The 56,648-nt window shown below is 58.3% G+C and carries 53 protein-coding genes (1 of these 53 running past the window's edge); 22 read left to right on the top strand and 31 right to left on the bottom strand.

Annotated features, from left to right (window positions below):
• Nucleotides 1-533 carry the 3' end of a hypothetical protein gene (locus ACOQFT_RS01105; RefSeq protein ID WP_421596227.1) on the top strand. It extends 739 nt beyond the left edge of the window, so 533 of the gene's 1,272 nt are visible here — the last part of the coding sequence; its start codon lies beyond the left edge, outside the window; its stop codon occupies nucleotides 531-533.
• A 110-nt stretch (nucleotides 534-643) separates the two neighbouring features.
• Nucleotides 644-5,464: an NAD-glutamate dehydrogenase gene (locus tag ACOQFT_RS01100; protein WP_421596226.1), complete on the top strand. Its 4,821-nt coding sequence runs from the start codon at nucleotides 644-646 to the stop codon at nucleotides 5,462-5,464.
• 93 nt (nucleotides 5,465-5,557) lie between these two features.
• Here the strand turns inward: ACOQFT_RS01100 and ACOQFT_RS01095 are convergent, their stop codons facing one another.
• Both ACOQFT_RS01095 and ACOQFT_RS01090 read right to left on the bottom strand, forming a co-directional pair.
• On the bottom strand, nucleotides 5,558-7,033 hold the full coding sequence (locus tag ACOQFT_RS01095; RefSeq protein ID WP_421596225.1) for an NAD-dependent succinate-semialdehyde dehydrogenase: 1,476 nt from the start codon (nucleotides 7,031-7,033) through the stop codon (nucleotides 5,558-5,560).
• Nucleotides 7,034-7,035: 2 nt separating this feature from the next.
• Entirely contained in the window at nucleotides 7,036-8,313 is a 1,278-nt protein-coding gene (locus tag ACOQFT_RS01090; RefSeq protein ID WP_421596224.1) for a 4-aminobutyrate--2-oxoglutarate transaminase, read from the bottom strand.
• Between the two features lie 151 nt (nucleotides 8,314-8,464).
• On the opposite strand from ACOQFT_RS01090, the gene ACOQFT_RS01085 reads away from it, so the two are divergent.
• The 7 genes from ACOQFT_RS01085 to ACOQFT_RS01055 all read left to right on the top strand — a co-directional run bounded on the left by ACOQFT_RS01085 (nucleotide 8,465) and on the right by ACOQFT_RS01055 (nucleotide 16,432).
• The gene (locus ACOQFT_RS01085) at nucleotides 8,465-9,031 is read left to right on the top strand and encodes a cupin domain-containing protein (RefSeq protein WP_421596223.1); all 567 of its coding nucleotides are present in this window, start codon (nucleotides 8,465-8,467) and stop codon (nucleotides 9,029-9,031) included.
• Between the two features lie 137 nt (nucleotides 9,032-9,168).
• On the top strand, nucleotides 9,169-9,690 hold the full coding sequence (locus tag ACOQFT_RS01080) for a VOC family protein (protein ID WP_421596222.1): 522 nt from the start codon (nucleotides 9,169-9,171) through the stop codon (nucleotides 9,688-9,690).
• A 70-nt stretch (nucleotides 9,691-9,760) separates the two neighbouring features.
• The gene (locus ACOQFT_RS01075) at nucleotides 9,761-10,111 is read left to right on the top strand and encodes a hypothetical protein (protein WP_421596221.1); all 351 of its coding nucleotides are present in this window, start codon (nucleotides 9,761-9,763) and stop codon (nucleotides 10,109-10,111) included.
• 114 nt (nucleotides 10,112-10,225) lie between these two features.
• A complete protein-coding gene (locus ACOQFT_RS01070; protein ID WP_421596220.1) occupies nucleotides 10,226-11,194 on the top strand; it encodes a carbon-nitrogen hydrolase family protein in 969 nt (322 codons plus the stop codon).
• A 43-nt stretch (nucleotides 11,195-11,237) separates the two neighbouring features.
• Nucleotides 11,238-13,970: an aminotransferase class I/II-fold pyridoxal phosphate-dependent enzyme gene (locus ACOQFT_RS01065; RefSeq protein ID WP_421596219.1), complete on the top strand. Its 2,733-nt coding sequence runs from the start codon at nucleotides 11,238-11,240 to the stop codon at nucleotides 13,968-13,970.
• 21 nt (nucleotides 13,971-13,991) lie between these two features.
• Nucleotides 13,992-15,440: a biotin carboxylase gene (locus ACOQFT_RS01060; protein ID WP_421596218.1), complete on the top strand. Its 1,449-nt coding sequence runs from the start codon at nucleotides 13,992-13,994 to the stop codon at nucleotides 15,438-15,440.
• An 8-nt stretch (nucleotides 15,441-15,448) separates the two neighbouring features.
• The gene (locus ACOQFT_RS01055) at nucleotides 15,449-16,432 is read left to right on the top strand and encodes a C45 family autoproteolytic acyltransferase/hydolase (RefSeq protein ID WP_421596217.1); all 984 of its coding nucleotides are present in this window, start codon (nucleotides 15,449-15,451) and stop codon (nucleotides 16,430-16,432) included.
• A gap of 9 nt (nucleotides 16,433-16,441) precedes the next feature.
• Here the strand turns inward: ACOQFT_RS01055 and ACOQFT_RS01050 are convergent.
• Nucleotides 16,442-17,199 (bottom strand): IS5 family transposase gene (locus tag ACOQFT_RS01050; protein ID WP_421596216.1). Its coding sequence is split into 2 segments (ribosomal slippage): nucleotides 16,442-16,878 and nucleotides 16,878-17,199, totalling 759 coding nucleotides; the frame shifts between segments, so codons are not numbered across the junction.
• A 370-nt stretch (nucleotides 17,200-17,569) separates the two neighbouring features.
• Here ACOQFT_RS01050 and ACOQFT_RS01045 point away from each other — a divergent pair.
• From ACOQFT_RS01045 to ACOQFT_RS01030, 4 genes are read left to right on the top strand one after another with little or no spacing between them, the layout of a single operon-like run.
• Nucleotides 17,570-18,820, top strand: coding sequence for a sarcosine oxidase subunit beta family protein (locus ACOQFT_RS01045; RefSeq protein WP_421596215.1), 1,251 nt, complete (start codon nucleotides 17,570-17,572; stop codon nucleotides 18,818-18,820).
• 12 nt (nucleotides 18,821-18,832) lie between these two features.
• Nucleotides 18,833-19,120 carry a sarcosine oxidase subunit delta gene (locus tag ACOQFT_RS01040; protein ID WP_421596214.1) on the top strand — a complete coding sequence of 96 codons (288 nt, stop codon included), beginning with the start codon at nucleotides 18,833-18,835 and terminating at the stop codon, nucleotides 19,118-19,120.
• Nucleotides 19,117-22,074 carry a sarcosine oxidase subunit alpha family protein gene (locus tag ACOQFT_RS01035; RefSeq protein WP_421596213.1) on the top strand — a complete coding sequence of 986 codons (2,958 nt, stop codon included), beginning with the start codon at nucleotides 19,117-19,119 and terminating at the stop codon, nucleotides 22,072-22,074. The genes ACOQFT_RS01040 and ACOQFT_RS01035 overlap by 4 nt, the downstream gene beginning before the upstream one ends.
• Nucleotides 22,067-22,648 (top strand): sarcosine oxidase subunit gamma, encoded by a 582-nt coding sequence (locus ACOQFT_RS01030; RefSeq protein WP_421596212.1) that lies wholly within the window; start codon nucleotides 22,067-22,069, stop codon nucleotides 22,646-22,648. Before ACOQFT_RS01035 ends, ACOQFT_RS01030 begins: the two co-directional genes overlap by 8 nt.
• Nucleotides 22,649-23,139: 491 nt before the next feature.
• Here ACOQFT_RS01030 and ACOQFT_RS01025 read toward each other — a convergent pair whose 3' ends face one another.
• The 15 genes from ACOQFT_RS01025 to ACOQFT_RS00955 form a co-directional block, all read right to left on the bottom strand.
• A complete protein-coding gene (locus ACOQFT_RS01025) occupies nucleotides 23,140-23,967 on the bottom strand; it encodes a 3-keto-5-aminohexanoate cleavage protein (RefSeq protein WP_421596211.1) in 828 nt (275 codons plus the stop codon).
• 40 nt (nucleotides 23,968-24,007) lie between these two features.
• Nucleotides 24,008-25,000 (bottom strand): AAA family ATPase, encoded by a 993-nt coding sequence (locus tag ACOQFT_RS01020; protein ID WP_421596210.1) that lies wholly within the window; start codon nucleotides 24,998-25,000, stop codon nucleotides 24,008-24,010.
• Nucleotides 24,985-25,404: a Rieske (2Fe-2S) protein gene (locus ACOQFT_RS01015; protein ID WP_421596209.1), complete on the bottom strand. Its 420-nt coding sequence runs from the start codon at nucleotides 25,402-25,404 to the stop codon at nucleotides 24,985-24,987. Before ACOQFT_RS01015 ends, ACOQFT_RS01020 begins: the two co-directional genes overlap by 16 nt.
• The gene (locus ACOQFT_RS01010; RefSeq protein WP_421596208.1) at nucleotides 25,397-25,702 is read right to left on the bottom strand and encodes a YciI family protein; all 306 of its coding nucleotides are present in this window, start codon (nucleotides 25,700-25,702) and stop codon (nucleotides 25,397-25,399) included. Before ACOQFT_RS01010 ends, ACOQFT_RS01015 begins: the two co-directional genes overlap by 8 nt.
• Nucleotides 25,702-26,532, bottom strand: a complete 831-nt coding sequence (locus tag ACOQFT_RS01005) for an intradiol ring-cleavage dioxygenase (RefSeq protein ID WP_421596207.1) — start codon at nucleotides 26,530-26,532, stop codon at nucleotides 25,702-25,704. Before ACOQFT_RS01005 ends, ACOQFT_RS01010 begins: the two co-directional genes overlap by 1 nt.
• On the bottom strand, nucleotides 26,529-27,551 hold the full coding sequence (locus tag ACOQFT_RS01000) for a branched-chain amino acid ABC transporter permease (RefSeq protein ID WP_421596206.1): 1,023 nt from the start codon (nucleotides 27,549-27,551) through the stop codon (nucleotides 26,529-26,531). Before ACOQFT_RS01000 ends, ACOQFT_RS01005 begins: the two co-directional genes overlap by 4 nt.
• Before the next feature lie 4 nt (nucleotides 27,552-27,555).
• Nucleotides 27,556-28,422, bottom strand: coding sequence for a branched-chain amino acid ABC transporter permease (locus ACOQFT_RS00995; protein ID WP_421596205.1), 867 nt, complete (start codon nucleotides 28,420-28,422; stop codon nucleotides 27,556-27,558).
• Complete coding sequence (locus ACOQFT_RS00990; RefSeq protein ID WP_421596204.1) at nucleotides 28,422-29,144, bottom strand: ABC transporter ATP-binding protein; 723 nt, start codon at nucleotides 29,142-29,144, stop codon at nucleotides 28,422-28,424. The genes ACOQFT_RS00995 and ACOQFT_RS00990 overlap by 1 nt, the downstream gene beginning before the upstream one ends.
• Nucleotides 29,137-29,865: an ABC transporter ATP-binding protein gene (locus ACOQFT_RS00985; protein ID WP_421596203.1), complete on the bottom strand. Its 729-nt coding sequence runs from the start codon at nucleotides 29,863-29,865 to the stop codon at nucleotides 29,137-29,139. The genes ACOQFT_RS00990 and ACOQFT_RS00985 overlap by 8 nt, the downstream gene beginning before the upstream one ends.
• Nucleotides 29,866-29,932: 67 nt before the next feature.
• Nucleotides 29,933-31,222 carry an ABC transporter substrate-binding protein gene (locus tag ACOQFT_RS00980; RefSeq protein ID WP_421596202.1) on the bottom strand — a complete coding sequence of 430 codons (1,290 nt, stop codon included), beginning with the start codon at nucleotides 31,220-31,222 and terminating at the stop codon, nucleotides 29,933-29,935.
• A gap of 27 nt (nucleotides 31,223-31,249) precedes the next feature.
• A complete protein-coding gene (locus tag ACOQFT_RS00975; RefSeq protein WP_421596201.1) occupies nucleotides 31,250-32,302 on the bottom strand; it encodes a maleylacetate reductase in 1,053 nt (350 codons plus the stop codon).
• Nucleotides 32,292-32,420, bottom strand: coding sequence for a hypothetical protein (locus tag ACOQFT_RS00970; RefSeq protein ID WP_421596200.1), 129 nt, complete (start codon nucleotides 32,418-32,420; stop codon nucleotides 32,292-32,294). The genes ACOQFT_RS00975 and ACOQFT_RS00970 overlap by 11 nt, the downstream gene beginning before the upstream one ends.
• Nucleotides 32,421-32,431: 11 nt before the next feature.
• Nucleotides 32,432-33,940 carry an aldehyde dehydrogenase family protein gene (locus ACOQFT_RS00965; protein WP_421596199.1) on the bottom strand — a complete coding sequence of 503 codons (1,509 nt, stop codon included), beginning with the start codon at nucleotides 33,938-33,940 and terminating at the stop codon, nucleotides 32,432-32,434.
• A gap of 109 nt (nucleotides 33,941-34,049) precedes the next feature.
• Entirely contained in the window at nucleotides 34,050-35,084 is a 1,035-nt protein-coding gene (locus ACOQFT_RS00960) for a hypothetical protein (RefSeq protein ID WP_421596198.1), read from the bottom strand.
• A gap of 21 nt (nucleotides 35,085-35,105) precedes the next feature.
• Nucleotides 35,106-35,609: a hypothetical protein gene (locus ACOQFT_RS00955; RefSeq protein ID WP_421596197.1), complete on the bottom strand. Its 504-nt coding sequence runs from the start codon at nucleotides 35,607-35,609 to the stop codon at nucleotides 35,106-35,108.
• A 185-nt stretch (nucleotides 35,610-35,794) separates the two neighbouring features.
• On the opposite strand from ACOQFT_RS00955, the gene ACOQFT_RS00950 reads away from it, so the two are divergent.
• Both ACOQFT_RS00950 and ACOQFT_RS00945 read left to right on the top strand, forming a co-directional pair.
• The gene (locus tag ACOQFT_RS00950; RefSeq protein WP_421596196.1) at nucleotides 35,795-36,574 is read left to right on the top strand and encodes an IclR family transcriptional regulator domain-containing protein; all 780 of its coding nucleotides are present in this window, start codon (nucleotides 35,795-35,797) and stop codon (nucleotides 36,572-36,574) included.
• A gap of 3 nt (nucleotides 36,575-36,577) precedes the next feature.
• Nucleotides 36,578-38,440: a cobaltochelatase CobT-related protein gene (locus tag ACOQFT_RS00945; protein WP_421596195.1), complete on the top strand. Its 1,863-nt coding sequence runs from the start codon at nucleotides 36,578-36,580 to the stop codon at nucleotides 38,438-38,440.
• Nucleotides 38,441-38,446: 6 nt separating this feature from the next.
• On the opposite strand, the gene ACOQFT_RS00940 is transcribed toward ACOQFT_RS00945, so the two are convergent.
• The 9 genes from ACOQFT_RS00940 to ACOQFT_RS00900 all read right to left on the bottom strand — a co-directional run bounded on the left by ACOQFT_RS00940 (nucleotide 38,447) and on the right by ACOQFT_RS00900 (nucleotide 46,861).
• Nucleotides 38,447-38,944, bottom strand: a complete 498-nt coding sequence (locus ACOQFT_RS00940) for a hypothetical protein (protein WP_421596194.1) — start codon at nucleotides 38,942-38,944, stop codon at nucleotides 38,447-38,449.
• Nucleotides 38,938-39,330 (bottom strand): DMT family transporter, encoded by a 393-nt coding sequence (locus ACOQFT_RS00935; protein ID WP_421596193.1) that lies wholly within the window; start codon nucleotides 39,328-39,330, stop codon nucleotides 38,938-38,940. Before ACOQFT_RS00935 ends, ACOQFT_RS00940 begins: the two co-directional genes overlap by 7 nt.
• 227 nt (nucleotides 39,331-39,557) lie before the next feature.
• A complete protein-coding gene (locus ACOQFT_RS00930) occupies nucleotides 39,558-40,064 on the bottom strand; it encodes a DUF2165 family protein (protein WP_421596192.1) in 507 nt (168 codons plus the stop codon).
• A 53-nt stretch (nucleotides 40,065-40,117) separates the two neighbouring features.
• A complete protein-coding gene (locus ACOQFT_RS00925) occupies nucleotides 40,118-41,782 on the bottom strand; it encodes an ABC transporter substrate-binding protein (RefSeq protein WP_421596191.1) in 1,665 nt (554 codons plus the stop codon).
• 65 nt (nucleotides 41,783-41,847) lie between these two features.
• Nucleotides 41,848-42,732, bottom strand: a complete 885-nt coding sequence (locus ACOQFT_RS00920) for a TauD/TfdA dioxygenase family protein (protein ID WP_421596190.1) — start codon at nucleotides 42,730-42,732, stop codon at nucleotides 41,848-41,850.
• A gap of 4 nt (nucleotides 42,733-42,736) precedes the next feature.
• Entirely contained in the window at nucleotides 42,737-44,146 is a 1,410-nt protein-coding gene (locus ACOQFT_RS00915) for an FAD-binding oxidoreductase (protein ID WP_421596189.1), read from the bottom strand.
• On the bottom strand, nucleotides 44,146-45,381 hold the full coding sequence (locus ACOQFT_RS00910; protein WP_421596188.1) for an amidohydrolase family protein: 1,236 nt from the start codon (nucleotides 45,379-45,381) through the stop codon (nucleotides 44,146-44,148). Before ACOQFT_RS00910 ends, ACOQFT_RS00915 begins: the two co-directional genes overlap by 1 nt.
• Entirely contained in the window at nucleotides 45,378-46,169 is a 792-nt protein-coding gene (locus tag ACOQFT_RS00905) for a creatininase family protein (RefSeq protein WP_421596187.1), read from the bottom strand. Before ACOQFT_RS00905 ends, ACOQFT_RS00910 begins: the two co-directional genes overlap by 4 nt.
• Nucleotides 46,166-46,861 carry a glutamine amidotransferase-related protein gene (locus ACOQFT_RS00900; protein WP_421596186.1) on the bottom strand — a complete coding sequence of 232 codons (696 nt, stop codon included), beginning with the start codon at nucleotides 46,859-46,861 and terminating at the stop codon, nucleotides 46,166-46,168. The genes ACOQFT_RS00905 and ACOQFT_RS00900 overlap by 4 nt, the downstream gene beginning before the upstream one ends.
• A 127-nt stretch (nucleotides 46,862-46,988) precedes the next feature.
• Here ACOQFT_RS00900 and ACOQFT_RS00895 point away from each other — a divergent pair, with 127 nt between their 5' ends.
• Entirely contained in the window at nucleotides 46,989-47,375 is a 387-nt protein-coding gene (locus ACOQFT_RS00895; protein ID WP_421596230.1) for a RidA family protein, read from the top strand.
• 267 nt (nucleotides 47,376-47,642) lie between these two features.
• Here ACOQFT_RS00895 and ACOQFT_RS00890 read toward each other — a convergent pair whose 3' ends face one another.
• The 4 genes from ACOQFT_RS00890 to ACOQFT_RS00875 all read right to left on the bottom strand — a co-directional run bounded on the left by ACOQFT_RS00890 (nucleotide 47,643) and on the right by ACOQFT_RS00875 (nucleotide 51,097).
• Nucleotides 47,643-48,110 (bottom strand): thioesterase family protein, encoded by a 468-nt coding sequence (locus ACOQFT_RS00890; RefSeq protein WP_421596185.1) that lies wholly within the window; start codon nucleotides 48,108-48,110, stop codon nucleotides 47,643-47,645.
• Complete coding sequence (locus tag ACOQFT_RS00885) at nucleotides 48,110-49,000, bottom strand: amidohydrolase family protein (RefSeq protein WP_421596184.1); 891 nt, start codon at nucleotides 48,998-49,000, stop codon at nucleotides 48,110-48,112. Before ACOQFT_RS00885 ends, ACOQFT_RS00890 begins: the two co-directional genes overlap by 1 nt.
• Nucleotides 48,997-49,902, bottom strand: a complete 906-nt coding sequence (locus ACOQFT_RS00880; RefSeq protein ID WP_421596229.1) for an ester cyclase — start codon at nucleotides 49,900-49,902, stop codon at nucleotides 48,997-48,999. The genes ACOQFT_RS00885 and ACOQFT_RS00880 overlap by 4 nt, the downstream gene beginning before the upstream one ends.
• Before the next feature lie 265 nt (nucleotides 49,903-50,167).
• Nucleotides 50,168-51,097, bottom strand: coding sequence for a LysR family transcriptional regulator (locus ACOQFT_RS00875; protein ID WP_421596183.1), 930 nt, complete (start codon nucleotides 51,095-51,097; stop codon nucleotides 50,168-50,170).
• An 84-nt stretch (nucleotides 51,098-51,181) separates the two neighbouring features.
• On the opposite strand from ACOQFT_RS00875, the gene ACOQFT_RS00870 reads away from it, so the two are divergent.
• The 6 genes from ACOQFT_RS00870 to ACOQFT_RS00845 all read left to right on the top strand — a co-directional run.
• Nucleotides 51,182-52,228: an ABC transporter ATP-binding protein gene (locus ACOQFT_RS00870; protein ID WP_421596182.1), complete on the top strand. Its 1,047-nt coding sequence runs from the start codon at nucleotides 51,182-51,184 to the stop codon at nucleotides 52,226-52,228.
• 100 nt (nucleotides 52,229-52,328) lie between these two features.
• Complete coding sequence (locus ACOQFT_RS00865; protein ID WP_421596181.1) at nucleotides 52,329-53,573, top strand: ABC transporter substrate-binding protein; 1,245 nt, start codon at nucleotides 52,329-52,331, stop codon at nucleotides 53,571-53,573.
• 70 nt (nucleotides 53,574-53,643) lie between these two features.
• A complete protein-coding gene (locus ACOQFT_RS00860) occupies nucleotides 53,644-54,675 on the top strand; it encodes a carbohydrate ABC transporter permease (RefSeq protein WP_421596180.1) in 1,032 nt (343 codons plus the stop codon).
• Between the two features lie 9 nt (nucleotides 54,676-54,684).
• Complete coding sequence (locus tag ACOQFT_RS00855) at nucleotides 54,685-55,566, top strand: carbohydrate ABC transporter permease (protein ID WP_421596179.1); 882 nt, start codon at nucleotides 54,685-54,687, stop codon at nucleotides 55,564-55,566.
• A gap of 135 nt (nucleotides 55,567-55,701) precedes the next feature.
• The gene (locus ACOQFT_RS00850) at nucleotides 55,702-56,232 is read left to right on the top strand and encodes an ester cyclase (RefSeq protein ID WP_421596178.1); all 531 of its coding nucleotides are present in this window, start codon (nucleotides 55,702-55,704) and stop codon (nucleotides 56,230-56,232) included.
• Nucleotides 56,233-56,243: 11 nt separating this feature from the next.
• Nucleotides 56,244-56,648, top strand: a 405-nt coding sequence (locus ACOQFT_RS00845) for a histidinol dehydrogenase (protein ID WP_421596177.1), incomplete at its 3' end; no start/stop codon positions are given.

Genomic DNA, 56,648 nt, shown 5'->3' with positions numbered 1-56,648 from the left:
AGCCGACCTTCAAGGAATACTCGGACATGCTGCGCGACAAGGTGCCGTTGCTGTTCACCGGGAAATACACGGTGAAAACCGAATTTGGTCGCGCGATTGCTGCCAAGAACGGGTTCATGGCAACCCGTGTGGAATACACAAAGAATGCCGGAGGGCGCCATATCGCGACCACCCATGCGGGTGCTCAGATTATGACGCGTACAGCGTTTCTGCCCGCCGCGTGGCCGATCCGGGTTGAAGGCTTCACGCCGGACGGTGTGCTGAAAACCGAAGACAAAGTGCAAACAGACGTGGCCGGCCCCTGCTGTTTTGCCGCTGATCTGGTAGCCAAAGATGTGCTGATCCCGAGGCTTGATCCCAATGACTATGTTGCGATCTATGACACTGGCGCGTATTACTTCAGCAACCATTTCGACTATAACAGCCTGCCGCGTATTGCGGTTTATGGTGTCAGCCGCAAATCGGGCGACCTGTCCCTGGAGCTTATTCGCAGATCAGAAACACTGAGCGAAGTGGTCTCCAACATGTCTTGAAACGTCCGGCACCCGACGGTTTGGGTTTCGGAGATACGCCTGAGGCTCAAGCAAAGCTTAAGGCAGGCTATCAAATATTGAGAACGGCTAGCCCCCGCTTGGAGAGTGCAATGAAAAAAACAGAAATCCCCGATTTCGATCAATTGCTCAGCGAAGTCCGCGTCATAGCGTCGGCACGGTTGGACAAGACAAACTGTGATGATTTCCTGACGGCCCTGGATTTGTTGTTTGGCAGATCCTCGTTCGAAGATCTTCAAGGTAGGACGGCAGAAGAAGTTTATGGCGCCTCGTTGGCGCTGTGGAAATTTTCGGTTCACAGGGATTCTGGATCGGCCCGGGTACGGATGTACAACCCGCGCATGGTAGAACACGGGTGGGAATGCGGCCATACGGTTCTGGAAATCGTCAATGATGACATGCCGTTCCTTGTCGATTCGGTCACGTCTTTTCTGGCCGGGCAGGGTTTGTCGGTTCACTCTCTGATTCACCCGCTGTTGCAGGTTAAACGGACATCCGACGGCATCCGTACAGATGTGCCGGACAAACCCGATGCCGATTGTCTGGCAGAATCGATGATCCAGGTTCAGATCGACCAGATCGGAGACGCCAAACAGCTTGAACGGTTAGAGGCTGAGATCGCCCAGATCATGAAAGACGTGCGTGTTACGGTCAAGGATTGGCAGCTCATCATGGGGCGCCTAGAGACCGTAACCGAGATGTTGAAGAGCAACGCCCCTAACAAGGCGAAAGAGGCCACGGGCGAGGTCGTGGAGTTTCTCGAATGGCTCGGTTGCAATCACTTCACGTTTCTGGGCTATCGCGAATATGCGGCCGACGGAAAGACCGGCGCAATGCGTCAGGTCGGCAAGAGTGCGCTTGGCCTGATGCGCGATCCGGACTTTACCGTCCTGCGCGACCTGCAGGGCAATTTCACTGATCGCTCGCCCGAGATGGACGCCTTTGCCAGCGATATCTCTCCGCTGATGATCATCAAGGCGAACCGCCGTTCGACCGTGCACCGCGCAACGCATTTTGACCTGATCGGGGTCAAGCAGTTTGACGGAAAAGGAAAGCAGACCGGGGAACATGTGTTCATCGGACATTTCACTGCCGCCGCCTACAACCGCAGCCCCAAGTCGATCCCCCTGTTGCGGCAAAAGGTCGAGCGGATCATCGAACGCTCTGGCTTTACCCCCGACAGCCATGACGGCAAGGCGCTGACGCATGTGCTGGGGACCTATCCGCGTGATGAACTGTTCCAGAGCTCGGACGACCAAATGTTCGAGAACGCCATCGACGCGCTGTATCTGACCATCCGGCCAAGATCCCGTCTGTTGCTGCGCCCTGACCGGTTCGGGCGGTTCGTGTCCTGCCTCGTCTACGTCCCGCGCGAGCGTTACAATACCGAGCTGCGGACCAAAATCGGCGACATTCTTGCAGAAGAGTTCGAAGGCCGCGTCGCCACATGGGAGCCCGCCTTTGACGAAGTTCTGGCACGGGTGCATTACGTCATCGCGCTGAGCGGCAAAGTCGCCTCGAAAGAAGAGGCTGCCGCCTTGGAGGCGCGGATCATTGACGCAGTGCGCAGCTGGGGCGATCACCTTCATGACGCGCTGGTTGAACGCAAGGGCGAATCTGAAGGCAACAGGCTGCATGCACTCTACAGCGATGGGTTTGCAGTGTCTTATCGGGACGAGTTTCAGGCCGTCTCGGCTGTGTCCGACATTGACAAGATGGAGCAGTTGGCCGGTCCAACCGATCTGGTGCTGAAGTTTTATCGCAGGCTCGAAGACCCTGAGCATAGCGTGCGTTTCAAACTTTATAAGCGCGGGTCGTCCGTGCCGTTATCCGATTGTCTTCCAATTCTTGAAAACCTCGGGTTTCGCATTCTGGCCGAACATCCGTTCCGGATTGATCGTGGGGACGAAACCATTTGGATTCACGACTTTCACATGCAGTCGTCGGACGGGCAGGGAATCGACGTCACTGCCGTCCGAAGCAATCTTGAAGACGCCTTTTCTGCCCTCTGGGCACAGGAGGCGGATGATGACCCGCTGAACCGGCTGGTGCTGGTTGCCGGCCTGTCCATTCGTGAAACGGCGCTATTGCGGGCGTATGGCGGGTATCTTCGCCAGGCGCGAATTCCGTATTCGGTGCCCTATATGCAGGACGCTCTGATCGCCAATCCCGGCGTCTCAGGTAAGCTGGTGGCCCTGTTTCAGGCCCTGTTCGATCCGGCTACCTCGGGGGATGCCGATGCGCGTCAGAAGGCGGCAGATAAAATCGCGTCGGATATCGAAGCCATGCTGGAGAAGGTAGCAAGCCTCGACTTCGACCAGATCCTGCGCCGATTCCGCAATGCCATTCAGGCGACGCTGCGCACCAACTATTTCCAACCCGATGCCGATGGCCGCGACAAATCTTACATGTCGTTCAAGTTCGATTGTTCCAAACTGGACGAACTGCCGCTGCCGCGTCCGTGGCGCGAGATTTTTGTCTACTCGACCTCGGTCGAAGGGGTGCATTTGCGCTATGGCTCGGTGGCGCGCGGCGGTTTGCGCTGGTCCGACCGCAAGGAAGATTACCGGACCGAAGTGCTGGGGCTGGTGAAGGCGCAACAGGTAAAGAATGCGGTAATCGTGCCGGTTGGCTCAAAGGGTGGGTTCCTGCCCAAAACCCTGCCCGCCGGTGGCACCCGCGAAGAGGTGATGGCCGAGGCGGTGCGCTGCTACCGGATCTTCCTGTCCGGCATGCTGGACATCACCGACAATATCTCGGGCTCCGATATCATCCCGCCCAACGCCGTTGTACGCCGCGATCCCGACGACCCCTATCTGGTTGTTGCCGCCGACAAAGGAACGGCGACCTTCTCAGATTTTGCCAACGCTTTGGCCATGGAATACGGTTTCTGGCTGGGCGACGCCTTCGCTTCGGGTGGCTCGAACGGCTATGACCATAAGGGGATGGGGATTACCGCCAAGGGTGGATGGGAGGCCGTGAAACGCCATTTCCGCGAACTGGCTCATGACACCCAGACACAGCCCTTTACGGTTATCGGCTGCGGGGACATGTCGGGGGATGTGTTCGGAAATGGAATGTTGCTGTCGGACCAGATCAAGCTGGTTGCCGCGTTCGACCACCGCGACATTTTCATCGACCCAAACCCCGACCCTGCCATCAGCTTTGCAGAGCGCAAACGGTTGTTCGAACTGCCACGCTCTAGCTGGGAATCCTATGATTCCAAGCTGATCTCGAAAGGCGGAGGCGTATTCTCGCGGTCGTCCAAATCGATCAAGCTGACGCCCGAGATCAGAAAGCTGACCGGGCTGGAGGCCAAATCCGTCACCCCGTTCGAACTGATCCGGGCGCTGCTGAAATCGCAGGCCGACCTGATGTGGTTCGGCGGGATCGGCACCTATATCAAAAGTGCCGCTGAATCCCACGCCGATACCGGCGACCGGGCCAATGACCAAATCCGGGTCAACGCCAACGACGTGAGGGTACGGGTGATTGGCGAGGGCGCCAATCTGGGCGTCAGCCAAAAAGGCCGCATCCAATTGGCTCAGGCCGGCGTCAAGATCAACAATGACGCTGTCGACAACTCAGCAGGGGTCGATTGTTCGGACCACGAGGTCAATATCAAGATCGCCCTTGGTGCCGTTGTCGATGCCGGGGACATGACGGAAAAACAGCGTAATACACTGTTGGCCGACATGACCGATGAAGTCAGCGAACTGGTGCTGAAGACCAACTATCACCAGACTTTGGCAATCTCACTGGATGAGGCTGCGGCCCCGGCACTGCTGGACAATCATGTCCGGTTCATGGAAGGGCTGGAAGCCGAAGAAAAACTGGACCGCGCGGTCGAGTACCTGCCCGACGACGAAGAAATCGCCGAACGCCGCGCTGCCGGTCGGGGCCTGACCCGGCCCGAGATCGCGGTGCTTGTGGCCTATGCCAAGAACGACATTTTCTCGGATCTGGTGAAATCGGATGTTCTTGATGATCCATACATGGAACGGTTCCTGGTCGAATACATGCCGACCCCGTTGCGCACCGCGCATCTTGAGGTTCTGCGTAACCACCGCCTGCGGCGCGAGATCATCGCGACGGTGGTCGTCAACATGCTGGTCAACGAAATCGGCCCGACCTTTTGCGCCCGCCTGCGCGAGGATACCGGCGCGACCGTGGGTGAAATCGTCAAGGCGTTCATCATTGACCGCGAGGTTTTCGGCCTTGCCGAAACCGCAGCTGAGGTCAACGCGTTGGACAACAAGCTTGCGGCAGATGTGCAGATCGAGATTCACCGGGCACTGTCGGAAATGCTTGCGGCGCAGTGCCAGCGGTTGATCAAGAACAATGTCCGTTCGATCGGTGATGCAATCGCGGTCTATCAGCCCGGCATTGCCGAAATCGCCTCGGTAGCCGAAGCGACGGTTAGCGCGTTTTCTCTGGAACGGCTCAAGCAGCGGACGGACGAGTTGCTGACAAAAGGCGCTCCGGACGATCTGGCCTCGAAGGTTGCCACGCTGGAGTTGCTGGGCGGAGCAATGGACATCTTCGATGTCTCGGAACGGTTGCAGCTTGAGGTGCGGGATGTGGCGGCCAGCTATTTTGCAACCGGTGCCCGGTTCAGCCTCGACTGGTTGCGGTCGCGTGCCAGAAGTGTTGCCGTTGGCGACCATTGGGAACGCGTCGCGCTTGCCCGCCTGATGTCGGATATCCGGGTGCATCAGTCCAACATTGCTGCCGCTGCGCTGGTGCTGTCCGGGGCGAATTCCGGGCAGGACAGTGTTGCCCATTGGGTGGAACAGAACGCGGATTTGGCGCAGCGCACAGACCGGCTGATTGCCGAACTGCGCTCAGGTGGCGCGTTGAGCGTGTCCAAGCTGGCGGTTGCGTCCTCGCATTTCGCGTTGCTGGCGACCTGAGTTCGGGTCTACCCGAGACCAAACAAAAAAGGACCGGGCTTGTGCGAAGCCCGGTCCTTGGTGACGCCGGTGGCCGAAGCCGGGCGTCGGGGGTCAGGAAATATCGCCCATGCAGAGATACTTGATCTCGAGGAAGTCTTCGGTGCCGTATTTTGAACCCTCACGGCCCAGGCCGGACTGTTTGACGCCGCCAAAGGGCGCGACCTCGGTCGAGATCAGGCCCGTGTTGATGCCGACCATGCCCGACTCCAGCCCCTCGGCCACACGCCAGACGCGCGCCAGATCGCGGCTGTAGAAATACGAGGCCAGACCGAACTCGCTGTCATTGGCCATGGCGACGACGTCGTCCTCGTCTTCGAACTTGAACAGCGCCGCGACGGGGCCAAAGGTCTCATCTTTTGCGATAACCATGTCGCGGGTCACGCCAGTCAGAACGGTGGGTTCGAAGAACGTGCCGCCCAAGCCCGAGCGTTTGCCGCCCAGCGTGACGGTTGCGCCTTTGGACACCGCGTCCGATATATGTTCCTCGACTTTGGCAACCGCTGCGTCGTTGATCAGCGGGCCGGTGGTCACACCGTCGCCGAAGCCGTCTCCGACGTTCAGCGCCTTGGTCTTCTCGGCCAGCTTGGCGGCGAATTCGTCATAGACGCCCGCCTGCACATAGATGCGGTTGGCGCAGACGCAGGTCTGCCCGTTGTTGCGGAACTTGGCGATCATCGCACCGTCAACGGCCGCATCCACATCTGCGTCGTCAAACACGATGAACGGCGCGTTGCCGCCCAGCTCCAGCGACATCTTCTTGATTGTGCCCGACGCCTGGCGCATCAGAATCTGGCCTACACGGGTCGAGCCGGTAAAAGTGATCTTGGCGACCTTGTCATTGGTGCACAGCTCATTGCCGACGCCCGAACTGTCGGTGCCGGGGATCACGTTGAATACACCTGCAGGAATACCTGCACGTTCGCCCAGCACCGCCATTGCCAGTGCCGACAGCGGCGTCAGCGTCGCAGGACGTGCCACAAAGGTACAGCCCACCGCCAGCGCAGGGCCAACCTTGCGCGCGATCATCGCGTTGGGGAAGTTCCATGGGGTGATCGAACCAACCACGCCCACAGGCTGTTTCAGCACCACGATGCGTTTGTCGCGCTGGTGGCCGGGAATGACGTCGCCGTAGACGCGCTTGGCCTCTTCCGAGAACCACTCGATGAAAGACGCACCGTACAGGATTTCCCCCCGCGCCTCGGCCCAGGGTTTGCCCATTTCGGCGGTCAGGATGGTAGCCAGATCGTCGGCGTTTTCAACCATCAGATCAAACCACTTGCGCAGGATCGCACCGCGTTCCTTGCCCGTCTGCGCGGCCCATGCCTTTTTCGCCGCATCGGCTGCATCAATGGTCTGCGCGGTGCCGTCCACGCTGATATCGGTCACGTTCGCGATCAGATCGCCGCTAGCGGGGTTATGGACGGGGAAACTTGCGTCACCTTCAACCCATGCGCCATTGATATAGGCGCGGGTTTCCAGAAGGCTGGGATCTTTCAGGTCCAGCTTGGTCACTTTGGTATCCAGCATGTTCAGGCTCCTTTGGCAGCGTCGATCGAGGCTTCAAGGATATCCATCGCCTCGGCGAAGACCGCTTCCTGCACCGTCAGCGGGGCGAGGAAGCGGATGACGTTCCCATATACGCCGCAGGTCAGCAGAATCAGTCCACGCTTGAGCGCCTCGGCGCGCACGGCGTTGGCCATCTCGGGGTTCGGGGCGCTGCCATCGGTCGTGTTGAACTCGGCGGCGATCATGAAGCCGGGGCCGCGGATATCGACGATCTCGGGCGTGCGGGCGCGGATCGATTCCAGACGCTGTTTCAGGCGCGAGCCCAACTCGTTGGCACGGGCACACAGGTCTTCTTCTTCGATCACATCCAACACCGCATGGGCCGCGGCGATACCCAGCGGGTTGCCGCCATAGGTGCCGCCCAGACCGCCCGGCTGTGCCGCATCCATCAGATCGGCGCGACCGGTGACAGCGGCCAGTGGCAGACCGCCAGCCAGACCTTTTGCCATGGTGGTGATGTCGGCGGCCACGTCATAGGCATCCATCGCAAACAGATTGCCGGTGCGGGCAAAGCCGGTCTGAACCTCATCGGCGATCAGCACGATGCCATGTTCATCACACAGGGCACGTAGACCACGCATCAGTTCGGATGGGGCAGGGTAGAACCCCCCTTCGCCCTGAACCGGCTCGATGATGATGGCGGCAACGCGACCTGGGTCCAGATCGGCCTTGAACAGCTTGGTCAGCGCGCCCAGCGAATCCTCGGTCGAGGTGCCGTGCAGTTCAACCGGGAAGGGGACGTGATAGGTGTCGGGCATCATCGCACCGAACCCAGCCTTGTAGGGCTGCACCTTGCCGGTCAGCGACATGCCCATGAAGGTACGGCCATGGAAGCCGCCGCCAAACGCGATCACGGCGGGACGGCCGGTCGCGGCGCGCGCGATCTTGACGGCATTCTCTACGGCCTCGGCACCAGTGGTCACAAAGACGGTCTTCTTGGTGAAATCGCCCGGCACCTTCTCGTTCAGACGTTCGGCCAAACGGATGTAGTTCTCATAAGGCAGAACCTGATGGCAGGTATGGGTGAAGTTCGCGGCCTGTTTTTGCACCGCCTCCATCACCTTGGGGTGGCAATGCCCGGTATTCACAACGGCGATGCCTGCGGCGAAATCGATATAGCGCTTGCCTTCGACGTCCCACACCTCGGAATTCGCAGCGCGGTCCACATAGACCTGCGTCTGCATCCCCACGCCCTGCGCGATCGAGGTGTTGCGGCGTTCAGCAATCTGAGCATTCAGCATCTTGCGTCCTTTCGGGTTATCGAGCGTGTGCGCCCGCAAATCTGACTGCGTGACTGTAGTGTCCACAGCCCCGAGCGAAAGCCTGTTTCTTGTGAATCATAAGTCCTTGATTTACGGTCACGGCACCCCTCAAGTGATGCGGATAGTGAACATGAAGAACGCCAATCAGGATGATCTGACCCTTGGATTGCGCTTGCGGACCTTGCGCGAACGCGCGGGCCTGTCGCAGCGGGCGCTGGCCAAGAAGTCGGATGTTCCGAACTCGACCATCTCGCTGATCGAGTCGGGTAAGATGAACCCCTCGGTTGGGGCGTTGCGGCGGATTTTGCAGGGCATTCCGATCAGTATGGCCGATTTCTTCTCCTTCGAGTTCGAGAGTGAACAGACCGTGTTCTATGCCGCTGAAGAGTTGACCGAGATTGGCAAGGGAGGGCTGTCGCTGCGGCAGGTGGGGTCAAACTTGCACGGGCGCGCGATGATGATCCTGCAGGAGACCTACGATCTGGGCGCAGACACGGGCCGCGTGATGTATGGGCATGAGGCGGAGGAGGGCGGCATCGTGATCTCGGGCCGGGTCGAGGTCACGGTGGGCGATCAGCGCAAGGTGCTGGGGCCGGGGGATGCTTATTACTTCGATAGCCGCACGCCGCACCGGTTTCGGCAGGTGGGCCCCGAGAAATGCCAGATCGTCAGCGCCTGTACGCCGCCGACGTTCTGACCATTAGCACGGAAATCCCAGCACTATGCGCCATAGTGTTGCAATATTCGCCGAGATGATCCACAGTATGATGCATAGTGCTGGATATCCCCGGCATGTTCCAACGGGCGACCCCGCCCTATTCGGAGATTTGAGCTATGAAAAAGAAGCCTGCCACGCTGCCCCGAGGCTATCGCACCTGCACCGCATCGTTGGCTGTTGCAGATGTTCCTGCAGCGCTGGCCTTTTATGAAAAAGCCTTTGACGCCAAGATTCAGGCCTATGACGCCGAAGAGGCCCCCGGTTTTGCCGCCATCAAGATCGGCAATTCGATGGTGTTCGTGACCGCCGGCTGGGGTGCGCATGTTCCGACCGTTCCCGGCACCGTCATCCCGGTTGGCCATCACATGTATGTCGAAGATGCCGACGCGGCCCTTGCGACCGCCCTGGACAGTGGCGCGACCTTGATCGCAGACGCAAACGACACCTATTGGGGTGAGCGCTGCGCCACCGTTGCGGACCCGTTTGGCCATATCTGGACGCTGGCGACCCGGATCGAGAACCTGAAATCCGAGGATATCAGCGAACGCCGCAAGGCATTGTTCCGGGCGATTCACGATCAAGATGCCCAAGCGGTTGTCGAGACCACAGAAGCCACCGATCAGACCATGGTTGCGTGATCCTGTCAGAGGTTGATCAGAAGTCGGATCAATGGGTACCGGAATGGGGGTGTTCTTTAACAGGCTAATCATGAACGACGCACCCCTTCCCACTTTCACCATCCGTCAGAACGATCTGGCCATCCTTGCCGCTGAAAACCGGATCGGAGACTATCCGGTCGCCGTGCGAACCGCGCGCGAGGTGGTCAGCGGCGGTTTTGCCAATCAGTCGGCGCATCCCAACACCTGGACGGTCTACTTTCTGGTCGACGGTCAATGGGCGCTGGTCGAATCCACGCGCGGCCTACGCCGGGAATGGTCCAGTCTGGACCGGTTGGAAAAATGGCTGCGCAGTTGTGGTTTCCGGTTCTTCTGGGTGCGCAACGATATCGACTTTGTGGAAACGCCCGGCGAAGACTTGTCCGAGGAAGAGGCCGGATAACTCAACCACCCGGCGACAGCGGGCTTGCGCGAACACGCGATTATATGTTCCGATGAAGAACGCCGGATCGCCACGGCGATCGCAATCGGCAAGAAAATGAGAAGATAACAATATATGACCCCTTTTGCGATAACCGGAATCCAGATGCATGTCGGCGCGATGCATTCGAATGTCGAGGCGATGCTGCATCGGATCGACGTGATGATGGCACGGTTTCCCTGGACCCAGATGGCGTTGTTCAGCGAACTGGCCCCCTATGGCCCGCTTGACCGGTTTGCTCAGCCCTTTCCCAATGACGACCTGTCGCGATTTCAGGACGCGGCGCGGCGCTATGGCATCTGGTTGATCCCCGGCTCGATGTTCGAAAAGCGCGAGGACGGGCGGATTTTCAACACTTCGGTGGTGATCAACCCGGATGGCGAGATCATCTCCAAATACTCGAAGATGTTCCCGTTCAAGCCCTACGAGCAGAGTATCTCGTCGGGCACCGAGTTCTGCATCTTTGATGTCCCGGATGTGGGCCGGTTCGGCCTGTCGATCTGCTATGATATCTGGTTCCCTGAAACCACCCGCCACCTGACTTCTCACGGGGTCGAGGTGCTGCTGCATCCGGTCCTGACCGGCACCACCGACCGCGAGGCGGAGCTCTCGATTGCCAAGGCCACCGCCGCGCAGTTCCAGTGTTACGTGTTCGACGTGAACGGGCTGGCCGCAGGGGGCGTGGGCCGTTCGCTGGTGGTCGATCCGTCGGCCACCGTGCTGCACCAATCGGCGGGGCAGGAGGATATCTTCCCCATCGAGATCGACCTCGATCAGGTCCGCCGCCAGCGCGAGGTCGGGTTGAAAGGCTTGGGTCAGGTCCTCAAAAGTTTCCGCGACCGCGAGGCGGATTTCCCGGTCTATGACCGTAACAGCGGTGCAGATGCGTATTTGCATACGCTTGGCCCGCTGCGCATTCCGCAGAAGGGCGACGTGGCAGGCGTTGCCGCATCCGACCCCAGAACGGCGCTGGGATACAGCGAAGACGCCGCGAAAAAGCCCGATAACCTCTATCTCTACAAAGGGCGCTCAGGGACAGACTGATACTGGGGTGGCTTTTCGGTATCGGCAGAAAGGAAACAACTTCATGCACGGCATTTCCGATAGCGAAAAGCTCCACACCATCTCGGACTATTACAGCGCCTCGCAACTGAGGGCGGACAGATGGAGCGCGCTGCGGGAAACGGCGGAATCGCTGGATCAGGGCGGTCGCGACAAAGACCGGGACCGCGCGCGGCAATTGCTGCAGGCGCTGGCTCCGATCGAGGTGTATTTCGCGTTTCCGGGTGGATCAGCTTTCGACTATCTGCGCCGGTTGCTGGATCACGGTAACTTTGGCGATTTTTCAACCGCCGTGCGCAGGGTGTCTCGGGCGCTGACGTCGGGTGCGTATCGTCGCCGCTCGATCCCGCTGATCGCGGATGAAACTGAAAGCGATGAGTTCGAGGACGAATCCGCCCAAAGCCTTGAGGCCCGCACATTGGGGCGGCCTTACTTCGAGGTGATGATCGTCGACAACGTCAACGAACATCAGGAAAGGTTCCTGCAAACCAGCCTGCAACGGATGCGCCGCAGCGAAGATCCGTTCATCTACGAAACCGTCGTTGTCCCCAGTGTCGAAGACGCGCTGATCGGGGTGCTGTTCAACCAGAATGTGCAGGCTGTCATCGTACGCCCCGGCCTGAGCCTGAAATCCAAGAACGAAACCAACGTGTTGGGCCGCTACATCAGCCTTTATGGCGAAGGTGCCGATCTTGAGGAGCTGACTCCATCGGAATATGGCCCCGAAACCTGCCGCCGTATCGGCATGTTGCGCCCCGAACTGGATGCCTATCTGATCACCGACCGGTCTGCCGAGGATATCGCCGGGCTGGATTTGGGGTTGTGCCGGCGGGTGTTCTACAATCAGGAAGACTTTCTGGAACTGCACCTGAACATCCTGCGGGGCGTGCAGCGCCGCTACAAAACGCCGTTCTTCACCGCGCTGAAAGAGTATTCCAAGCAGCCCACCGGCGTGTTCCACGCCATGCCGATCAGCCGCGGCAAATCCATCAGCCGCAGCCACTGGATTCAGGATATGGGGGCGTTTTACGGATCGAACATCTTCATGGCCGAAACTTCGGCCACCTCGGGCGGGTTGGATTCGCTGCTGGAACCCAAGGGCCCGATCAAAGAGGCGCAGGAGGCAGCCGCGCGCGCCTTTGGATCAAAGCAGACGTTCTTTGCCACCAACGGCACCTCAACCTGCAACAAGATCGTGGTGCAGGCGCTGGTACGGCCCGGCGACATCGTGCTGGTCGACCGCGATTGTCACAAATCGCACCATTACGGCATGGTGCTGGCCGGGGCGAGCGTGGTCTATATGGACAGCTATCCGCTGCATGATTACTCAATGTACGGCGCGGTGCCGATCCGCGAGATCAAGCACAAGCTGCTGGCCCTGCGTGCCGAAGGTAAATTGGACCGGGTGCGCATGGTGCTACTGACCAACTGCACCTTTGACGGCATCGTCTACAACGTTCAGAGGGTGATGCAGGAATGTCTGGCGATCAAGAAAGACCTGGTGTTTCTGTGGGACGAAGCCTGGTTTGCTTACGCAAGATTTGCACCAAACTCGCGTGTACGTACCGCGATGCGGTCGGCCAATATTCTGCGCGAGGAGTTCCGGACCCCGGACCATGCCGAAGCCTACGCCGCGCAGCAGGCCGCGCTGGACGGTGCCGATGACGAAACCCTGCTGAACACCCGACTGATCGCGCCGCCGGACGCACGGGTGCGTGTCTATGCCACGCAATCCACGCACAAGACGCTGACTTCGTTGCGGCAGGGCTCGATGATCCACGTCAACGACCAGCAGTTCAAAGGCGCGGTGGAAGAAGCCTTTCACGAAGCCTACATGACCCACACCTCGACCTCGCCCAACTATCAGATCATTGCATCGCTGGATGTGGGTCGCAGACAGGTCGAGATCGAAGGTTACGAGTTCGTTCAGCGGCAGGTCGAAAGCGCCATGGCGATCCGTCGGGCGGTGTCGACCCATCCGCTGCTGAAAAAGTACTTTCGGTTGGTCACGGCGGGCGACATGATCCCCGAGGAATACCGCGAAAGCGGCATGACCAGCTATTTCGACCCCGACCAAGGCTGGGCCGATGTCTGGGATTGCTGGGCCAAGGATGAATTCGTGTTGGATGCCACCCGCATCACCCTGCATGTGGGTGCAACCGGCTGGGACGGGGATACGTTCAAGACCAAGATCCTGATGGATAAATACGGAATCCAGATCAACAAGACCTCGCGCAATACCGTGCTGTTCATGACCAACATTGGCACCACGCGCAGTTCGGTCGCTTATCTGATCGAGGTGCTGGTCGAGATCGCCAAGGAACTGGACGATCTGATGGACGATGCTTCCAGGATGGAGAAGCTGGCCTTTGACAAGCGCGTCAGGAACCTGAGCGAACATGTCCCGCCGCTGCCCGATTTCAGCCGCTTCCACGACGCGTTCCGATGTGAAGCAGGTACCGAAGCCGGTGACATTCGCACGGCGTTCTTCCTGTCGTATGACGAGGACAATTGCGACTATGTCGAACCCGACAAAGAAATGCTGGACCGGCTGGAAGCGGGAGAGGAAATGGTCTCGGCCACTTTCGTGATCCCTTATCCGCCGGGCTTTCCCATTCTGGTGCCGGGGCAGGTCATCAGCCCCGAAATTCTGAAATTCATGCAGGAGCTGGACGTGTCGGAAATCCACGGATTCCGTGCCGATCTGGGCCTGCGCATATTTTCCGAAGACGCTTTGAAATCAGTCAAGAAAACATAAGGGACTGGGAGGACAACACTCATGCCAAAGAAGGTGCTCAAGAACATCTCGGAAATCCGCCGGTATTTCCACACCAATAAGGACCCGATCTATTTCGTGTCGGCGACCAATTTCAATCTGTTGGGGCTGGATGAATGGGTGATGAATTTCACTTATATCTGCTACATGGATTGCTTTGACGGGCGGCATCCGAACGTGTTCGTACCTTCCGAGATGCCGCATGATGAATTCCAGTCCATCGAAGACATCAACAATTATCTGCTGCAGCACAAAGAGGTCATTGACCTGATCAAGCGGCGCGGCGGCAAGCCTAAGTTCGTCTTTCTGATGTTCGATGAAACCACCGAAAAGCTGGTCAAGGAACTGGGCGGTCAGCTGTGGTTCCCCAAGGCCAAGCTGCGCACCAAATGCGACAACAAGATCGAAACCGTCCGCATCGGCAACAAGGCGGGTGTGCCGTCGGTGCCCAACACTCTGAGTGTGGTCAAAAGCTATGATCACCTGAAGAAAATTTGCGACAAGGCCGGGCTGGGCCACGATCTAGTGCTGCAATCGGCCTTTGGTGACAGCGGCCACACCACCTTCTTCATCAAGTCTGAGGCCGATTTCAACAAGCACAAGGATGAGATCGTCGGCGAGGGCGAGATCAAGATCATGAAGCGGATCGACTGTCGCGGCGCGGCAATCGAGGCTTGTGCGACCTCCGAAGGCACGATTGTGGGCCCGCTGATGACCGAGCTTGTGGGCTTCAAGGAGCTCACCCCCTATCGCGGCGGCTGGTGCGGGAATGAAATTTTTTCAACCGCCTTTCCACCGAAAGCACGTGAACAGGCGCGGCAACTGACATTTCAATTTGGTGAAGAACTGCGCAAATCCGGCTACCGGGGATATTTTGAGCTCGATTTTCTGATCGACAAGAAAACGGATGAGCTGTGGCTGGGTGAGCTGAACCCGCGCATCACCGGGGCCAGTTCGATGACCAACCATGCGGCCTTTGCCCATGCGGACGCGCCGCTGTTCCTGTTCCATCTGTTAGAATTCTCAAAGAAGCCATTCGAGCTGGATGTTGAGGAGCTGAACGCCCGCTGGGCCGACCCGGACATGATCGACAGCTGGTCGCAGATGGTAATCAAACACACCGATGACAGCGTGGACCGCATCACGCAGGCCCCGCAATCCGGCATCTACAAGATGCTGGAAGATGGCCGTGTCGTGTTCGACCGCTTCGACTATCACCGCCGCGCAGTGGGCGAGAACGAGGCGTTCTTCCTGCGTATTTCGAACGTTGGCGATTACCGCTATGAAGGGGCCGATCTGGGTATCCTCGTGACGCGCGGGCGGTCGATGACCAAGGGCTTTAAACTGACGGACAAATCGAAGAAGTGGATTCATGGGATCACTTCGGCCTATACGGCTGAACCGCTGCCTGCGGCACAACCGATGGAAGACCCCGCGTTCAAAATCATGTAGAAAGCCCCATGGCGCTTGTTTTTCGTTCATTTGATGAAGAACAGCCCGGTCCCAAACTGGCCGGGCTGTTTGCCGAATACTGGCCCGCCTACCGCAAATGGTGGGCGAAAGAGGGGTATTCGGCCCGCCCCACCTATCGCGAATGCCTGCGGGCGCTGGAACGGCACATGCCCGAGATCGTGCCGCTATACGATCAGGTGGTCGAACTGGTCGGCGGCAGCGACAGTCAGGCGCGGTTTCTCAGCTTCTATTGCCCGCCGAAATACCTGTCGGGCTGCAGTCAGGCGATCTGGCGCGGCAAGACCCCGTTTCTGGTGCGCAACTATGACTATCACCCGAAAACCTTCGACGCCGCCGTGCTGAAAACCCGCTGGGACGGGCGCGGCGTGATCGGGATGAGCGACGGTATTCTGGGCCTGCTCGACGGCATCAACGATGCGGGCCTCACTGTCTCCCTGACCTTCGGCGGACGGCGCGAGGTGGGCGACGGGTTCGGCGTGCCGCTGATTCTGCGCTATGTGCTGCAGACCTGCGAGACCACCGCCCAGGCGGTTGATACGCTCTGCCGCATCCCCTGCCACATGAGTTACAACGTCACCGTTCTGGACGCAAAATATAACCACAGTACGGTATATCTTGCCCCCGACCGGCACCCGCAAATCTCGGACGTGCCGGTGGCGACGAACCATCAGGGCCATGTGGAATGGTCCAAGCACGCGCGGTTCACAGCGACCGTCGAACGCGAACGTTTCCTGCTGAACCGCCTGAACCAGCACCCCGAAAGCGAGAAACGGTTCATCGAAGCGTTCTTGCGCCCTCCATTGTATTCAACCGCTTTCAATTCGGGTTTCGGAACGCTTTATACAGCAGTTTACCGGCCAACAAAAAAACAACTGGAATTATTGTGGCCAGGAGCAACCTGGGATTTCTCATTCAATAATTTTGATGAAATTGAATACCGCATTCGTTTACCTGAGCAGGAACTTTCCTAGGTTCAGGACTCATAGCCAATAGATGATGAGAGTTGCGAGGGCAATTGCTGAGAGGAAGACCTTCGGGCACCTGTCGTAACGGGTTGCCACACGGCGCCAATCCTTGAGCCTGCCAAACATGATCTCGATCCGGTTGCGGCGTTTGTATCGGCGCTTGTCGTACTTCACCGTTGTCTTGCGCTGCTTCCGACCGGGGATACAAGCGCGTATCCCTTTGTCTTGTAACGCTTCTCGGAACCAATCGGCATCGTATCCGCGATCTCCGAGTAGCCAATCGACATTCGGTATGCCGCTGAACAGAGCCCGAGCACCGATGTAGTCGCTGACCTGTCCTGCGGTTATAAACAGGTTCAGCGGGCGTCCCTGACTGTCGCAGATGGCGTGCAGTTTGGTGTTCATGCCGCCCTTGGTTCGACCAATCAGGCGTCCACGCCCCCCTTTTTGACGCCCATGCTGGCCGCTGTCCGGTGAGCCTTCAGATAGGTCGCGTCGATCATCACAGTATTCTGTTCGCCGTGCTCGGCGGCCAGGCCAGCCATCATTCGCGCGAAGATGCCCTTGTCGCTCCACCGTTTCCATCGATTGTAAAGCGTCTTGTGCGGTCCATAGGCAGCAGGGGCATCCCGCCACCGCAAACCATTGCGATTGATGAAGATAATCCCGCTCAACACACGCCGGTCATCGACGCGCGGCTTGCGGTGGGGCTTCGGGAAGAAGGGCTCCAGACGCGCCATTTGCACATCCGTAAGCCAGAAGAGATCAGACATGTTCACCGCTCGTTTTTGAACCGTGAATCACGCCGCAGAACGGAAATCAATGGGTCCTGACCCTAACATTGCCGATGCTGTTCATGTCCAAGCCTTTCCAAGATTTGGTTCCATCGGGAGAATCGATTGGAGACGATCCTATCTTCTTGTCTGGGAGAAGATTGGGCCGAAAACCTGATGCAAGCTATCAGGGTCTTGTGCGTGAATAGCCAAAGGTGAATATTGGCGCGATCCGTGGGGTTGAGCACGCTCTGATATCAGGGAACTTTCTGCAGTTCGTGTCGTCTTTGTGGCTTTTTTGTCGAATGAGTATGTATCTCTTGGGCACAGAAACTCGCAAGAAGTCTGTCGAACTTACTGCGAGACTCTCATGCGCTATTCTGGTTTCCGAGTAATCAAAGAAGCCTTCGGCGGGCATAAACGCTGGAAACCTGCCTGGCGGGATCCATCCCCTCAAAAGGACTATGACTTCGTCATCATTGGTGGCGGGGGTCATGGGCTTGCAACAGCCTATTACCTTGCCAAAGAATTCGGCGAGAGCCGTATTGCGGTGCTCGAAAAGGGTTGGATCGGCGGTGGGAATGTTGGGCGTAACACCACGATGATCCGTTCGAACTACCTGCTGGATGGGAACGAACCTTTCTATGAAATGTCCCTCAAGCTTTGGGAAGGGTTGGAGCAGGATTTCAATTTCAACGCGATGGTATCCCAGCGCGGGCTATTGAATCTTTTGCACTCTGACTCACAGGTCGATGCAGCACGCCGGCGCGGAAATGCAATGATCCTGAATGGGTCCGACGCAGAGCTTTTGACACCTGAAGGGGTTCGTAAGCTGTACCCATTCCTGGATTTTGAAAATCAGCGCTTTCCGATCTATGGCGGTTTGCTTCATCGTCGCGGCGGTACTGTGCGTCACGACGCGGTTGCGTGGGGGTATGCGCGTGGTGCCGATCAGCGTGGCGTCGATATCATCCAGAACTGTGAAGTCACGGGCTTCAAGATCGAAAACGGCAAGGTCCTCGGCGTTGAGACCTCGTGCGGGTTTATTGGTGCCCGAAAGGTCGGGTGTGTCGTCGCCGGGTCTTCCAGCCGTGTGATGCAGATGGCTGGCATGCGACTTCCGATCGAAAGCCATGTATTGCAGGCCTTTGTTTCGGAGGGTCTGAAGCCGGTCCTGCCTGGCGTTATCACCTTTGGTGTCGGGCATTTCTATGCAACCCAGTCCGATAAGGGTGGCTTGGTGTTTGGCGGAGATCTTGATGGCTACAACTCTTACGCCCAACGCGGAAATCTGCCTATTGTAGAGCATGTTGCCGCAATCGGCGCGTCCTTGTTCCCGGCGCTCAGCCGAGTGAGGATGCTTCGGTCATGGGGTGGCATCATGGACATGTCAATGGACGGGTCGCCGTTCATTGATCGCACTCCCATAGACGGCCTCTATTTCAATGGTGGCTGGTGCTACGGCGGTTTCAAAGCAACCCCTGCATCGGGTATGTGCTTTGCGCATCTTCTCAGTACCGGCAGACCACATGCGAATGCACAAGCTTATCGTTTGGATCGCTTCATGAGCGGCCGGATGATAGATGAGGCGGGCCAGGGCGCCCAGCCAAACTTGCACTGACGGGGGCGTATCATGATTATCAATCACCCGCTTTTGGGGCCGCGGGATTCTCAGGAATTCACCTATCTGGGCGATGCGAGTCTGTTGGATCGTCCGGATTGGCAGGACGAGAGTGCTCTGCGGAAATTCCACGACTATCTTTATTTGCGTGACAATCCGGCCGGCGAGCACAGAGAGTTGTGGTATCACGAAGCCGGGGATCGTTCGTGGCTGGTGGTGACGCGCAACACACTTACCCACGAAATCTCCAAGGTCGAGCTGGCGCAGGACGTCGCTGTTCGGAAAGATCACAAGAAATGACTCAGTTGAATCGTTTGAACGGTGGCCTGATTAACCGCGGCAGCCCCCTGAACTTCACCTTTGATGGAAAAGAGTACGCCGGATACCAAGGAGATACCCTTGCGTCCGCACTTTTGGCCAATGGCGTCCGGCTCATGGGGCGATCGTTCAAGTATCACCGGCCGCGCGGTGTTATTGCGTCTGGGTCTGAAGAGCCGAACGCTTTGGTCGAACTCCGCACTCGGGGACGGCAGGAACCGAATACACGTGCAACTGTTACCGAGCTGTTTGGCGGCCTTTCCGCCCGTTCGCAGAACCGATTTCCGTCATTGAAGCATGACTTTATGGCGATCAATGATCGGCTTAGCAATTTTCTGTCGGCAGGTTTCTATTACAAGACATTCATGTGGCCGGCCCCCTTGTGGGAAAAACTTTACGAGCCGATCATCCGCAAAGCCGCAGGCCTCGGGAGCGTGTCGCTTGATCCTGACCCGGATACGTATGAGCATGGTTATCTGCACTGCGATTTGCTGATTATTGGGTCGGGCCCTGCGGGTCTGGCGGCGGCGCTGACAGCTGCGCGCGCGGGCGCGCGCGTGGTTCTTGCAGAAGAAGATTTTGAGATGGGAGGGCGACTGATTGCTGAAAGCTCTTCTTTCGGCAACCAGTCCGGCGCCGAATGGGTCGCCGGGGTTCTGGAAGAACTGGGTGCCCTGCCAAACGTGCGTTTGATGAAGCGTGCAACCGTTCACGGTGCTTATGACCATGGTACATATGGCGTTGTCGAGCGTGTGGCAGACCATTTGGCAGAGCCACCCGCCGGGACACCCCGGCAAATCCACTGGCGCATCTATGCCCGAAAGGCGGTGCTGTGTGCGGGTGCAACAGAGCGGCCCATTGCGTTCGAAAACAATGATCGACCAGGGATTATGCTGGCTGGTGCGGTGCGGGCCTACGTCAACCGATGGGCTGCTGCACCGGCTCAAACCGTTGCGGTTTTTACCAATAATGACGATGGCCACCGCACGGCAAAAGACCTGCTTGCCAAAGGTGTCAATGTTTCAGCAGTTATCGATGTGCGTCACGACGCGCCCGATGTGGATGGTGCCGAACTGTTCAAGGGGGCTCAGGTCGTCGACAGCACGGGCAAGTTGGGGCTCGAAAGTGTCAAATTGCGCCTATCCAATGGTGAAATCAGAACCATCGACTGTGGCGCTCTGGCTGTGTCAGGAGGGTGGAACCCTAACGTTCATCTGACCTGTCATCAGCGCGGCCGACCTATATGGGATGACGAAATAGCCGCCTTCGTACCCGATACAAAGTTGCCGGTTGGGTTGTCGGTGGCGGGTGCAGCCAATGGTGTCTTCTCGACCGCTGCTGCGCTGGAAGCTGGCATGAAAACCGCGCAGAAAGCGCTTTTAGATCTTGATATTCAGGCACCCACGATTGCTCTGCCCGAGGCCGAGGATTCGGTCATGAACCTCAAGCCCTTCTGGTTTGTCAAAGAGGGGCGGGGACGGGCATGGCTGGATTATCAGAATGATGTGACAGTCAAGGATGTGCGACTGGCGCATCAGGAAGGTTACAAATCCCCAGAGCATCTGAAACGCTACACCACCCTTGGAATGGCGACGGATCAAGGGAAAACGGCCAATGTTCTGGGGCTGGCGGTTATGTCAGAGATGACCGGGGCGTCGATCCCTGAAACTGGGACAACGATCTTCCGTCCGCCTTATACGCCAATTGCTCTTGGCACATTGGCCGGAAGCACAATAGGCAGGCATCTGGCGCCAACGCGCAAAACACCTAGTCATGTCTGGGCGCAAGAGCTTGGTGCCGAGTTTGTTGAGGCCGGAAATTGGCTGCGCGCGCGTTGGTTCAAGAAGCCCGGCGAAAAGACCTGGCAAGAAACTGTGAACCGGGAAGTCACGACTGTCCGATCTCGGGTAGGTCTCTGCGATGTTTCGACCCTTGGCAAGATTGACGTGCAGGGTACCGACGCCGCAGAGTTTTTGAACAAGGTTTACGCGAACGCATTCGCCAAACTGCCGGTAGGTAAGACGCGCTATGGCTTGATGTTGCGCGAAGATGGTATCGTCTATGACGACGGCACAGCCGCGCGCCTTGCAGAGGATCATTTTGTCGTAACAACAACCACGGCAAATGCTGTGCTTGTATACCGAAACATGGAATTTGCCCGGCAATGCCTGTGGCCGGAACTGGATGTGCAGCTCATTTCGACCACGGAAGCCTGGGCTCAATATGCCGTCGCTGGTCCCCGGTCACGTGATCTGTTGCGAAAGATCGTGGATGCCGAGTTTGATATTTCGAATGAGGCATTTCCGTTCATGGCATGTGGCGAAATTACGGTGTGCGGCGGTTTCAAGGCCCGTTTGTTCCGGATCTCGTTCAGCGGCGAGCTGGCCTATGAAATTGCGGTTCCCCGTCGATATGGTGACGCGCTGATCCGCGCCCTGATGGCCGCCGGAGAAGAGTTTGGCGTTGCACCCTATGGCACCGAGGCGCTTGACGTTCTTCGGATCGAAAAAGGTCATGCCATCGGCAACGAATTGAACGGAACCACTACTGCGCTGAACCTCGGTCTGGGGAAAATGGTGAACAGGAAAAAGGACTGTATAGGTCAGGTTCTAAGTACTCGCGAAGAATTGGCTGACCCTGAAGGGCTGCGATTGGTTGGGTTCAAACCCGTCAATCGCACTGACAAAATTGTTGGGGGCGCGCACTTGATGAACAAGGACGAACCGACCGACATCAAGAACGATCAAGGTTACATCACCTCAGCCGGTTTCTCGGCGACCCTGGGACACTCGATTGCGATCGGGTTCCTGAAAAACGGATCTGGGCGGATCGGTGAACTGGTTCGGGCAGTAAACCCACTGCAAGATAGCGAAATCGAAGTCGAAGTCGTAAGCGCCCATTTCGTGGACCCGGAAGGAGACCGTCTCCGTGCTTGACCTGAATCCAATCACCCCTTTGGGGGCAACAACTCCGCATCAAGAGCAGTACGAAGGCCTTACGATCAGCGAAGTCTTTGACCGGGCAATGGTATCGATCAGCGGCCGCCATGGCCGAAATCAGGATCTGATGTCGCGCGTGTCCGAAAAGCTGGATCTAATGTTGCCCGGCGTTTCGGAGTTTACCGTGAATGGGGACTTCGGCGCATTCTGGACTGCCTCGGATCAGTGGATGTTTGACGCGCCGCATGATGCAAAAAGTTGCCTTGCCGATAAGATAGAAGAGATCGTCGGTGACGCGGCGTCTGTGACAGATCAGACAGATGGCTGGTGTCGCTTCCGGTTAAATGGTCCACGAAGCGTCGAGGTTTTTCAGTTCCTTTGCACTGTTGATGTTTCTGCTTTGGTGCAAGGGCAGGTCCTCAAAACATTGATTGAACATACCGGCTGCTTTGTCCTGTGTCGCGAGGAAGCAATCGAATATGAAATCATAGGACCTGTTTCAGTGGCCAGTGATGTGCTGCATGCGCTGCAAGCAGCAGCGCGGACTTTGAACGCAATACACAAAGCTTAGAAGCAGGGATCACGCTTGCGGCGAGTTTTTCTCTGCTGTCGAATTTTTCGTGTCTGGCCGGTGCGTGTATCGATACGCATTGGCTGAATACTCACGCGTAATTTGCCCAAAGGCGTATGCACAGGCGAATTTCATGGAACCACCTGGCGGGCCCGCTCGAGGTGATTGCCTGCCTTCGCGGAGGCCTTGTCGTTTCGGTCAGCAACTGTTTCGTCAGGATTTTTTGGAACGTCAGGCCGCCGTCTCGGCGGTCGAGGACCGGCGAATCTCACGGAGTGAAGTGGCGCACTCTCTATTCCGAAATACGAAGCACTCCGACTGTTGGTTGCCACGCCGTCGGAATTCTTCGAGGTCTCTTTGAAAGAAGCCAACGGGTTCGATTTCGATGTTGCCCGAGCCGAAGGGCTGGTAGGTTCGAGTTTCTTCCAGATGACGACCTGACCCAACAGTTCGATTGCGTTGCCAAGCGTTTCTACCGGTACACGTGAAACTCAGCCGGCAAGGCCCAACAGCTGCCTCGCCTCCTGCCACGTCGCAACAGGACGATCGTGTTTTGCACAGATTTGGGCGGTACGCGCCACAAGGGCCGCGTTGGAGGGGGCGAGCGTGTCCTTGTCCAGCCGCACATTGTCCTCAAGCCCGGTGCGGGCATGGCCGCCGGCGGCAATGCACCATTCATTCAAGGTCAGCTGATGTGGTCCGATGCCCGCGCCGCACCATTCCGCATCGGGCGCCAGACGCTCAACCGTGCGCACGTAATAGTCGAACACGTCCCGATCCACCGGCATCGCGTTTTTCACACCCATGACGAACTGCACGTAAAGTTTGCCGGGGATGCGACCGTCATTGTTCATAGCCACCGCCTGATGGATGTGCGACAGGTCGAAGGCCTCGATCTCGGGCTTTACGCCGTAGGCCCGCATCTCCCCGGCCAACCAATCCACCAGATCGGGGCTGTTTTCATAGACACGGGTCGGGAAATTGTTGGAACCCACCGCCAGGCTGGCCATATCGGGTTTGAGCGGCAGCATTCCACCGCGTTCTTTCTCAGCCCCCGAACGGCCGCCGGTAGACAGTTGGATGATCATGCCGGGGCAGTGCTTCTTGATGCCTTCCATGAGCCGCGCAAATTTTTCCGGGTCGCTGGTTGGCGTTTCGTCGTCGTTGCGGACATGAGCGTGCACGATGGACGCTCCGGCCTCGAAGGCTTCTTGCGTGCTCTCGATCTGTTCCTCAACGGTGATCGGGACCGCCGGATTGTTCTTTTTGGTTGGCAGCGATCCGGTGATGGCAACGCAGATGATGCAGGGTTTGGTCATGGGTTTCTCCGATCTTTGGGCACGCGTCTGAACTGCGGGTTCAGGTGGCGCGTCCCCAGGGCGCGGGATCGCTATCTTTCAGGTCCCGGCCGAAACAACGTTGATAATATTCACAGAAGATGCCGCGCTCGGTCTCGTCGCAGCGGTTGAGGAAGGCGGTGCGGAAGGCGTAGTCGATATCGCCAAACAGGCGGATATTCTCGGCCCAGGCCAGCACGGTTCGCGGGCTCATGACCGTGGACACGTCACCTGTGCGAAATCCGTTGCGGGTCAGCCCGGCCATGCGCACCATCAGGGGCAGGTTTTCGTCCTTAGCCATCCACGCTGCCTTGCCGCGGACCATGCAGATCTCGTCCGCTTCGTCGAGGTAGTCAAGCCGCTGGGTCACGGTCCAGCGGTCCAACTGCGCCTGGTTCAGCTGTTGGGTGCCGTGATACAGCCCCGTCAGGTCACCCAGACCGATGGTGTTGGCAGTGGCGAACAGGCGGAAAGACGGATGCGGATGCAAAACCCGGTTCTGGTCCAGAATGGTCAGGCGGCCTTCAGCCTCGAGCACTCTTTGGATGACGAACATGACGTCGGGCCGTCCGGCATCATATTCGTCGAACACCAGCGCCACAGGGTGCTGATAGGCCCAGGGCAACATACCCTCGCGGAACTCGGTCACTTGCAAGTTGTCGCGCAGCACGATGGCGTCCTTTCCCAGCAAATCGATCCGGCTGATATGGCTGTCGAGGTTGATCCGCACGCAGGGCCAGTTCAGACGGGCCGCGACCTGTTCGATATGGCTTGACTTCCCGGTCCCGTGAGGCCCCTGAATCAGAACGCGCCGGTCGCCGGAGAACCCCGACAGGATCGCCATCGTCGCCGCCGGATCGAACAGATAACCGGGGTCGATCGTGGGGACATGATCGCAGGACTCAGAGAATGCCGGGGCCGTTGCATCCGTGTCGATCCCGAACACTTCGCGGATCGATACGTCCCTGTCGGGACGGGAAGGCAAGTCCTCGATGTTGATCACTTTGCCTCCCATTCCTCGGGCGTGGCGATATGCAGGATACCGTCCTTGACCAGAACCGGCACCGGGTCCAGCCAGCACCGCTCGGCCGCGCCCGAGACGCCATAGCCGTCCTCGACCCGGAATTCGGCAAAGTGCATAGTGCAGCGGATGCGGCTGCCATCATCGTTCATGAACATGCCCTTGCGGTAGTTCAGCGGCTGCGAGTAATGCGGGCACAGGTTGAGATAGCCATACACGCGGTCACCGCCCTGCCGCACGACGAACATCGAAAACACCGTTGTACCGCGGCCAAAGACATATTCCTTGGCCGAACCGACCGCGATCTCGTCCAGCGGGCCCAGCTCGGCACCGGGCATTGGCGCGCGCGGTCGGGTCCGCCAAAGCCAGGGGTCCGGTTTGCTTAATGCGTCAGCCATGATTTTCCTCCGGTTGTCCAAGCCCCCAGTTGAAGCCGTGGATCGAGACCTGATCGTAGACGCCGGCCAGCATATACGGATCGCCCGCCAGATAGGCCACGACATCGGCACGTGCGGCGGCCTCGATCACCAGCATGGAGCCACACATCAGGTCGCTGTCGTCCAGCAACGGCCCGCCGATCCTGACGGTCACCGGATGGTCATGCTGGCGCAGGCGGGCGCGGTGGGCAGGCCGGTTCGCGGCTCGCGCCTCGGCCTTGTCCGGTGCGTCCAGCGCATGAACGACGAAATAGGGCATCAGCCGACCTTTTTCAGCTTTACGTCGAACCGGGCAGAGGTGCTGCCGCCTTCGTCCACGAAATCGACGATCAGGCTTTCCTTGACCCCGAACACCGCGTCGCTGTCCAGATAGGGATCACCCTTTGGGAAAATATGCGTCACCAGCGTTTCGTAACCCGGCGCCGAGACGATGTAATGGATATGGGCCGGGCGCATCGCGTGCCGTCCCATCGCCACCAGCAATTCGCCCACCGGTCCATCCGTCGGGATGGAATAGGGCAGGGGCTTGACGGTCGTATAGTGGTAGTGGCCGCTTTCGTCGGTGGTGAACAGGCCGCGCATGTTCATATCCGGCTGCACGCCCGGCTGCTGGACGTCGTAGAAGCCTTCGTCATTGGTTTGCCAGACATCCACCTTGGCCCCGGCAATCGGCGCGCCGTTTTCATCCGTCACGGTTCCGGACACCACGCAAGGCGCGCCCTTGCCGTCCAGACAGATATTTTCCCCCAGCGCGCGCACGGGCGCGCCGCTTACGTGGAAGGGGCCAAGCACGGTATTCTCGGTGGCGCCATCCGGGCGGCGATGGTTGATGGCGTCGACCAGCATCGAAACGCCAAGCGTGTCCGAGGCCAGAATCCATTCCTGCCGCTTATCATCGCACATCTTGCCCGTGGCGGTCAGGAATTGAATGGCCTGAAACCATTCATCCATGGTCGGCTCGACCTCTTTGACAAAGCCGTGCAGATGCTTGACCGCGCTTTCCATGATCTGGCGGAACCTTGGGTCTACGTCATCGCCCAGACGGTTGATGACGGCGGCTTCCGAGTTTTCTTCGGTGAAATAGCTCATTTGCGGTCCTCCTCATTGACAATCAGACGGCGTCCGACAGGGAACAGGTGGATATCGTAGCGCGCGCTGATCAGGCCCCAGATGCCTTTGGGTGCAAACAGCATAACCGACACCGCGATGCCGCCCAGCACGATCAGGTACCAGCTGCCCCAATCCGCCGCGATCTCACGCAGGATGAAGAAGATGATTGTGCCAAGGATCGGGCCCTCGATGGTTCCGATGCCGCCGATCACCACGATGAAGATGACCAGCGCCGTCCAGTCCTGAACGGAAAAGGCCGCGTCGGGTGAGATCCGCAGCTTTTGCAGGAAGATCAGCGCGCCGACTAGCCCCGTCATTCCGGCAGCCACAACATAGACGATGAACTTGGTGCGATAGGTTTCGACGCCCAGGCTTTCGGACGCGGGCTCGCTGTCGCGGATGGCAGTCATCGCAAGCCCCCAGCGCGACCGCAGCAGGAAGAACACCAGCGCGATGGCACCAACCGCGATGCCGAGCGCCACCCAGTAGACCAGATGTTCCCGGCCCGCCCGGCTGGCGGCGATGGATTTGACGATGGACGCCGGTAGCGACATGCCCGAGCCGCCGCCAAGCGCCGAGATCTGCGCGAAGCCCAGCCGGAACACCTCGGCAATGACCCAGGTTCCGATGGCGAAATAGGCGCCCTGCAGCCGGAAGGCGACAAGCGCCGTGGGCATGGCCACCAGCGCGGTCAGCACACCCGCCAGCACCAGCGCCATGATCGGATGCACGCCGCCAAAGGCCGCCAGGGCAAACAACAGATAGCCGCCCAGACCAACAAAGGCCTGTTGTCCGACCGAGACAAGGCCGCCATAGCCTGCCAGTAGTGACCACATCTGCGCCAGCGCAAGATAGTAGAAGATTTCGACCATCAGACGCAGCTCGGCCCGTCCGGCCCACCAGGGCGCGGCGATCAGGACGATCAGAACGACGGCGGCAATGCTCATGGATATCTGGCTGGCGCGGGTCGAGCGTTGGACTGTGTAGTTCAGGCTCATCGGATTACCCTTTCATCTTCGGAAACAGGCCCTGCGGTTTGACCACCAACAGGACAAGAAAGGCCAGATGGCCCGCGAGGATCTGGAGCCCCGGATCAATCTGGGCGCCAATGGCCTGCGCCACGCCCAGAATGATGCCACCCGCAAGCGTCCCCCAGAGGTTGCCCAACCCACCGATAATCACGGCCTCGAAGGCAAACAGCAGGCGTGTGGGTCCGACCGAGGGGTCGAAATTCGTGCGCATCGCCAGATAGACACCGGCAATCCCGACAACGGCCGAGGCGATCGCCGTGGCATAGCCGAAGATCTTGGCGTTGTTGGCCCCCATCAGGCGCACCGTATCCTGATCATCGGACGTGGCGCGCAGCACCCGGCCCAACGAGGTTTTGTAGAAGAACGCCTGCAATCCGGAGATCACGATCAACGCCGAAGCGAAAATCAGCAGCGGCATGACTCCGATGGAAATGCTCTGGTTGATCGGGATCGAGGCGGTCTCCAGCCATCCCGCCTGCAATTTCTGACTGTCGGCCGAAAACACCTCGAGCAGCACGTTCTGGATGATGATCGAAAACCCGAAGGTTACCAGCAATGGCGGCAGAATATCCTCCCCCAGCGTTCGGTTCAGCAGCACCCGCTGGCCCACATATCCGATCAGGGCCATCCCCGGCACCACGACAAGCATGGCCCAAAGCGGGTGAACCCCGGAGGCCGCGACAACGATCAGCGCGCCATAGGCCGCCACCACGATAAAGTCACCATGTGCGATATTGACGAAGCGCATCACGCCGAACATGAGGCTCAGCCCCGCAGCGAAGAGCGCGTAGAGTCCGCCCAGCAGGATGCCCTGTATGATTGCGTTTACCCAGTCCATCAGGCAGCCTCCCCATCCTCAAGGCCGAAATAGGCGGCCGATATCTGTTCGCGGGTCAGGTCCCCGGGTTTGCCGGTCAGCGAGACGTGACCTTCCTGAAAGCAGTAGACCCGATCCGCGACGGCCATCGCCTGGTTCACGTCCTGCTCGACCACGATCATGGTCGCGCCATGCGCCTTGATCTTGGGGACGGCCTCGTAAATGTCCTTGATCACGATGGGCGCCAAACCAAGGCTGATTTCGTCACATAACAGCAGCTTCGGGTTCGACATCAGCGCCCGTCCGATTGCCACCATCTGCTGCTGGCCACCGGACAGGTCGGTGCCGCCGTGATGGCGGCGCTCAGCCAGGATCGGGAACAGGTCGTAGATCGTTTCCAGCGTCCATTCCGATCCGCTGCGGCCATAGGCTCCGATCAGCAGGTTCTCTTCGACCGTGAGAGAGGGAAACAGCCTGCGCCCCTCGGGCACCATGGCCAGCCCCTGTTTGACAAGTCTGTGCGCCGCAGTGCCACCGACCGGACGGCCCAAAAAGGTGATGTCCTGACCGGTGGTATCCAGCATGCCGGTGATCGACCGCAGGAAGGTCGATTTTCCTGCCCCGTTCGAGCCGATGATGGCAACCGTTTCGCCCTCGTGGATCTCGAAGTCGATCCCGAACAGGGCTTGAAAGTCGCCGTAATGGGCGGTCAGCCCGCAGGTTTGCAGAACCGGATCAGCCATCGCCTTCAATCCCCATATAGATTTCCTTGACCTGAGGTGAGTTCATCACCTCCTTCGGATCGCCCTCGGCGATCTTAGCGCCGAAATTGATCACGATCAGCCGGTCGACCACGGCCAGAAGCGCATGCACGATATGTTCGATCCAGATGATGGAAACGCCGGATTTGTGGATTTTTTTGATGGTATCGACCAGTTCATGGCACTCGTGTTCGGTCAAACCGCCCGCGATTTCATCCAGCAACAGCAGTTTTGGGTTGGTGGCCAAAGCGCGCGCCATCTCCAGTCGCTTGCGTTCCAGCAAGGTCAGCGCGCCGGCGCGGACATTAGCTTTGGGCAGCAGACCGGTCCGGTCCAGCACGTCGACGCAGCGGTCATAACATTCGCTTTCGCGAACCGAGTCACCGAAGGCACCGCCCACAAGCAGGTTCTCAAAAACTGTCATCCCGGCGAAGGGGTGCGGGATCTGGTAGCTGCGCCCGACACCCAGACGGCAGCGTTTCGACGCGGAAAAGGCGGTCACGTCACTGCCCTGATAGTTCACACGCCCGGCATCAGGTTTCACGCCACCCGCGATCAGGTTGAACATGGTGCTTTTGCCCGCACCGTTTGGACCGATGACGCCAAGCGCCTCACCATCTTTCAGTGTGAAGCTCAGATCGTCCGTCACCTTGAGCTTGCCATAGCTCTTGGACACTGACTCCAATGTCAGGATGTCGCTCATGAAGCGTCCTCCGGAAAACAGGTTGTGCCCCGGGCAGGGGAGAGGCGCCCGGGGCGGGACATGGGGATCAGGAAATAGCTTCCATTGAACCACCGGTCGGTACCTCGGGCGCGATCCCGTTGGCGGTGATCACCATGTCGTATTTGAACGGTCCGCCCAAACGCCACTGACCACCAACAAGTGGGGTCTTGGACACGTTCGGCACCGGCCCGGAGCTGAAGTCGATATGGCCGACGACGGTGTCCAGCTTGGTTTCAGCAACAGCATCGCGCACCTTGTCATAGTCGAACGGATCGCCCGAGCGCGACAGCGCGTCGGCGGCCACCTCGAACAGGGCGTGGGCAAAGCCGATGGGCTGGGTCCACTGGCGGCCGGTCGCTTCGGTGTAACCGTCTGCGACCTGCGCGGCGCTTTGACCTGTCAGCGAGGATGAGAACGGGTGGTTCGGCGTCCACCACACTTCGGAACTGAGGTTCTGACCTGCGTCGCCAAGTTGCTCGACCACCACCGGGAACAGGATGGCCTTGCCCATCGAGGCGATCTTCGGCGTGTAACCCTGCTGTCGGGCCTGTGTCCAGAACGTGGTGAAATCCGGTGGGATCATCACCCCGGTGACAATATCGGCAGTGCCGTTTTTGAAGGCGGAAATCTGGGCTGAGAAGTCGTCGCTCAGGTTCTGATAGCGGCCCGGATCGATCAGGTCATAGCCAAGTTCTGAAAGTGGTTTGGGAAAGCCCAGTTCCGTATCACCCCAGGCATTGCCGTCGCCGTCATTGGGGAACATGCCACCCACGACCTTAGAGGTGTCAAGTTGCCCCCACATCTCGGTAAAGACGGCAATGACGTCCTCAAGGCCCCAGAAGAAGTGGTAAGTGTATTCGAACCCGGTTTCCGGCTCGCCGCCACGGGTGAAGAACCAAGGCTGCCAAGGTGCTACGGTTGAGATACAGGGCACTCCGTTGATCTCGCACTGGTCCGAGACCGGGTTTGTGGTTTCCGGGGTCGAGGAGACGACCATCAGATTGACCTCGTCTTCGAGGATCAACTGCGCCGCTACATCCGCTGCGCGATTGGGGTTCGACTGGCTGTCCTTGACAATCACTTCTACACCATAGGTGCTGCCATCAATGGTGATACCTTCGCTGAACGCGGCGTTGATCCCGGCAAGGATGTATTCGTCTGATTCCGCGAATGCCGCCAACGGCCCGGTTCGGGGGCTGACATAGCCGATCTTGATCACGCCGTCGGCTGCGTGGGCGCGGCGGGTGAAGGACAGGCTGGATGTCAGCGCGGCGCTGGCAAGCGTGGTTTTTATAAGAGTTCTGCGGTCGATGAGACCAGGTTGGCGAACTAACATTTCTTCCTCCCTTAGCAAGTTTGTTGGTTACGGGCGGGTTCCCTCAAACGCCGCCTGCAGCATCTCGCGAACCCCGTCGCGGGTGACGGGGCGCGGATTGTAGTAGGGGTTCTGCACCGCCAGATCGGCGGCCTTGTCCAGCCCGGCCTCGGTCATGCCAAGCTCGGCCAGCGATTTGACGCGGCCGACCGATTGCAGCAGATCATAAAGCCCGGCTGGCGCATCCCCGATCCCCAACGCGCGCGCAATGCGCGCCATCGCGTCGGGCGCGGCCTCGCGGTTATAGGCCGCGGAATAGGCGATCATCAGGCAATGCACATCGGCATGAGGCAGGTCGAACGAGCCGCCCAGCGTGTGGCAAATCTTGTGGTGGATCGCCATGCCGACCGAGCCGAGGCAGGCCCCGGCCAGCCAGGCTCCGTACAGAGCCTCGGCACGGGCGTCGATGTTGCTGCCGTCCTCCATCACCTTTGGCAGCGCCGCGCCGAGGGCGCGAATACTCTCTTCTGCCATCATCGAGATGATCGGGTTGGCATCTTGCGCGTAAAGCGCCTCGACCGAATGGGCGATGGCGTTCATACCGGACGGGCCCGAGATGAAATCCGGCAAAGTCAGCGTCAGCTCGGGGTCGTAGATCACGGTCTCGGGCAGAACCATGGGCGAGCGCAGCGTGGTTTTCACGCCCCCTTCGGTTTGACCCAGGATCGGGGTCATTTCCGACCCTGCATAGGTGGTGGGCACCACGACCTGCGGCAGATCGGTACGGTAGGCGATGGCCTTGCCCAGACCGATGGTCGAACCACCGCCAACAGACAGGATACCGTCGCAGTTCATCTGCTCCATCTGGTGCATCGCGGATTCCGTCACCTGCACCGGCGTGTGCATAACCGCGCCGGGATAAAGCGCGCCCACCCGGTTGCCGATCATGGCTGCGAATGTCGCGCAGGTTTCGGACTGATCGGCAGTAGACAGGACCAGCGCCCGCTTGATACCCAGCCGGTCAAGTTCCTCGCCCACTTCGGCGCGGCGTCCGGCACCAAAGATCACGCGCGAGGACAAGCCGTCATAGTTAAACTGCACGGGTTTTCTCCTTGGCCGGGGGTTTCAGTGCTGCCAGCATCTTTTCCAGCTTCGTGCACGTGCCGAGTTCGGCCTTTTTGCATTTTCCGCAGCAGGTGGAGTCGTTCCTCTTGGTCATCACAGCCTCCCTCAGCGCTCGTAATGAGGCGGTACTTGTGCATCGACATTGACCCAGACCGATTTGGGTTGGGTGTATTCGTGCATCACTTCGAACCCCATTTCCCGACCGTAGCCGCTTTCACCGATGCCGCCGAAAGGCGAGGCCGGGTGGACAACCTTGTAGGAGTTGATCCAGACCATGCCGGCCTGAATATCCCGTGCAAAACGGTGCGCGCGGGACAGGTTCTGGGTCCACAGACCCGATCCCAGCCCGTAGATCACACCATTTGCCATCTCCAGCGCCTCTTCTTCCTCGCGGAAGGTCGAGACGGTGACGAAGGGGCCGAACACCTCTTCCTGGCAGACGCGGCTGTCGATGGTGGCGCGCACTATGGTTGGCTCGACGAAGCAGCCGTTTTCCAGTTCGGCGGAGTCGGGGGCCTTGCCGCCGGTGACAATCTCGCCGCCCTCATCGGCTGCGATCTTGGAATATTCCAGCACCCGCTGTTGATGCATCTTCGAAGTCAGCGGACCCATTTCGGTATTTGTGTCCAGCGGATTGCCCAGCCGGATGGATTTGGCAAGTGCTGCGAATTTTTCGGTGAACTCGTCGGCCACATCCTCGTGAATGATAATGCGCGAGCCCGCGATGCAGGCCTGACCCTGATTGTGGAAAATCGCCCAGGCCGAGCCACCGATGGCGGCGGGCAGGAAGGCATCCTTGAAAATGATATTGGGCCCTTTGCCGCCCAGTTCCAGCTGTACCTTTTTCAGATTACCGGCTGAGGCCTGCACGATGCGGCGGCCGGTGGCAGTGGAGCCGGTGAAGGCGATCTTTTTGACGTCAGGATGTTCCGAAAGGCGCGCCCCGGCGGTGTGGCCGTAGCCGGGCACCACATTGACGACACCGTCGGGGATGCCAACCTCTTTCATCAACTCAGCAATGCGCAGGGTTGTCAGCGGTGTGATCTCAGCCGGTTTGATGACAATCGTGTTCCCCGCAGCCAGCGCCGGGGCCATTTTCCAGCTGGTGAACATCAGCGGGAAGTTCCACGGCACAATCTGTCCCACCACGCCCAGCGGTTCGCGTTGCACATAGTTGATGAAGCCCGGATAGACTGGCGGTAGCGAGCCTTCGACCTTGTCTGCCATACCTCCGAAATAGCGGAAACAACGGGCTGTGCGCGGAACGTCAAGCTTGCGTGCATCGCGCACCGGGTGACCGGTGTCCAGCGCCTCAAGTCGGATCAGTTCTTCTGCATTGGCTTCGATGGCATCCGCGAGTTTCAACAAAAGCTGGCCGCGATCTGCGGCGTCCATGCGCGACCAAGCTGGAAAAGCGGCTTTGGCCTCCTCGACCGCACGGTCCACGTCCTCTTCGCGGGCTTCGGCAATCTCGCAGATCTTGGAATTGTCGAACGGGTTCAGAACATCGATCGTGCCGCCGCCGATGGCGTCGACGAATTCACCGCCGATAAACAGTTTGGTCTGGATCGGCCGGGTCAATCCGGCATTCTTGAAGGCGGGCAGGATGGTCATCGCGCAAATCTCCTCCGTTCATGGAAAGGGGCATTCCATGGGTAGCGCTTATCGCGTGTCTTGAGGTTATTTCGGGCAGAGCGGCCCTCTGCCCGGAGAATGGTTTAAATCAGAAGTCTACCGGAACGTTCGGTGCCTTGCCCTCGCGGATGAGCTCCGGGATCTTGGGCGAACCGTTTTCCCAAACCAGCAGCATCGACCGCTTTGGCGAGAAACCCTGATGGCGGACATCAGCGGGCATGCAGGCCACGTCACCGGCCTTCATGTGAACCACAGCCTTGGGGCGGCCCCGCTCACCATCCTTGATGTTCCAGGTGATCTGGTCGGACATCTGAATGAACCACTCGCTGCGGTCATTGCCATGCTCGACAGGCAGGATGTATTCCTCGGTTGTCGGGCAGAACAGGCTGTCCTTGACCACCGAGCATACTGACGGGTTCCAGGTCACGTCCGAACGGCTGAGATAGCCGAACAGGTTATAGGCCTGAACCTCATGCTCGAAACCCGGTTCCGCGTTCACTTCGGGCTGGCCCTGGTCGACATCGTCGAACATGACATTGACCGGATAGCCATTCTCATCGGTACGCAGCGGTGTGTCACCGGGAACGCCGACCATGCGACGGGCGGTGACGCGCTGGCGGCTGACTGCATCGTCATTGTCACCGTTCTTGATGCCCCAAGGGGTGCCGGTTTCACGCGGCGCCGCGAAGGGATCGAACCCTTCGATGGTCCAGTCCGAGATCATGCCCTTGAAGATCTCCATCAGCTCATCCGCCTTGAACCGCTCGATATAATCGTTGCCGTCAGCGACATAGGCTTCGTTCAGCGTGCCGTAGAACATCTCGACCTCACCATAATAGTTGGTGGTGCCGAAGACCGGGTCGAAATTCACGGTGCCGTAGAAAAAGCCCCATGCCACGTCGCGCATCAATGCCCGCAGGAACACGTCCACCGACATAGTGTGGGTGCCCTTCGGTGTTTCGATATAGGCGAAATATTCATCGCGGCGGAAATTGAACTTGCCTGCCTTGAAGGATTTGTATCCGGTCACGTTATCGGCAGGGTCGACCGAGAAACCGCCGGACAGCGGCAGTCCGCGGGGATTGCTGATTTCGGTGTTGCCGATATCTTCTTTCATAGCCATTTGGTGTCTCCTCCGCGAAACTTACTGGTGACAGAACTCGGCCCATTTGTGCTGGGTCACGGGTCCGTCGATTGTTTGGATCATAAGGGTGGCCGGGCTTTCGGCGCTAAAACGGTAGGCCGCACCGACCGGCAGCAGGGCCATATGGCCGCGGCTCAGTTTGATCGTGCCCATTTTGGGGCCTTGCGGATCACCGGACAGCTTGTGCGCGCCTTCGCTTTCGGGGTCGACAACGGCGTCCGGGTCTTCGAGTTTCACCAGTTCCACCGTTACCGGGTAGTCCATCGCAACGGCGAATTCGTCATGAGCCGCAGTGTACCAGGGCGACGTGCCTTCGGCGCGGGTGGACTCGATCACGTATTCGAAATTCTTGGCCACAGCGACGCGCTCGTATGGGGCGGATTTTGCGGCAACCTCGTACATGTTCGAGAAGACATAGTTCTTTTTGTTGTCCTCACTGATGACGGTGATCGACCCGCTTTCATATTCGTCGATCGAGGCGAAATCTGTGGTGTACTGGCTCACGGCCTATCTCCTCCTGGCAGTTCAGCCGAACCTGATGTTCGCAATCCGAACGGCTGTTCATATTGCGAACTGTGCCCGTGTTGGGTATTTTACGTCAACAGAGTGAACCGCAAAATGTTCGCAATACGCCCATTTGTTCGGTATGCGGTTAAAATCGAAGCGAATCGAGAGGAAAACGCCCCAAAATGACGGTTCTGGAGCCAATCGAACACACGAATCGGGATTTCGTCGGATCGCTTGCCAAGGGCCTTCGCGTGCTGCGATCCTTCAATGAGGGGACCGAAAAGATGACGGTTTCCGACGTCGCAAGGGTCACGGAACTGCCGCGAGCCGGGGCGCGTAGGCTGCTTTTGACCATGCATGCGCTTGGTTACATGTATACGGACGGCAAGTATTACAGCTTGTCACCCAAGGTACTTGAGCTTGGATTTTCCTATCTCAGTTCGCAAAATTGGTTGTCGCTGGCGTCGCCGATCCTTGAAAGGCTGCGCGACGAACTGAACGAGGCGGTATCGGTCACGGTGCTGGAAGGTGCGGACGTGGTGTATGTTGCCCGGTTCCAGACCGACCGCGTGATGACGATGGCGATGGATATCGGGTCGCAGAAACCGGCTTATTGCACGGCTATGGGGCGTGTACTGCTGGGCGCATTGCCCGAAACAAAGGTGCGCGAGGTTCTTCTGGCGTCGGACATCAAGGCGCATACGGAACACACGCTGACTGACATCAACGAGATAACGGCTGCGATCTGCCAGGTGCGTTCACAGGGCTATTGCCTGATCGACCGCGAGCTTGAAAACTCTCTGGTCGCCATTTCGGTGCCGTTGAAGAACTATCACGGCGAAACGCTGGCGGCGGTGAACGTGTGTGGCCATCCCGGAAACCTGTCGCTGGACGATCTGGAAACGCGCTGTCTGGTGGCGCTCAAAGCCGCCACTGACAAGATATCTCAGATTCTGGTCTGATAGGTGACGGAGGACGTCCGCAGCACCATCCAGAAGCGCGACGACAAAGGCGTCGTGCGTCATGGTGGTGAATGGCTGACGATCTGGTCCGATCCTGACAGCCTGAAATCCGAAAGCGAGAAGCGCGAAGAGGCAAACCGGGATCAGGCGTTGCGAGATATCGAGGCGAGCCTGGCAGCCACTGCGCGATCCATGGTCGGGCGGGATGTCGAGGTGCGTTTTGGACCAGCTGCCGGCGCCGACACGAATTGTATCGTACTGCCGAAACTCGAACCGGACGCCGCAAATCTGGTGGCGCTACGGGGGCAATGCGATGCCAGCGCCAGCTTTATGGTGCATCATAACCCCGACCTGCATCTGACACTGTCGCCCAAGGACTCGACCCGGGCACGGCTGTTCCTTCTTCTCGAACACCTGCGCTGCGAGGCGCTGGAAGCCTCGGCTTTTCCCGGCGTGGTCAACAATCTTGTCGCCCTGCAGGTCGACCGCCTGAAGCGCGCGCAACTGTTGCATGCGCATCTCGCCTCGCTGCTGCCTCTGGCCGAGGCGCTGCGCATGGTTTGCCGCGACAGTTTCCTGGGCGCCCCTGAGCCAAGCCTGCAGACCGCCGGATTCCGTATGTGGGACAGGTGGCTGCGCGAAAGGTATCAGAAACAACTTACCAAGATGGCGAGCGTGATCGGCGACCAACGGGCTTTTGCCGAGCAGTCCAAATCTTTCCTTGCAGCTTTGTTGGCCGAGTTGCCCTCGGCCGGTGAACGTCAACGGCGCGCCTTGACGGATCAGGATAATGATTCAGGAACGGATAGCAGTGAACGGCGCTTGTCCGACGACCCGGCGGATGCTCCGCTTTTTGAACCGGGCGAGGTCGAAAACGACTTCAACGACTTGCCACATCCCGTTTCAGCAAGCCCATCTGTAAATCCCAGGCCCTATCGCGTTTTTACGACGCAACATGACCGCGTGGTTCACGCCAACGATCTTGCTCCGTCTGCCAGTCTGCGTGAGGCGCGGCTTAGGCTCGACGCGCGCATGTCAGAATACCGTGCCGAAGTCACGCGCCTTGTCAGCCGGCTCCAGCGTCGAATTCTCGCGCAGCAAACGCGTCAATGGGAGTTTGATCTGGAAGAAGGGCTGATCGACGCCGCAAAACTGGACCGTGTGGTCATCAACCCGGGCTTCGAACACGCCTACAAACAGGAAACCGACAGCCCGTTCCGTGACACGGTCGTAACCTTGCTGATTGATAATTCCGGGTCGATGCGGGGGAAGCAGGTGGAAACCGCCTGCGTTGTCGCGGAACTTCTGGCGGCCGCGTTGGAGCGTTGTGCCATCTCGACCGAGATTCTCGGCTTTACCACCTCGGCCTGGAAAGGCGGGAGGTCGTACAAGGACTGGTTGCGGGCAGGTAAACCTGCGGAACCCGGTCGTCTGAATGATGTTCTGCACATCATCTATAAAGACGCCGCAACACCCCTGCGCCGCGCCAGGGATAGTATTTGCGCGATGTTGTCGCCTTCCATTCTGAAGGAAAACATCGACGGTGAGGCGCTGGAATGGGCCGCCGTACGCTTGTTGCAGCGCCCGGAACAACGCAAGATTTTAATTGTTCTGTCCGATGGCGCACCGGTCGATCAGGCCACGCTGGAGCGGAACGAAGATAAGGCCATTCTTGACCGGCACCTGCACGAAGTCATCGCGCACGTGGGTACGAACAGCAGCGTCCAGCTGTGCGCGATCGGTATTCGGCACGACGTGTCGGCTCATTATCCGATCAGCCGACGGGTAGATCGCGTGGAAGATCTGGCCGATGTTGTGGTCGACCTTCTGGACCAATTATTGCAGCCCGGTCGCCCGAAAGGCTAAAGCAATTTAAGCCGCTTTGGAGGCCTTCTTCCTCAGCGCCACCTGATCTTTGAACGTGATTGCCCACATCGCCACCAGGATCATTGCCGTCGAAATGTAGAACGCCCCGTCGGGCAGAAAACCGAACAGCAGGAAATCTGTAATGACAGCAAAGATCAGCGATAGGTATTCAAAAGGGGCAAGTTTGGAAGTCTCGCTATGCTGCAAGGCGAGTGTCATCATGATATGTGCGATACCCCCGGCGATACCGGCGCCGCACAGATAGGTCAGTTGCAGCAGATCCGGCGCAACCCAACCCCAAAATCCTGAAGCCGCGCCGGCAACGGCGCTGGTGAGCGCGAAGTAGAATGCAATGGATCCGGCATTTTCTGTCTGCGCCAGGCTGCGGATCTGAATTTTGGCCCCGGCAGTAAGGACGGCCATGGCGAGGGCCAGTGCCACGCCGATCAGATAGGGCTGGTCCAGGGTTGCGGCCTGGAACTCCGGCAGCACAAGGACTAGCATGCCCAGGAACCCCAGAACCACCGCATTCCGGTCACATGCTCTCCCAACAAAAACCGGGCAAGTACCACCGCCAGAACGGGCGTCAGGTAGCCAATGGTGGAGGCATGCGCAAGCGGCAGGTACTTCAATGAGGCAAACGAGGCAAACAGGGCCATACAGCCCAAAAGGCAGCGCAAGATATGCGCAAATGGCCGTCGCGTGCGCAGGCTCGCGGGAAAATTCCGCGTCCACATCAGGAACAGGACAAGCGGGATGAGTGCCACGGCACTGCGGAAGAAAACCACCTGACCCAGAGGCACAGCATCGGCGAGGAGCTTCACGAAGACGACCATCAAGGTGAAAAAGAAAGTTGCGCCGATGCGCAGAGCGATACCTGTGGCTTCCAATTTATTGCCTTCTAATGGGTTGTGGGAAACGCGTGCACAGCGTACAAAAACGCCCAACACTCAATAGGGCAGGCCAACAACAGGACTGTTTATTGTCCCTGAACCTTTCTGCAATTCACTGTTTGAAAGGCGCCGCTGCCGTCAACTCAAATGAACCGATCGGCAAACTCAGAATTGAGGGGGCAACTTGCAAACTGGTTGCCCTGTTGTCTGATGCGCGAATGAGGTCAGGCAAAATAGATGGCCAGCGCGATCAGCCCAACGCAATTGGCAAGTCCCCAAAGCAACATCTGGAAGTGAGTATTCTGGCCTCCTTCATGCCCGAACCAATAACAAAAGTAGTTCCCCGCGATTAGGAAGCCGGCCCATGTGGCGCAGAACATCATTGCGCCAATCAAGCCCAGCGACAGTCCTGTCGAAATAACGACAAGGCCCGAGGCTGCGCCGGCCAATGCTCCTACACCAAGCCAAAGTCCCGCGACGGCCAGCATTTCCCAGCCGACGATGAACGAGAACAATCGGCGTCGGATCTTACGGTTGGTGACTCGCCGGTAAGCAACATGCTCGTAGGCTTCCGGATATTCCTCACGCATCCTCTCCATATCCATGACCTGTGCGGTATAGGTTTCATTCAAGAACGGGTGAAACAGGTTCTCGAGCACTCCTATCGTCAGCCAGGCCGCCATGAATGCCAGGTTGACGCACCCGGCAACAAGTAAAACAGTATCCAGCATCTTTTTTCCGTGGTTTTTGCCTGTCCGGGACCGGCCCGGAAAGGCAGCAAGGTTTAGGATTCCCAGTACATGTTCTGCGGGTAGAGCTCGTTGGAAATATGCACCGCAGCCCCTTTCAGGTTGCTTTTGCAGTGATTGTGAAGCGCCCGCCAGTAGGGCTGAATGATCACGCCTTCATCGATCATGATCTGTTCCAGTTTGGTCATGACTTCGCGCCGGGCATCCGGGTCCGGTGTTGCCAATGCCTGATCGATCAACGCGTCGAATTCGGCATTTTCGAAGCCGGTCTCGCTCCAGCTTGCTCCGCTTTTGTAGGCGAGCGCGTATGTCTGGATGCCAAGCGGGCGGTGGTTCCAGTTGGTGACCGAGAAGGGGTAAGTCGCCCATTCATTCCAGAAGGTCGAAGACGGATAGACCGTACGTTTCACCTTGATGCCCGCGTCGCGCAGCTGACCGGCAATGGCATCACCTGTGGCCTTCCAGAACGCACTGTCGAGTGTGACAAGATCGAACTCGTAATCGCTCATCCCGGCCTCTTCCAACAGGGCCATGGCCGCCGCGGCATCGCGCTTTGGGGTGCCGATATCGGCATATTCGGGATGCTTGGGCGAGACGTGATGGTTTTCGGCGACGCTGCCCAGATTGTTATAGGCAAGTTCCAGAACCTGGGCGTTGTCGACCGCCAGCGCCAGTGCGCGACGTACACGGGCATCAGCATAGATCTTCTTGCCGTCGACCTCGGTCTGCTGATTGCATCGCGCCAACACCGTGGCGGCGGTGTCCACTTCGTTTTTTGTCCAGCCGTCCAGGCTGTCGAATGCAGCGATATAGTCGCCCTCGGTGTCGTAAGTGACATCATATTCATCGGCTTCGGCCCCGGCGAAATAGGCGCTTGGGTCGGCCCCGAAATCAATGAATTCGACCCGGTCCATATAGGCACCATTGCCGGCATTCCACCATTCATGCCCTTCATTGCGCACCAGTGCGGCACTGTCCCCGACACTGTAGCTTTCCGGCAGATAAGCGCCCGTTCCGATCGCGTTGTCGAGCATGCTGGCTTCGTCGAAACTTGGGTGAACGATGGCTGCGGGATAGTCCGCCAGACCAGCGATCAGCGAAATATCCGACCGCGGCAGGGTCAGGCGAACGGTATGGCTGTCCGCAACCTCCAGAACGCCCTCCATCATCTTGCCGCTGTCCGGATCAACGATCACCGCGAACTTATTCGCCATGGCATTGCCTTCAACGGTGCTGTCGCAGAAACGTTCGATGTTGAAGGCAACATCATCAGCGGTGAAATCATCGCCATTGTTCCATTTCACACCCTTGCGGACGTTCAGAACATATTCGGTGGCATCATCGTTGATTTCCCAGCTCTCCAACAGGATCGGGGTGAACGTGCCGTCCGAGTTGTACTGGACCAGATATTCCAGCCAGCCGCGCGTGAAGGTCGCCAGCGAGTTGAAATCGAATTTGCGCGGATCGCGCATTGTCACCAGCTGCTGTTGGATGCGCACGGTGCCGCCCATCTGCGCATCCGTGGCCGCGCGGGCCGGGGCGGCCATTCCCATCATGGCATAGGCCGTTGCCGCGCTTGCGCCAAAGCTACAGGCAGTTGTCAGGAATTCGCGTCGTGAGACCGGATCGACGTCGGGTTTTGGTGCCGATTCCAGAAGGGTTTCCGGCAGTGGTCTGCCGCTGCGTGTTTTAAACGTCATTTGCGTTTCCTCTCTGTTAGGTCGTGAGGTGGACCGCCCGCAAGGCGGGGTTTGGTTGCTCCGGTTCAGGCCGGAACGCGGATCAGATCGATACCGTCTGCTTTGGTGGCTGTGCTGCAGATGCTCGACAGCGTGCGAGGCTGTTCATAGGGCCAGGGAGTACCGCGATGCATGACGGCGCGTTGATCCCAGATCAGCACATCGCCAACGTTCCACCGATGGGAATAGACGAATTCCGGCTGTGTACAGAACGCAATCAACTCGTCCAGAAGCGCCTGGCTTTCGGTCTCGTCATAGCCGTCGACTTTGAAGGCATGGCTTGCGACATAGAGTGCCTCCTGCCCGTTAGTCGGGTTCTGCCACACAGCATTCCAGTGCTGGTCGGGCCATTTATTGAACATTGGCAGCTTTGCCAGTTCCGGAGAAATCTTTCGCCGTGAATGGCTGTAGCGGTGCCAGATGCCGCGGTTGCGAACGCGCTCCTTCAACTCTTCAGGCATCGCTGCCCAGGCAGCGCGGGTGCTGGCAAGCTCGGTCGCGCCGCCTTCGGTGGTGACGACCCGGCCGATCAGGATATTGGTTAGCGCCGGGGTGGGCAGAAACGTGCTGTCGGAATGCCACAGGAAGTTCGATTTCAGGTTCAGCGTCTTGAGGTCCATTTCACCGGTGGTCGAGCCGTCTTCCTGCACGTTCGACACCTTGGGAACTTCGAACTTCTCGCCGGGCTTGCGTTCATCCGCCTGCCGGTCCTCGATCGGGCCGAACAGTTTCGCAAGCGCCATGTGCTGCTCATCGCTCACGTCCTGCCCACGAAACAGCAGGGCGGAATGTTCTTCGAACAGCGCACGCAACTCAGGGAACAGACTGTCAGCCCGCACGTCCGCCAGATCGATCCCAGAGATCTCGACCCCGAACTGCGGTGTCAGCGGTTTTGTCTGAATGGTCGTCATGTTCTTAACCCTTTGCCTTTGCTTCGATTTCCTCAGCGGAGAGGTGTTTGACCTCTTCCCAGGCCCGTGACTTGCCGGGGTTCAGCAGTCCCTTGGGGTCCATCCTTTTTTTCCACGCCAGATGGCGATAGTCGGCGTTCTTCAGCCCGCCACCTTCGATATGATAAGTATGCGCATCCGCAACGCTGTGGTTGTGCTGCTGATAGATGCCGTCGATCTCGCGCAGCCGTGCCTCGTCCTTGAACCAGATGATCGGCAGGTCAAAGGCCACGATCTTGCCGTCCAGCAGGGCGAATTCGTGGTGCTGCCAGACGTCGTCGCCAAGAGCGGCACCCACGGCGGCAACCGCATCGGCGTCCGCAGGATCGGGTACGCCGATCTGCTGATAGGTGGCCGAGCGGTCGGCCTTCAGCACCTGCAATGTCGTGTGGTTATACGCAAACTCGAAAACATGCGGTATTTTTACCGCCTGACGTTCTGCATCCGTCATAGCAAGGTCCAGATGGCCGCCCTGATCCGAGATCAGCTTTCGGAACGCCTCCATATCCTCGGCCGGAACCAGCGAGACCAGCAGATGCTTGCCTTCCCGAATGTGTCCTTTGAGGCGCGGGAAATATTCGACGATCCGCGCTTCGACCGTACTGGCCAGTTTTCGGCCGATATCTGACGCAGAAGCCAGGGCGTAACCTGCGGCATAGCAATCCCGGTAAGTATCAAAAGTCGCCATGCAGCCGACCCAGTCGCGGTGCGGCACGGTGCGCAGGGTGACTTCGGTGATGACTCCGTTCAACCCCCAAGCATGGTGAATCTGTAGCGCCTCTTCGGCGTCGAATACATGCTCTTGTGGTTCAGCCTCCATCGACAGCGCCTTGAGCTGGATGATGTTGCCCTTTTCGCGTAAAGCCCCGTTAGCAATCGAGCCGATACCGGCGGACCCACCGGCGACAAAGCCGCCAATGGTGGCGATATCCTGCGTCGACGGGAACATGGTCATTTCCCAGCCCTGCGCCATCAACGCCGCGTTCACATCCGCCATCAGCGCACCCGCCTCGGCGCGCACATATCCTTCACCTATCTCAAGGATCTTGTTCATCGCCGTGGATTCGATGATCAACCCGCCCTTCAGGGGCACCGCCTGTCCATAATTCCCGGTCCCTCCGCCGCGCAGGGTAACGGGCAGGTCTTCCTCATAGGCGCGTTGCAGGCAGTGGCGCATCTCGGACGTGGTCTTTGGGACCGCGACCAGATCGCCAAAGCACTTTCTGAGCTGCGCGTTCAGCAGCGGGCTGTACCAGAAGAAATCCCGCGAGCGTTTCTTGACCAGCACAGGTTCCGAGATCACCTCGACCGGGGCCAGGCTGGCGGCAAAGGCGTCCCAGTCGGATTCGGTGCGGTCCATAGTTTTCGCTACCATTATTGTTCTCCTTGCAAGGCCACGGCCAACGGGCGCGGCGAGCTGCCGTTGCCCAGAATGGCCGTGACCGAGGGCGCGTCGAACAGTTGCAGATCCCCGATTGCGGCCCCATCGACGGTTACGGGGGCAAGGCCAAGCGCGCGCCGCGCGCTGGTGGTGATCATTGGAAGATGGCTGCCAAATGGCGGGTCCAGATGCGCCGCCAGAGCGGCCAGCGAAAGGGTTGCCAGCGGGTCATGGCTGCCCAGCGGGCAGAAGGCGTCGCGGACATTGTCGGCACCCAGTACGATGTTGACGCCCGCATCCTGCAATTCGCGAATACGGGTGATGCCGCGCCGATCCGGTGTTCCGTCGCTGCGGCCTTGAAGATAGAGGTTTGTCGCGGGCAAAGCAGCGACGGAAATTTCAGCCCGTGCCAGTTTGTCAGCGATGCGCTGAACGTCTGGGGCTTCAAAATTCATCAGGCTGCAGGCATGACCGCACAGTACAGGGCCCTGAAACCCGGTTTCCAGCGCGGCATCCGCGATCATCTCCAGCCCGTCGAGACCGGGTTCCAGCCCCTCATCGACGTGAAAATCCAGCGCCACGCCGATCTTTTCCGCGATACGGAACGTGTTGAGGATTCCCTCGCGCCGGTTGGGCTGGTCCAGAACAAATGCGCCCAGGACCGCATTTGCCTGCGACACCTGACGGGCACAAAGCGCGGCGTAAACATCCTCGGTCATTCGGGCCACATCGGTCAGCGCCGCGCGTTGCATGACAATACCGTCAGGCAGGTCTTCGGCCAATTCCCCTATGATGCCCCACGCCAAGGGAGTGGCCGCCGGATCGGTGGGTGTGCCCCAATCCACATGCGTGCGAATGGCGGCACAGCCCGCATTCAGTAATTCCTGCAACCCGCGCCCCGCACGCGCACGGATATCAGCTTCGGTCCAGTTCTCGCGGTCCAGCGCCTGGGCCTCAATGGCCTCGGCCAGCCCGCCGCCAACGCCATCCATCCGGTCGATGGTGTGGCACTTGTCCAAATGCACATGTGGTTCGGAAAATTTGGGCAGAACCAGGCAGGTCGGAGATGCGCTGGCGGGCTCCAGCCCTGCCACACGGCCTTCGCGGATTATCAGATCGCCCGCAAGGCAATCACCCTGACGCTGCTCACCGAATTTCTTGTCCGCCAGCAGCGAGATGGGGACCAGAACACCGGGCAGCCGTGCGATGGAGGGAACAGCATCTCTCATGAGGTGCTCCTGTGGTCGAACCGGGCAAACTCGGCGAGGAACAGTGCGAAGTTGCGCCCGGCGGAGGCTAGCATCGCCTCGCCTTTTTCCGCAGTGGCGGAAGAGGCATCGCCACAGACACCTTCAGGGTTAAGATCACCTGCAATCCACCCGGGGGCGGCTGGCTGGCCGGTCAGGCCGATGAACTTGAACTCTTGCTGCCAATCTTCCATCGCTGTGCGAAAATTCTCCGCCTTGCCCATGTCCACCAGACCGGGCCGGGTCGCTAACATGGCTGAGGTTTCGCTGTCGCCGGCATGCAGGTCCACGGCATAAGAGGTCGGATCGAACAGCCCTTCGGTTTCGGCGAAACCGGACCACGAACACACCGCCACAATCAAATTGTGGTCGATCCGCAACTCACGCGCAGCGACCTGCAACAACGCGGTATTGCCGCCGTGCCCGTTGAACAGGACCAGACGCTCAACCCCGGCCCGCGCCACCGAAGCGCCGATATCGCGGAGTACGGTCAGTAGCGTTTCGGGCGACAGGCTCAGCGTGCCGGGGAAATGGTTGTGTTCGCTGCTTTTGGTGATTGTCAGCGAGGGCAGTACCAGTACCGATTGCTCAACGCTGAGTTCAGCCAGCATTCGCGCGATCGCTTCTTGTGTCAGGTCAGTATCGACCGAAAGCGGAAGGTGCGGACCATGCTGTTCGGTCGCGCCCAGTGGCAGCACCGCCACCGTGTCAGATGGCAATGCTCGGAAATCAGGTGCCTTCAGATCGGCCCAATGCCCTTGAACACTCATGCCGCCCGCCCCAGAAAACTGTCAAGAAACCCGTTGAACCAACGCCCCTGCGCTGCATCGTGCGCATCCATCAAACGGTTCTGTGTCTGCACATCCTGCACGCCGGGCCTTCCGTACACATGCTTTTTGCTGTCCTGCCAGCGGCGGAACCCGGCTGGTGTAACTTCGGCATGGAACTGAAAGCCGTAGACGTTATCGCCGTAACGGAAGGCTTGGTTTGGGTATTGGGCATTGCCGGCAAGCCGGACCGCCCCTTCGGGCAGATCAAAGGTGTGATAATGCGCCTGGGTGACGACCAGCGGCTCCGCAAGAAAGCTTTCGGCCTCTTCAGTGGGCTCCAGCGGGTAGTATCCGAACTCAAAATATTCGTCTTCCGGCGCTCCGGCCCAGGCGCCCAGGTGATAGGCAATTTGCTGACATCCCTGACAGATGCCCAGCAGCGGAATTCCCTGTTCCAGGCATTGGCTGATCCAGCGATCTTCCTCAAGCAGGAAGGGGTGTTTTGATGTTTCAAAAACATCGAACAGACCACCATAGATCACTGAGGCGACAACCTCGCCGACATTATCCAGACGGTCCCCGGAAAAGGGTTTGCGTGTTACGGCTTCATAGCCGTTTGCAGCCAGCCAGGTGACGACTCGGTCATCGTTGGGCTCATCGCCATGGCGCACCAAAAGGACACGCGGTGCCATATTCTCCCTCCTTCAGAGAATTGGTTTGCGTGGCCCTGATATTGATCTGTGCCAGAGAGTTTCTTTAGGCTTGCAAACTCACAGCTATCTTGCAAGCCTTTTGTGTGATCTGAAATTGAGCAACAAAATGATAACCTTAACACCAAAGTCCATTCGACCTCCATTTGGTAATTATGTCCATGGCACCGAGATACCGGCTGGGAAACGGATGGTTGTCACCTCTGGTCAGCTCGGTATCCGGACCGATGATTCGATCCCGGAAAGTTGCTATGAACAGGCCGTGATTTGTTTCGAATGCATCCGCGAAATCCTGCGCGATGGAAAAATGGAACCCTCCGATGTCGCCCATATTTCAGCTTACGTAACCAGCCGCGAATACATGGCGGATTACATGCGTGCACGGGACGAATTTCTGGCCGGAACCGGGCGGGTGCCAAGCTCAACCTTGGTGATCGTTTCAGGGTTCACGCGCGAAGAGTTCAAAGTCGAAGTGGAGGTCATGGCCGCAAAGTAATACTCGCTTTCGGACTTGCCCTGCCAGACGCAAAGCAACGTCAGTCTGAAGATACTGTCTTGGCGACTTTAGACGCCTTTCTTCTGGCAGGCTTCCGTTTGGCTGCTTACACGTAACCAAGTTGGCATCGCCTTACGTGGCTGTCCTCGTTCCGTGCATATTCCACGGGGTCTCGCCCGGGACTGTCGCTTGTTCGCCATGTGGTTCTTACGTTTCTGACCATTCCGGTGGAGGAGGGTCATTCAATCACTTGTGTCGGTATCAAGTTTAGCGTGAGTTGCGTGCGATCATCATCGAACGTGAACGGTGCTTTAGTTCTGCCGCATCGCCAGACGGGAGTGTCGCCGCCTGCAAACGCTGCAGAATCTCATCCGGTATCGGCGCGGCTTGGGAGCTTGGTTTCTGCCGGACGTGAAGCTCCATGAATTCGCCAACCGCCGCCAGATCATCACCGTTCAGCATCTGCATATGCAGGTGGAAGCGTTTTTCATCGCAATCCAGAATGCGGGTTTCAACACGAAGATGGTCGTCTTCCTTAACTTCCCGCAGATAATATTTGTGGTCCTCCAGCAGATAGATCGTGCAGCCGGTGCGCGCGCGATATTCTGCATCGAAGCCGACCTCATCCTGCATCGCATCGACGGCGTGGCTGAATACCAACCCGTAATAGGCGTCCTGCATATGGCCGTTGTAGTCGATCCATTCAGGCTTCACCGTGGTTTCAAAGGTGAACATCAATCTCGGGGCACCTCAAGATCATAGAAACGTGCTGCGGTTTCTCTGAACACCGCCGAATGCACCTCAGCGGGCACCAGATCATGGTAAGCCTGCATCAGAGAGGCGTAATCGCCGTAAAGCTTGTCGACCGGGAAATTTGAGCCAAACATGACCCGCTCAGGTCCGAATTGTTCAAGACAGGCTTCGACAATCGGGCGAATGCTTTCAGGCGACCAGTTGTGATCGAACATACCCAGACCGGAGAGCTTGCATGAGACATGCGGCAGATCGGACAGCGCGCGCAGTCTTTGAGCCCAGTCCTTCAGGCCCGCCGGGCTGCGGTCATGCGGTGAGCCTGCGTGACACAGCGCAACCCGGGTGTCCGGAGCCTGCGCCAGTACCCCAGCCGTTTTCTCCAACAACTCAGGAATGAGCTGCAGATCAAAGCTGAGACCGCGCCGCCCAGCTTCCTGCAGCCCGGCCAGGAATTGTGCATCGTCCAGTAGGGTATTGGTGCCTGTCTGCGCATCCTCTCCGGGTGCGCGGCCAACGATTTGGCGGACGCCTCGCACAGTCGGAAGGGCCTGAAACGTGTCAAGCTGATTGGGCAGGTTGGTCGAGGTCAGGTCGCAGAACACAACCTGCGCCATTGGCCAGTCTGGATTGGTATCGGCGGCGTTTTGGACCCACCGGGCTTCGTCCAAACCGTTTTCGGCCCCCACCTGGATGTGGATCGAAGCACCGACTCCGCAGGGTGCGGCCTCGGACCGGAATTCATCCAGCAGATAGTTCCGTTGAATCGGTGTCGGGTCGCCAAAGAACCTTTCCACCCCGCGCGCCATCAGCCACGGGTAGTGTACTGCCTCAAGGTCCCAAAGGTGGTGATGTGCGTCGATCCAGCCGGTCATGTCCGCGGTACTTCCGCCATGCGTGCCAGGATATCGACCCCCTGTTGCTTCCAGAAATGCAGCAGGTCGATAAAGATCCAGTTTTCGGCCAGCTTGTCACCCTCGCGGCGATAGATGTCGATCACCCGGAATTCACCGGCCTTGCCGGTGGCGGGCATGCCCATGAACCCGCCGGTAGGCCGCGCCGTGAAATTCGGCCAGCCAAAAAAGCCGCCATAGTGGCCTTCAGCCATGCGGCAGATGTGTTTGGTCTTTGAACGGTCCGTGAAGGATGCGCGGAATGGGCCCGAATGCTGTTTAGCGTAGCGTTCGATCGTGTAGGTTGCACCGATCCCTGCAGGGCCCCACCAGATCATGTCGTCATGCCAGGTTTGGGTGAGTTCATCTTCGATCGGAAGACCCGACTGCCAGGTACCCAAATCGCCGATCATGGCATTGATGGCGGCAAGCGTGGCCTGACCCTCAGCCTCAGGTGCATCATCGTAGAGCAATCCATCGTGGGTCAGCGGGCCGGGCTGTACCAGATGCGCCGCTGTCTGCGGCGGGAAGGGGTTGAGCCCTGCCTGCATCATCAGGTGCGGAATGTCGAAATACATCGCGGTTTCCACGATGCGGCCATTTTCGACCTTGTTGAACTCGCAGTACCGCAGAAAAGTCATCTTTCCGGTAGGCGCGATGCCCAGCCAGGGCCGATCAAATAGGCCCATCAAGTGACCCATCGATACTACCCAGGTGCCTGTGAACCCGTCCATCTCGTTGCGCCCTGCAAAGAAGATGTCCTGCCGCCGTTGCATCCGTGTCAGTGACAGGCGCAGCGGCGTCCAGAATTTTTCAGCCAGTGCGTCCGGGCCGGTCAATTCGCCAAACGGATGGAACCCGCGCCACAGCGCATCGGGTGTCATTACGTCGGAAAGTATCGACCCGATTCGATCCGGAGAAGTACCGTCCAATATAGTATAAAGGTCTCGAACGACTTGTTTTTCTTCCTGAAAGCTCACAGCTGTTTCCCGAGTTTTTCGCCTGTTTGCAACATGTGTACTTGTCGATCTAAACCTTGCGTGTCCAGTACGTTCGCAGACGAAGGCCACGCACTTGTGAATTCAGGCCCGTCGAACCACGCATGTTCAGGCGGTAGGACAGGGCTGTTCTGGTCGCTGTCCCGAACACCTAAAGGGACGCAACCCGGCGCAAGTTTTCGAGCAGCCAAAAGTGGAGCGGACTGTTGGCATTGCGTGCGTGTCGAACAGCTTGCAGTTGAAAACCGCCGTCCTCAATCGGCAATGGTCTGTGGACGATATCGAAACGTTGTCCATTGGTTTGGGCGACACGCTCGGGCAGCGTTACGACAAGATCCGATTTTTCGATGATCGAGAGTGCCGAAAAAAGCGAAGGAACGACCGTGCGAATTTTTCTTTTGTAGCCTTGAATTCGCAACGCTTCGTCCACCCTGTTTCTGATCAGACCGTGGGGCGACACAAGCAGGTGGTCCACTTGCGCCATGTCATCGAGTGTCGGGTTTGCAGTCAACAGAGGGTGGTCGCGGCGACCAGCCAGAACGTAGTGCTCTGTATAGAGGTCCTCGACAACAAAAGACGCCTCGCTTTTTTGTGGAATATCAAAGTATCCAATGGCGAGGTCGATCCGTCCATGCACAAGAGCGTCGAGCGCCTCGCTATAGACGAATGGATAGGCCTGTACATCAATGTTTGGGCTGAGATTGCGCATTTCGGCAACAAGCTTTGGTATCACACTCGTCAGTTCGTAATCGAACGCGCCGATCCTGAGGTCGGTCGCAGTGGAAAGTGGGTCGAATTTATCCGGGTCTTCGAGCGTTTCTGAAAGCAGCCGTACAATCCTGCGAATTTTGGGTTCCAATTCATGCGCCAGCGATGTCGGTTCGAGCCCGTGCGCGCGGCGCAGAAAAAGCGGATCCTCATAGAGCATGCGAAGTCGTTTCAGGGCATGGCTGACAGCCGGTTGGGTCAATCCCATCTCGCGTGCAACCTCTGTTGCTTTGCGATGCCGCATAAGGCTGAGGAAGATCAACAGCACCGTTGTGTCGATCAATCTCAAATTAATTTTGTTTATATCTACCATAGAACGATTTCATTATACTGAATATCGTCCTTCGTCTAGTCTCTTTGCATACGTATGCACGGCGACCCATCAGGGAGGGACTCAATGGCCGAGATTCAACTTCGCAACGTTGGAAAGCGTTGGGGTTCGTTTGTCGGGGTCGACAATTTCGACCTGACGATTTCCGACAAAGAGTTTCTGGTTCTTCTTGGTCCATCAGGCTGCGGCAAGACCACGACGATGCGTATGATCGCGGGTCTGGAAGATGCCAGTGAGGGTGACATCCTGATCGACGGCGCCCGTGTCAACGATATGGAGCCCAAGGATCGTGACGTCGCGATGGTGTTCCAATCTTACGCTCTGTATCCGAACATGAACGTTTACGAGAATATTCGGTTCCCGTTGAAGGTTCGCGGCATCGATCCCGCCACGCATGACGAAAAAGTGCGCCGCGCATCCGCTATGGTCGAACTGGACGACTTCTTGCACCGCAAGCCCGCAGAATTGTCGGGCGGTCAGCGCCAACGTGTTGCGTTGGCCCGCGCCATCGTGCGGGAACCGAATGTATTCCTGATGGATGAGCCGCTGTCGAACCTCGACGCAAAGCTGCGCGTGTCGACCCGTGCGCAGATCAAGAACCTCAGCCATGAACTGGCGGTGACCACGATCTACGTGACGCACGACCAGATTGAGGCGATGACGCTGGCCGACCGTGTGGTGGTAATGAAGAGTGGTGTTGTGCAGCAGGTTGGCAGCCCGACCGAGATTTACGACACCCCGGCCAACACCTTTGTGGCCAGCTTTATCGGCAATCCGGCAATGAACCTTATGGAAGGCGAAGTTCGGGGTGGCACGTTTACGGCCAAAAACGTCGAAATCACGGGGTTGAACGCTCCGGACGGCCCGATGACATTGGGTTTCCGGGCCGAAGATGCCGGCCTTGCTGCCGAAGGGCAGGGGCAGATCAACGCGCCTATCTACACGCAGGAATTGCTGGGCGACGCCACAATGATTTCGGTTCGCGTCGGTGGTGCCCTGGTATCGGTGAAAGCAGACAAGAATTTCCGGGCAGAGATCGACGACATGGTTTCAATCTCGGTTCCAGCTGAAATCTGCCATCTGTTTGACGGCAAGACCGGTGCCCGGATCTGAACACGGCCCCGCTTTATGATCGGGGACAAACCCCGGCGTTAGAAACTCATGCGTGAACGGGCCACGCACTCAAAAAACTCAGAAAAACAGGGAGACAGAAATGTTCCTTAGAAAAATCGCTACAGCAACCGCTTTTGTAGGTCTGATGGGTTCGGCAGCTTACGCCGCCGAATGTGGCCCGGAAGGTCAATCCATTCGAATCCTCGCCAGCGACTTCCCGGCAATCCACGCAGTCGCGGGAGCCGCTGAAGCCAATTGTGGTGGGGCCGCAGCTGAATTCAACACCAACCACACCACCGAAGCGCGCCAGATCATGAACGCAGCTCTGACGCCGAACCCGGCAGAATATACATCGGTGATCCTGGCCAACGCGACGCTGACCCAACTGATGAATGACGGTCTGGTCCGGCCGCTGAACGATCTGGTCGAAAAATACAAGGACAGCATCCCGCCAAACCTGCTGATCACCATTGATGGCAACGTCATGGCTGTGGCCTTCATGGCAAACTCCCAGCACCTGTTCTCGCGCAAGGACATTCTGGAGCAGGCGGGCGTTGACGGCATTCCGGCAACTTACGAAGAGGTTATCGAGGCCGCTGAGAAAATCCGCGCTGCCGGAATCATGGAGCACCCGCTGGTTATGAACCTGCAGACCGGCTGGAACGTGGGTGAAGTGTTTAACATGATTTACCTTGGCCACGGCGGCGAGTTCTTCGTGCCCGGTTCTGCCGAGCCGTCGATCAACAATGAAAAAGGCCTGGCCGCGCTGGAAACCATGAAGGCGCTGGTCGAATATGCCCATCCCGACCATCTGACCCACGCGTCGAATGAAACGCAGGGCCTGTGGGAATCCGGTCAGGCGGCTCTGGGTGTCATGTGGGGTTCGCGCGGTGCGCCGATGCTGGATGACGAAGGCTCCACCGAAGAAGTGACCTCGAACACGGTTCTGTCTGCGGCACCGACAGTCGGTGGCGGATCGATCCCCGCTTCCACATTGTGGTGGGACGGCATTGCAATCGCTTCCAACGTGTCTGACGAAGAAGCAGAGGCAACCTTTGCGGCGTTGATCAGCGGTTTGACCCCGGAAATGGTGGCTGCAAATAACGACGATGCTGTCTGGCTGCTTGAAGGGTTCAATCCCGGACCGGCGGCGGCGGGTGTTGCCGCAACGGTGCAGGGTGGTGCCAAGCCATATCCCATGATTCCGCAGATGGGTCTGCTGCACGCGGCGCTCGGCTCGGAACTGACGGATTTCCTGAAGGGTGACGAAAGCGCTGAACAAGCATTGGCGGACGTCGAATCCGCCTACCGGACCTCGGCCAAAGAAGCCGGCTTCCTCGAATAACACTCCCCGACTGGAGGGGGCTCAACTTGCCCCCTCATCTTTTTCCGGACTTTAGACTGGGACGCACGCTATGAAGCACCGCACCTTTTTCTGGTTCATTCTGCCGACGCTTTCCGCAATGATCTTGTTCATTGCGCTGCCGATCGTCTCGGTCTTTGTTCAATCGCTTTTCGTCGAACACGAGCAGGTTCTGGTGGTTTCCGAAAGCTGTGGTCCATTTGGTTGCACGCCAACCACGTCGGTCGATACCGAGGCCACTGCCATGCTGCGAGCCGAGCAGCCTCTGGGCCGGTTCAACGGCTTCGGCACTTATATCAACCGCTCACATCTGGCTTTTGCCGAGTTAGGCGAGGCTTGGTCAAGCTCTGCCACCATGGGCGAGTTTTTTGCCAAAGTGTATAACCTGCCGTTCTACAGCGCCCTGACGTTTACATTGGCATATACGTTTATCGTCACACCGTTGGTTCTGGCCCTTGGATTGGCAATTGCCGTGGGTGTGAACAACCTGCCCCGCGCTCTCAAAGGCGTTGCGATCTTCATATCACTTCTGCCGTTTCTCGTTACTCCGCTGGTTGGCTCATTGATCCTGTTCTGGATGGTCGATGGCGACGGCGTTATCGGCGCCAACATTCAGCGCATATTCAATGATCCGACTCTGAGCCTAAAAGCCTCTACGGCGCTGACATGGACCATGCTGATGGTCTACGGCGTGTGGCATACCCTGCCGTTCAGTTTCATCACTTTCTACGCGGGTCTGCAAACCGTTCCCGATGATACGATGGAAGCGGCACAGATCGACGGCGCGACGAAGTGGCAGCGCTTGATCCACGTGATCGTTCCGCACCTTATGCCGCTGGTTTCGTTTGTCACGCTCATGCTGATCATGGATAACTTCCGGGTTTTTGAACCGATCGTCAGCTTCAAAGCCGAAGCCCATGCACAGTCGCTCAGCTGGATCATCTTCAACGATCTGCGCGAAAGCGGCAATCCGCTCTATGCGTCAGCAGGTGCAACTTCGCTGATTACCATCATCCTTGCGTTGATCCTGATGTCACCGGTGCTTGTTCGCACCTGGCGCGACTTCAACCGTAAATCTCACTGAGGACACGACATGGCGACCAAAGCACAATCCCGCATGACTCCGCTAAAGCTGTTCTCTTACGGTTTAGTGGCCCTCTGGTTGATAATTGCCGCCTTCCCGTTCTTCTGGACCTTCTGGGGCAGCTTCAAGGTACAGGCAGACTTCTTATCCAAGGCCGACTGGATGAACGCTCTGACCGGTTCCAATACGATCGAGCAAACCGGTAGTGCTTTTACCGGTGCCGGTTACCACGGGGCATGGGTTCTGGAAGATTTCTGGTTCAACTTCAAGAACACCGGCATCGTGGTTTTCTTCACCGTGCTCATCTCGCTGACCTTCGGAACGCTTGGGGGGTATGCGTTGGCACGGTCCGGTTTCCGCTATGCCTTCTGGATCCTGATGGCCGCACTTGTGTTCCGCGCGATGCCGCACATGACACTGGTCTCAGGTTACCTGCTGTGGTTCTTCGAGTGGAATGTCTGGGGCATCCTGCCGACAACCATCATCGTGCTTGTGGCGATTAACCAGCCCTTTACCCTGTGGATGCTGCACTCGTTCTTCAAGAACATCCCCAAGGACATGGACGAAAGTGCCATGGTCGATGGTTGCACCCGGTTCCAGGCCTTCCGGCATGTGATTGTCCCGGTCATGTGGCCCGGCGTGATCACCACCGGTCTGTTCAGCTTCCTGCTGGCCTATAACGACTTTACCGTGGCCGTGATGCTTCTGAGTGAAGAGAATGAGACCATCATTCCCGCCATCAACAGCTTCATGGGTACCACCCAGGTTGAAGGCAAGGTCATGTACGCGGTTGCTGCCGTGGTTTCTGCCACCGCTCCGCTGTTTGTCCTGATCCTGTTCTTCCAGCGCCAGATCGTCAGCGGTCTGACCGCCGGAGCGGTAAAGGGCTAATGAGCTGCGCCGCCAGACATAATGCAGTTGGGCGCCATCCGGCGCTCAACCGGATGCCAAGGGACTTTTTGAAAGCCGACTAACTCTCCCCGTCAGCTTTGAATTTCCCTTGGCAACCAAAAAAGGAAGAGACACATGAAGGGCTCTCGCCCAGAACAGGCCGTGCTGACCAAAGACACGGACATGAACAAGACAAACGAAACCCGCGCCGTGATCGAGGCGATGGTCGACGGGCTGAACGACCACCGCATTGACGACATTGGCGAATTCTTTACGGAAGGGTTTCGCTGGATGGGCAACCAGGGCTGCGGCACCAAGACCGGGCTCAAGGAATTTCAGGAAAACTGGCAGCGCCCATTTCAGGCTGCATTTTCCGACAAGACCTGCATCGACGAGGCCCGGCTTTACATGGGCGAATGGGCTGCGGCCTTTGGTCGGCAAGAGGCAACCCATTCCGGTGAATTCCTGGGCATCGCGCCCACCGGCAAGCGCGTCGAAATCCGCTATATGGATTTCTGGAAAGTTGTCGACGGCAAGATTGTCGACAACTGGGTGAATGTCGATTTCGCCCATGTTGCCGCCCAACTGGGCGTGGACCTATTTAACGGCGAAGGCTGGGAAACATTCGACCGGGGAGAAAAGACTCCGCCTCGGCCCGACAATTGAGGATTAGGACAATGGCTATCAAACATCTGAAACGCGGCAAACCCGAGGCCGACCGGGCCGAGGACGATGCCAAGACCCGCGCCGTCGTTGAAGCGACGCTGAAGGACATCGAAACCCGCGGTGACGCGGCTGTGCGCGAATTGTCGGAGAAGTTCGACAATTACTCGCCGGAAAGCTTCCGCCTGAGCCAGGAACAGATTGACGAGCTGATCGCCTCGCTGTCTGAGCGCGAACTGGCCGACATCAAGTTTGCACAGAAGCAGGTAATGAACTTCGCGCAGGCGCAACGCGACTCGATGCTGGATATCGAGGTCGAGACCCTGCCGGGCGTGATCCTGGGTCACAAGAACATCCCGGTGCAGTCTGTGGGCTGCTACGTGCCGGGCGGCAAGTTCCCGATGGTGGCCTCGGCGCAT

The organism is Ruegeria sp. MALMAid1280 (genome assembly GCF_049195285.1).
Taxonomy (GTDB): Bacteria; Pseudomonadota; Alphaproteobacteria; order Rhodobacterales; family Rhodobacteraceae; genus Ruegeria.
This window is presented reverse-complemented; position numbering and strand designations above follow the sequence as displayed.

What these genes read in the sequence shown, in the direction of transcription:
- ACOQFT_RS01100 (WP_421596226.1), top strand. Translation starts at nt 644, where the DNA reads ATGAAAAAAACAGAAATCCCCGATTTCGATCAATTGCTCAGCGAAGTC.
- ACOQFT_RS01095 (WP_421596225.1), bottom strand. Translation starts at nt 7,033, where the DNA reads ATGCTGGATACCAAAGTGACCAAGCTGGACCTGAAAGATCCCAGCCTT.
- ACOQFT_RS01090 (WP_421596224.1), bottom strand. Translation starts at nt 8,313, where the DNA reads ATGCTGAATGCTCAGATTGCTGAACGCCGCAACACCTCGATCGCGCAG.
- ACOQFT_RS01085 (WP_421596223.1), top strand. Translation starts at nt 8,465, where the DNA reads ATGAAGAACGCCAATCAGGATGATCTGACCCTTGGATTGCGCTTGCGG.
- ACOQFT_RS01080 (WP_421596222.1), top strand. Translation starts at nt 9,169, where the DNA reads ATGAAAAAGAAGCCTGCCACGCTGCCCCGAGGCTATCGCACCTGCACC.
- ACOQFT_RS01075 (WP_421596221.1), top strand. Translation starts at nt 9,761, where the DNA reads ATGAACGACGCACCCCTTCCCACTTTCACCATCCGTCAGAACGATCTG.
- ACOQFT_RS01070 (WP_421596220.1), top strand. Translation starts at nt 10,226, where the DNA reads ATGACCCCTTTTGCGATAACCGGAATCCAGATGCATGTCGGCGCGATG.
- ACOQFT_RS01065 (WP_421596219.1), top strand. Translation starts at nt 11,238, where the DNA reads ATGCACGGCATTTCCGATAGCGAAAAGCTCCACACCATCTCGGACTAT.
- ACOQFT_RS01060 (WP_421596218.1), top strand. Translation starts at nt 13,992, where the DNA reads ATGCCAAAGAAGGTGCTCAAGAACATCTCGGAAATCCGCCGGTATTTC.
- ACOQFT_RS01055 (WP_421596217.1), top strand. Translation starts at nt 15,449, where the DNA reads ATGGCGCTTGTTTTTCGTTCATTTGATGAAGAACAGCCCGGTCCCAAA.
- ACOQFT_RS01045 (WP_421596215.1), top strand. Translation starts at nt 17,570, where the DNA reads ATGCGCTATTCTGGTTTCCGAGTAATCAAAGAAGCCTTCGGCGGGCAT.
- ACOQFT_RS01040 (WP_421596214.1), top strand. Translation starts at nt 18,833, where the DNA reads ATGATTATCAATCACCCGCTTTTGGGGCCGCGGGATTCTCAGGAATTC.
- ACOQFT_RS01035 (WP_421596213.1), top strand. Translation starts at nt 19,117, where the DNA reads ATGACTCAGTTGAATCGTTTGAACGGTGGCCTGATTAACCGCGGCAGC.
- ACOQFT_RS01025 (WP_421596211.1), bottom strand. Translation starts at nt 23,967, where the DNA reads ATGACCAAACCCTGCATCATCTGCGTTGCCATCACCGGATCGCTGCCA.
- ACOQFT_RS01020 (WP_421596210.1), bottom strand. Translation starts at nt 25,000, where the DNA reads ATGGGAGGCAAAGTGATCAACATCGAGGACTTGCCTTCCCGTCCCGAC.
- ACOQFT_RS01015 (WP_421596209.1), bottom strand. Translation starts at nt 25,404, where the DNA reads ATGGCTGACGCATTAAGCAAACCGGACCCCTGGCTTTGGCGGACCCGA.
- ACOQFT_RS01010 (WP_421596208.1), bottom strand. Translation starts at nt 25,702, where the DNA reads ATGCCCTATTTCGTCGTTCATGCGCTGGACGCACCGGACAAGGCCGAG.
- ACOQFT_RS01005 (WP_421596207.1), bottom strand. Translation starts at nt 26,532, where the DNA reads ATGAGCTATTTCACCGAAGAAAACTCGGAAGCCGCCGTCATCAACCGT.
- ACOQFT_RS01000 (WP_421596206.1), bottom strand. Translation starts at nt 27,551, where the DNA reads ATGAGCCTGAACTACACAGTCCAACGCTCGACCCGCGCCAGCCAGATA.
- ACOQFT_RS00995 (WP_421596205.1), bottom strand. Translation starts at nt 28,422, where the DNA reads ATGGACTGGGTAAACGCAATCATACAGGGCATCCTGCTGGGCGGACTC.
- ACOQFT_RS00990 (WP_421596204.1), bottom strand. Translation starts at nt 29,144, where the DNA reads ATGGCTGATCCGGTTCTGCAAACCTGCGGGCTGACCGCCCATTACGGC.
- ACOQFT_RS00985 (WP_421596203.1), bottom strand. Translation starts at nt 29,865, where the DNA reads ATGAGCGACATCCTGACATTGGAGTCAGTGTCCAAGAGCTATGGCAAG.
- ACOQFT_RS00980 (WP_421596202.1), bottom strand. Translation starts at nt 31,222, where the DNA reads ATGTTAGTTCGCCAACCTGGTCTCATCGACCGCAGAACTCTTATAAAA.
- ACOQFT_RS00970 (WP_421596200.1), bottom strand. Translation starts at nt 32,420, where the DNA reads ATGACCAAGAGGAACGACTCCACCTGCTGCGGAAAATGCAAAAAGGCC.
- ACOQFT_RS00965 (WP_421596199.1), bottom strand. Translation starts at nt 33,940, where the DNA reads ATGACCATCCTGCCCGCCTTCAAGAATGCCGGATTGACCCGGCCGATC.
- ACOQFT_RS00960 (WP_421596198.1), bottom strand. Translation starts at nt 35,084, where the DNA reads ATGGCTATGAAAGAAGATATCGGCAACACCGAAATCAGCAATCCCCGC.
- ACOQFT_RS00950 (WP_421596196.1), top strand. Translation starts at nt 35,795, where the DNA reads ATGACGGTTCTGGAGCCAATCGAACACACGAATCGGGATTTCGTCGGA.
- ACOQFT_RS00940 (WP_421596194.1), bottom strand. Translation starts at nt 38,944, where the DNA reads ATGCTAGTCCTTGTGCTGCCGGAGTTCCAGGCCGCAACCCTGGACCAG.
- ACOQFT_RS00930 (WP_421596192.1), bottom strand. Translation starts at nt 40,064, where the DNA reads ATGCTGGATACTGTTTTACTTGTTGCCGGGTGCGTCAACCTGGCATTC.
- ACOQFT_RS00925 (WP_421596191.1), bottom strand. Translation starts at nt 41,782, where the DNA reads ATGACGTTTAAAACACGCAGCGGCAGACCACTGCCGGAAACCCTTCTG.
- ACOQFT_RS00920 (WP_421596190.1), bottom strand. Translation starts at nt 42,732, where the DNA reads ATGACGACCATTCAGACAAAACCGCTGACACCGCAGTTCGGGGTCGAG.
- ACOQFT_RS00915 (WP_421596189.1), bottom strand. Translation starts at nt 44,146, where the DNA reads ATGGTAGCGAAAACTATGGACCGCACCGAATCCGACTGGGACGCCTTT.
- ACOQFT_RS00910 (WP_421596188.1), bottom strand. Translation starts at nt 45,381, where the DNA reads ATGAGAGATGCTGTTCCCTCCATCGCACGGCTGCCCGGTGTTCTGGTC.
- ACOQFT_RS00905 (WP_421596187.1), bottom strand. Translation starts at nt 46,169, where the DNA reads ATGAGTGTTCAAGGGCATTGGGCCGATCTGAAGGCACCTGATTTCCGA.
- ACOQFT_RS00900 (WP_421596186.1), bottom strand. Translation starts at nt 46,861, where the DNA reads ATGGCACCGCGTGTCCTTTTGGTGCGCCATGGCGATGAGCCCAACGAT.
- ACOQFT_RS00895 (WP_421596230.1), top strand. Translation starts at nt 46,989, where the DNA reads ATGATAACCTTAACACCAAAGTCCATTCGACCTCCATTTGGTAATTAT.
- ACOQFT_RS00890 (WP_421596185.1), bottom strand. Translation starts at nt 48,110, where the DNA reads ATGTTCACCTTTGAAACCACGGTGAAGCCTGAATGGATCGACTACAAC.
- ACOQFT_RS00885 (WP_421596184.1), bottom strand. Translation starts at nt 49,000, where the DNA reads ATGACCGGCTGGATCGACGCACATCACCACCTTTGGGACCTTGAGGCA.
- ACOQFT_RS00880 (WP_421596229.1), bottom strand. Translation starts at nt 49,902, where the DNA reads ATGACACCCGATGCGCTGTGGCGCGGGTTCCATCCGTTTGGCGAATTG.
- ACOQFT_RS00875 (WP_421596183.1), bottom strand. Translation starts at nt 51,097, where the DNA reads ATGGTAGATATAAACAAAATTAATTTGAGATTGATCGACACAACGGTG.
- ACOQFT_RS00870 (WP_421596182.1), top strand. Translation starts at nt 51,182, where the DNA reads ATGGCCGAGATTCAACTTCGCAACGTTGGAAAGCGTTGGGGTTCGTTT.
- ACOQFT_RS00865 (WP_421596181.1), top strand. Translation starts at nt 52,329, where the DNA reads ATGTTCCTTAGAAAAATCGCTACAGCAACCGCTTTTGTAGGTCTGATG.
- ACOQFT_RS00860 (WP_421596180.1), top strand. Translation starts at nt 53,644, where the DNA reads ATGAAGCACCGCACCTTTTTCTGGTTCATTCTGCCGACGCTTTCCGCA.
- ACOQFT_RS00855 (WP_421596179.1), top strand. Translation starts at nt 54,685, where the DNA reads ATGGCGACCAAAGCACAATCCCGCATGACTCCGCTAAAGCTGTTCTCT.
- ACOQFT_RS00850 (WP_421596178.1), top strand. Translation starts at nt 55,702, where the DNA reads ATGAAGGGCTCTCGCCCAGAACAGGCCGTGCTGACCAAAGACACGGAC.